Genomic DNA, 57,671 nt, shown 5'->3' on the forward strand with positions numbered 1-57,671 from the left:
TGATTATCATTATGGGCGTTTTAGGTGGTATTCTTCCTTCCGCAAATGATATCTTTGCAGGTGAAAAAGAACGAAAGACGATGGAAGCTTTATTGATGTCTCCTGTCAAAAGAACTCAATTATTGGTTGGGAAATGGCTGACTATCTCTACATTTGGTATAGTAAGCGGTCTTTTGTCCACGTTTGCATTTGTTCTGTCTGTACGTTATTTAACAACCTCATTAAATGATGCACTGCAACTCAACGGTCATTTTACAACATTTATTTTCTCATTTTTAGTCAGCCTTACCCTATTAGCACTTCTAGGAGCTATGGTATTATGCATCCTTAGCCTTTTAGCAAGTTCTGTTAAAGAAGCACAAAGCTATACATCACAAATAGTGATGGTAGCGATGCTTCCATACCTTTTAATGATGGGGAAATCCGTACACGAGCTGCAGTCAAGCGTCTTTCTAATTCCTATTTATAACGTATTTGCACTTATGAAACAGCTTCTCTATGGTGTCTATGACATGCAGAGTCTTACATATACAATAGGAAGCTTGTCGGTTTGTACGGTTGTTCTTTTTGCGATTGGTTATACGATGTTTACCAAAAGCCGCTGGGTGCTTGGTAAAGGGTAAAAGTAAGAAGCTGGGACAAAAGTATTTTAGTTGAAGGAAGATCCGAACGATGAATCGTTCGGATTTTTTCATTGTGATGGTGAGCGTAGGTTTCATGTATGTAGTTGCTTCTAACTGTTGATTGGAGGGCAAGGCGAAGACTCCTGCGGGAAAAGCGGGATAGATGAGACCCCGCAGGAGCGTAAGCCACGAGGAGGCTCATCGGCCGCCCGCGGAAAGCGAAGTCTTGCACGGAAATCAACAGCGGTGTAGGTGTAATAAGTGATCCATACTAGATCATTTATCCAATTTGTTCGTCTTTAGATTGGAGTGATTTATTTATGTCTCAATCTCTTTTTGTAGGAAAATAGAATGTAAAAGAGAATGTAGAAAGAAAGGAGAGTGAGACAGCTGCAGCCTATTATAGTAGAAGAAATTCCTCATTCTATAAAAAAATATGTGAAGAAAATCGAAAAAGTCACGTTTCCAAAGCAGGGATGTACGGCGGATGTTGGTATCCTTCATACCTCTAAAGGGAGATATGTTTTAAAGCGAGCAAAAGGGGAAAAGTACAAAAAATGGTTATATAAGTAATATTATGTATTGAAAAATATACAAGCAAGAGGTGCTTATTCACGGAGACTACACGATTGATAATGTACTTGTACACGACGGTCAAATAACAGCTGCTATTGACTGGAGCGGAGGAACTTGCGGAGACGCTCATTATGATATGCCGCTTGCTGTTCGCTTTGAAGACGGAACCTTTACAGGTAAAGAGCGCGCGGCTTTTTTTAAAGGATATGACAAGCAGATTTCACAGGGCGAATTTTGTTATTTTGCAGAAGGTTTGTACGAGTTTTTTTAAGGAATAATGACATCATTTTCTTCATTTGTTGAACGTCCACTTTCTTTGACGAATTCATACTAGTTTTGTCACGTATGAAGGGATTTAAAGATTTCTCTCGAAATGGCTAGTAAATGAAAAAAATGGAGGGATGGAACATGACGATGAAAACGGTAGATGTGGCAAAGTCGCTGGGAATACATCCAAGTACGGTATTAAAATGGGTTAAAATGGCGGATATCGAGCTAGAGAGAAATGAATCGGGACACTGTGAGTTTACAGAAGAAAATGTTGAGGCACTTAAGAACTTTCAACAAAACCGCAATCGTCAAGCCATCGTCAAAGTGGTAGAAAAGGTAGTAGAAAAAGAAGAAGTTATCTTATCTGATGAACGCGCGCAAGACATGCAAAAGCAGCTTGATCAGCTTTTTTTGAGACTTATTGAAAATGAAAAGCGTACAGAAGAAAAAGCGGGAGAAGTAGTGACGTTTCAAATTTTAGAGCATCGTTCAGAAATTGATAGATTAAATAAGGTTATTACGAAATTAGAAAATCGAGTAGTTGAAATTGAAAGTCAGTTAAAAAGTGAAGATAGCTTAAAAGCCAAAAAGCCTGTTCCAAGATGGAGAAGCTTTTTAACCGGTATTTTTAGCTACTAGCAGCGATTTACCATAATGGTAAATCGCTTTTTTTATGGAATTTTATGAAAAATACATCAATTTGTACAGATTTGTGGAAAAAAATCTCAATAATAGTTGACGAAACGCTTAGTAATTTGATAAAACTAATTAAGTTAAGAAAGTGAAATACTTTCGTAAATACATATTCGTTATCATGTGATAGCGTTAAGGAGAGTGACAAGTGAAAAAAAGAGAAGAGCTCGTTCAAGAAATGGAAACGCTGTTTCGCTTTGTGTTCAGACAGCTTCGCCAAGAAATTAATGAAGTATACAATTCAGAGCTATCAACAAATGAATTTATGGTGCTTCGTATGCTGGTTGATTCCGGCAGGCAGCGATCAACTGATTTATCAAAGTATCTTCAAGTGTCAGCAAGCCACATTACGGCAGTAACCGACTTGCTGTTGTCAAAAGGCTACATTGCACGGAAACGGTCTGAAAACGATCGGCGTATTATTGATATTGAACTGACAAAGGAAGGACAAGATATTTTTAATACAATTCAAGAAAAAAAACGAGCGTATTTTCTTGAGCGTTTTGAGCACTTTACAGATAAAGAAATTGAAACGGTGAATAAACTTTTCCACAAAATTAAAGGTGATCAAAAATAAAGCGCTTTAAATGCGGACAAATAATCAGTGAACACGGGCTTTCACTGATTATTTTTTTGTCTTAAAACGCAAAGAGTATAAAAGGCAAGTTAGTTGGTGAGAACATAAAATCAGCGTATAATAATAGAAAGAACACATGAAGGAGGTCATCTTTTTGACAGAACAATATGAAGTAGCAACTTTTGCCGGCGGCTGTTTTTGGTGTATGGTGAAGCCATTTGATGAACAGCCAGGCATTATAAAAGTTGTATCTGGCTATACAGGCGGTCACAAAGAGAACCCGACGTATAAAGAAGTATGCTCAGAAACAACGGGCCACTATGAATCGGTCCAAATTACATTTGATCCAGAAGTTTTTCCATATGAAAAGCTTTTAGAACTATACTGGCCTCAAATTGATCCAACGGATGCAGGTGGACAATTTGCCGATCGAGGCGATTCATATCGAACCGCTATCTTTTATCACAATGAACATCAAAAGAAACTAGCTGAAGAATCCAAACAACAATTAGAAGCAAGCGGTCGTTTTTCTGAGCCAATTGCTACACAAATTCTACCGGCAAAACCGTTTTATGAAGCGGAAGAATACCATCAAGGTTACTATAAGAAAAATAAATTCCGCTATGCCATGTATCGACGCGGGTCTGGACGTGATCGTTTTATTAAAGAAAACTGGAAAGACTTTGGACGCGACGAACAGCTGAAAACGACATTGACGCCTATTCAATATGAAGTCACTCAAAATGACGCAACGGAACCTCCGTTTCGTAATGAATTTTGGGATCATACAGAAGATGGGATTTATGTAGATATTGTATCAGGAGAGCCATTGTTTAGTTCAACTGATAAATATGATGCCGGATGCGGATGGCCATCTTTCACAAAAGCGATTAATAAAGATGAAGTAAAAGAAAATATGGACGTTAGTCATAATATGGTTCGTACAGAAGTACGAAGCAAAACGGCTAACTCTCATTTAGGTCATTTATTTGATGATGGTCCGCAAGATGCAGGTGGCTTGCGTTACTGTATCAACTCAGCAGCTCTTCGCTTTGTTCCGAAGGAAGATTTAGAAAAAGAAGGATACGGGGAATACGCTGTTTTATTTAATAAATAAGATAGTATGAAAAAAAGAAGAGCGTGATTCAACTTAAAGTTGGCTCACGCTCTTCTTTTTGTGTTTTCTTTTTTTTTATTTTTGATCGAATTAGACTATAGAGAAAAAGGAAAGGAATGTAGCCATAAATAAAGTAAAAGCCGGTCATGGATAAACGTGTATTAAGCTGATCGATGGTTTCTCTATCATCAAAGAAAATAGAAAAACCAAGAAGGGCAATAAGAACTAATATGAGAAAAATCGTAGGTGGCTTATTAAATGTTTTACTAAATCCACGAATTGTACACCATACGCTGACAGCAATAGTAGGAAGAACAACTAAAAGCCACAGAGCAATTAAAATATATTCAAAACGCTGTAAAAATGGAATTTCAATAATTTTGGCCATTGTTAAAGTTGGCCATATGGTATGAGCTAACTGTCCTTGACTAAAGTAAGCAAATGACACTAATGCTGTGCACAAATATAAAAAAGTGCTGAACAAAACGCCAAGTTGCCCCCACTTCTGACTAGTAGCGCCATTTTTTATAAAAGGATAGAAAAAAAGCACGGATTCAAATCCTAAATTATCAAAGGTCATCATCTTAGTTGAAATTAAAAATTCCCATATTGTGTGATCAAACAAAGGAAATAAATTATTAATGTGTCCATATTTTAATGGATAAATCAATGCAAATACGAGAGGTAAGGGAAGCATAACCCCAAAAAAAGCAATTCCAGTGATCACACGAAACCCACCAGAAACTGTATAGTAAATAATGGGCAAGTAAACAAGTGATACAATCCATGTTTCCAGCTGTGGAAACATCCAGATTTGTAAAATCTCTACGTACGTTCGGTAAATTGTTAAGGCAAAGATAAAATAATAAGCCGATGCCGCAAGAGTTAAAGTTCCTCCAAGGTATTTCCCGAAATATAACCGGTGAATATCAATAATATCGCTGTTTTCGCGGGTTAAGATATTAAAAATCATCGCTAATAAAACACAGACGCTGATCGCAGCAAGGATGATAGATATCCACGCTTCATATCCGGCACCTTTAATAACATAACGTTGAAATCCTAGTATTCCAACGCCAATCTGAGTAGAGTGAACTAAGAAAAAAAGAAAAGAAGGGGAAACTTGATTTTCTTCTTTAATTGTATTGTGCATCTTTTCTTCCTCCTAGTTGCTAATCCCGGTTTGAATAAGATGAACGCGAGCTTTTACCTCAATATTCAAATCCGGATATTGCGCTTTGAATTTTTCACTGTTAAACCCACGTGTTTTACTTCGAACATAATCTGTAAAACAAATGGGGTCGATTTTATGCTGCTGAAGTTTCTTAATAAATGCATCCCCATCTTTTTCAAGGTCTTTTTGAAGCTTTTTTTCAACCATTTTAATACGAGCCGGGTCTGTTAAGTCCACCCATCCAGGAAACTCTTTTACAAGGCCATCGATAGTTAAGTGTGCAATAATACTTGGATGTTGATGATTTCCTTTAATTTCATACTTTGTTTTGGTGCGCAAGTTTTGCAGCACGATTTCGCCTTCACGGTCACTCTCTTTAATTTTTACCGAGTAGCGGCCGTGCTTTGTTCCGCTTGTTAGCAGCTTAAATAAAAATGTTTCTTTCATTCCGACGGTTGTAACGACTTTTTGTTCTTTAAACAGTGCCAGGCCCTTTAATTTAATGGCATCTTTTTCTTGCGTTAAAACAGGAAGATACGGGTCGCGGTCGTCACTAAAAAAACTGAATAAAAAAATTTGTAAATTGGTGTTAGGCAAATTTTCTGTTCGGATATTTTGTTCAATCAAATTAGAAATAAACTGATAGTCTTTAATTTTCTTTTTTGTAACAGAGCTCAATAATTCATGTGCGTTGCCATCTACAATGCTTAATTTAATATTACGTCCAAGATCTGGATTTCTAGCAATTGTATTTACTAATTCATCCACTCCATGTGTTGCAAATTCTTTTCCCATGACGATGCTCCTTAGCTGCCCAAAAGCGACTGGAAGAGATGATTTATTGTTTAAACGAAGTGGAATATCAAATGATGAATTAGCAGTAGCCGCAATAATACTTGGTTCTTCCGTTGGTCCGTATTTATAGATAGGGTATAAAATGGTTCCTCTGACTTTATTGCTTTGAGGAATATAATCATATCCTATGGAGTTGACTACTTGAATTTCGTCAATTGTTTCACGATCTGCACAGCTCGTTAAGAAAGTAAGGCAAGTGCATAAAATAAGTATTCTCTTCATGACGTTTCCCCGCTTTACTCATTATCTAAATTACTTTTTCTTTTAGCCTTATTCGCTTTATTTGGGTTATAGCGAAAGCGCTCTAAAGGACGCAAGTAGCTTGGACGCTTTGCCGTATGACTATAAGGCAATCGCAGAAAGGTATCCCTATACTCTGTTGGGCGAAATGGAAAAAGCGGAACAAGATAAGGCATACCCAAAGATTTTAAGCGAAGCAAATGAACCAGCAAGAAACAAAAGCCAAACGTGATGCCGACTAAACCAAACGCAGTGGCAAACAAAATAAACGGAAAACGTAATAACCGGATGGTGTTAGACATTTTAAAAATAGGCGTTGTAAAAGAAGCCAAAGCTGTCAGTGAAACAATAATAAGCAAAATATTGCTCGTTAATGCAGCTTCTACTGTTGCTTGCCCAATAACAATCCCACCTACGATTCCTAGCGTTTGACCTACTTTTGTTGGAAGTCTGGCTCCGGCTTCTCGAAGCAGTTCAATGGTGACTTCTAAAAAAAGTACTTCAATAACAGGTGGAAAAGGAACGTTGGTCCTTGAAAAGATAATAGGCCCAAGCAGATCTTTTGGAAGCATCTCATAATGATAAGTAACAATGGCCACATAAAGAGGCGTAGCAAAAATAGAGAAAAAGACGCCCAAAATACGAATAACTCGGAAAAATGAACCTAAAACCCACGGTAAATAGTAGTCTTCAGGTGAAATAAAGAAGTCAAGCAACGTTGACGGTCCCGTAACTGCGTAAGGGGAACCGCTCGAAAAGAAGGCAGCTTGCCCGTTTAACAGACTAAACAGAACTCGATCAATGCGTTCTGTTGTTAAAAAGAGCGGAAACGCCGTAGAAGAATTATCGGAAATTAATTGATCAAGCATTGTACTATCAAAAATGACGTCGAAATCTATATCTTCAAGGCGCTGGGTCATGGTGTCTACGTGCTGAGGGTTCGTTACGCCTTCTAAGTAAACAAGCACGACGCGTGTTTTCGATTTATTTCCTACGGTGAGTTCTTTAAAAATAAGGTTTTCGGAAATGACCGTTTTTCTCATTAAATAGAGATTGACATCTAAATCCTCCACAAAACCAATTTTAGGACCGACGACGCTGAACTCATTTTCCGTTTCATTTTCTTTCCGAAACCCTGTATCAAAGCTTTGAACTTTAATAAGAGCTACTAGCTTGTCGTCTTTATGTAATTGAAACATCACATAGCCGCGCAGCATCTTTTCTAAAATTTCTTTTGTATCTTTTGTAACTGAAATATCTTCAATCGGCAGAACATTTTCGACTTCATGTACACTGCTTAATGTGAAGTCTAGTTTTTGAAAAGGTTCAAGTATTTTATCTTCAACACTTTGCATGTTTACGAGCTGCTTAAAATAAGTAATGATGTATTTTCGATGCTGCGAGCCAATGGCTAATGTTGTAAAGTCACTCGATTTTTTAAATTGTTTAATCAGTTCATCCAATGATTTTTTGGGCTGATCGTCTGCATTTTTTCTTTTAAATAAACGTTTAAACATAACCGTGCCCCTCGCTTGACTTTCTATTACTGGTAGTTTGTTCATGTACTTCCTTTTTATTCGACTATTTTTTCTTAAGAAGAAAGGGAGAATATAAAGACAAACTTTACACTCTTTTACAATAGATAAACAGTGAATTTACGTTTAAATGATAACTTTAGAAAGGTCAAAGACAATCACATAAAGGAGCGGGTACATTTATATGAGAAAAAAATTAGCAGGTATTACACTGGCAGGAGCGGTAGCATTGGCTTCGTTTGGTTTAGGGAATTCACTTATTCAAACCGAAGCAAAAGTGGAGCATAAACCAGCTAAGAAGCCCAAAAATGTCATCATGATGGTAATGGACGGGACGAGCTCAAATGCTACTACACTTGCAAGATGGTACAAGGGTCAACCGTTACATATGGATCAGCTGATGGCAGGAGGAGTACGTGCGTATTCGGCAGAATCTGCTATTACAGATTCCGCTCCGGCAGCTACTGCTTTAGCAACAGGAAATAAATCAAATTCAGGTTATGTAGGTGTGCTGCCTTCGGTAGTGAATACACCTGGGGTTAAATCAGTAGAAAAAGAGGATCAATTTCGTCCGGTAGCAAACGTTCTAGAAGGAGCAAAGCTTTCAGGGCGCGCGACAGGAATTGTGGCTACTTCTGAAATCCAGCACGCTACACCAGCTGGTTTTTCAGCTCACAACTATAACCGTGATGATTTTCAAACGCTAGCCGAGCAGCAAGTGTATCAAAATATTGATGTAGTACTTGGAGGAGGTAAGCAATCTCTTCTTCCAGGAAAAGAAGAAAAAAGCCGGAAAGACGCTGAAAACTTAGTTAACGTATTGAACAAAAGAGGATATGACTTTGTAGAAAATAAAAAGGAATTAGAGCAGTCACGCTCTAAAAAAATCTGGGGGAGCTTCGCCGATCGAGACTTAGCGTATGATATGGACCGACCACAGACAAAAGCAGAACAGCCAAAGTTATCTCAAATGACAAATAAAGCAATAACAACACTATCCAAAGATAAAGACGGTTTTTTCTTATTTGTTGAAGGAAGCAAAACGGATTGGGCAGCTCATGCGAATGATCCAGTAGGAATGATTAGCGATGTATTAGCGTTTGATGAAGCAGTGGGCAAAGCAGTAGAGTTCGCTAAAAAAGATGGAAATACGATGGTTATTGCGATTGCCGATCACGGAAACAGCGGTCTTTCAATCGGTAATGCAAATACAACAAAAGGATACGATACCACACCTGTTTCTGCTTATATAGATCCATTAAAAAAAGCAAAAATGACATTAGAAGGTGCTACGTCTAAATTAAAAGAAGATTTATCAAATAAAGAAGAAGTAGCTGCTTTGTACGGTTTATCAAATCTAACTTCAGAGGAAAAAGCGCAGCTGACTAAAGCAAAGGATAAAAAAGAAATCAGTGCTACATTATCGAAGTTATTAGCCAGCCGAGCAAACCTTGGATTCACAACGGGCGGTCATACGGGTGAGGATGTATTTTTATATTCATACGGCGTAAATCGACCAACGGGGCACTTTGATAATACGGACATTGCCAAACATATGGCTAAGTCAATGAACATTAACTTAAACGAATTAACAAACGAGTTATTTATTGAAGCAAATAAAGCTTTTAAAGGCTCAAATGTAGGGGTTGACTTAAAAGACAAAAACAACCCTGTGCTGGTGGTTACAAATAATAAGCGAACGGTACGTTTCCCAGTAAATAAAAATATTGCTATTGTAAATGGAAAAGAAATTCAAATGGAGAGCGTGGTGGTACAGGATAAAAAGAATCGCTTCTTCGTACCGAAACAAGCACAGCAAATTGTGAAAAATGAAAAGTAAGAAATTAATGCAAAACAGGCCGGATTATAACTTTAGGCCTGTTTTTTTACAAATAATAGATGATTAATTAGGTGTATGTAGCCTTTATAGAGGAATGAATTGATTTATTTTACAAATAAATAGCTTTGAACACTTAAAGGAATGGAAAGTCTTCACGTTTAACTATATGTGATTTATACTATGAAATGGTATAATAATCATAGTTTTAAAAGGAACTAGTTCGGAATACATATGTAAGTTCATAACGTTGTATGCTAGAATTTTTATAATAAAATGAATAAAAAATACATAAATTCTTTTGGATGAAATCAAAAATTCATGGTTATTAAGGATAATATGTAATTAATTACCTTGAATAAAAAGTAAAAAAATTAATAAAAGTATGGGAGAAAGAACGTAGAACATGTTTTAATAGTAAGAGAAGACAAAATGATTGAAAAGAGCGTGTCGCCTTTATCGAAAATGACGAATAAAGATTTTGGCATGCTGATTTACAGATTATAAAAAGGGTATTAAATCATTGTTAGGAAAATAAATGATAATAGATAAACGGTTTTTATTTCTTCTTCTAGAAAACCTACAACTATTGCAATATTCCCCATGAACAATCGTTATCCGTTCCATTAACGATTAGCGTCCGTGTAGATCATTCATCTCAACATAAAAACACTATAACTATGTGTAGACATGCATAAAACAGAATGGGCAATAGTTCGTACTATACTTTAACATTGTATCCTAGGGGGAGTCAGGATGAACAAAATTAACTTAATTATTGCCGATGATAACGAAGATTCGGTTGAAATTTTAGATTATTTTATAGAACAGCTTCCGGAATTTGAAGTTATTAGCATCTGCAAAGACGGAGAGCAGCTTGTACAAGAAGTGATGGCTAAGAGTCCAGACCTTTTGCTTGTAGATATTAATATGCCTACGATCAACGGTGTAGATGCAATAAAGAAGTGTCTGCGCATTAAGCCGAATTTAAAGTTCATTTTTATCACCGGTTATGATGAATTTGCTGTGAAGGCATTTGAGTTGTCAGCACTGGATTACATTGTAAAACCGATTGAAAAAACAAGGCTTTATATGGCGTTAGAGCGGGCAAAAAACTCCATTGGAATTGATAAAAATCAGTCAAAAAAGCCAAGTGATCAATTGAAGAGACTGCCTGTAAAATTTAATGGATCTACTTATTACATTCCAATTGATCAAATTATTTTTATCGAAAAATCCGGAAAAAAATGCTTAATCTATACTCAATCACGTGTCTATGAGACGTATGAAAATATTAGTGATATCTATATGTATTTGAATCCTTCGGTATTTAGTCAAACACATCGGTCTTATATCGTAAATTTACAGAAAGTTTCGCACATCACACCAAAAAACGAAACATATCTTGTTTATTTCTTAGAAATTGATGAATATGCTCATATTTCAAAATTAAAAATCCAAGACGTTCAAAAACAGCTGCATCAGTTAATGACGAATTAAGAGATGCTGCTGCTTCTAAAATAGTCATGTTGATGGAAGGACGAAGCTTATGTAAGTTTCGTCTATTTTATGTGTCTGCTTTGGGAATAAATGATATTAATATAGTTCTTATGAAGAGAGTTAGATAGAAGAAGTAACGTTGAATTGAAAGGAAAGAAAATGATTTCAATTACTGGTCACTATAATGAATTTACCGTATTTCTTGCTGTCATTGTAGGGATTCTTGCCTCTTATACAGCACTTGATATTATGAGCAAAATGATGAAAAAACAGCGGAACAATTATTTGTGGCTTACACTGTCAGCGGCTTCAATGGGGATTGGAGTGGGGGCGATGCATTATATTGCTATGCTTGCTTATTATGTTCCTGTGAGCTTTCATTTTGATGTTGTACTTTCTGTCCTTGCTTTAATAATAGCGATTAGCGGATCACTAGGTGCGTTTTGGACATTCTGGAAATGGCGCACGTCGGTATGGTCAGGGCTTATTTTGGGAAGCAGTATTCTGGGTACACATTATATGGCAATGGCAGCAATCGAAACAGAAGCGCATATTCACTATGCATTGCTATCTGTTTTGCTTTCAATCATCGTTGCCCTCTTCGTTGCATTTTATGCTATGCATTTGTTTTTTCGATCGAAAAGCGTGAAAGCTAATCCGTTTCTTAAACTTGTTAGCTCTATTTTGCTAGGTATTGGCATTTCAGTTATGCATTTCATCAGTATGTATGGAATGAAACTGCATATTGAACACTCAGTTGTCAGAAAATGGGGCCAGTGGCTGCCGTATCAAGCTCCTTTTTCCAATATTATTGCAAGTGTCACCATTACGCTACTCATTGTCTTCCTACTCGTTGCTGCTTTTAAGCGCCAGGAAGAAGTGAGGGACAGTCAATTAAAAGAAGAGTATTATCAATCTCTTTTTAACTACAATCCTAACATTGTGTGTGCGGTTGATTTGTACGGCAATATTCAAACGATTAATCCAAAAGGAACAGAACTCACAGGATATACGTTGAATCAAATGGAAAAGATTCCATTTCCTTATATGTTCAGAGAAGCTGACAGGGCCGAAGAATATATGTGGAAATCCCTGAGCGGAGATTCTGTTTATTATGAGGCAACGCTAATTCGTAAAGATAATCAGCCTGTATACGTTGAAGTAACGCAAATGCCCATTATTGTTCATGATCAAATTAAAGGCAGTTACGTCATCGCCAAAGATGTGACAGATCGAAAAATGGCTCAACAGCAGCTTATGGATTTACAAAAAGATTTAAAACGTACGCTTTCACAGCAAGATGGCGCTATTTTTAAATTTGTGAAAAGTAGTAACGGATATATTCATACGATGTGTGAAGGTACCTTGATTAGTCAAATGGGATATGAGGAAATGGACGTGGTCGGCAAAACACTTGATGAATTTTTACCTGAATCCCACGCAAAAGAAAATAAGAGGTACTATGATAAAGCATGGGCGGGAGAGAAAGTGTCGTATGAAGTACTTTTGAACGATTTTGCTTACTATACGAAGTTAACACCTCATATTTACAAAGGAGAAGTAAAAGAAGTCATTGGTTCTATAGTAGATATTACAGATCTTCACGAAGCACGAGAAAAACTGGCTAAAAGTGAAAGCATGTATCGCTCCGTTCTTTCTACGATGTCAGAAGGTGTTGTGTTTCATGATCTTGAAGGAAACTTAATTGCTGCTAATGCGTACGCTGCTAAAATCTTACAAGTGCCCTATGATGAGATGTTATTAGTTAATCCCTTTGGTTTAGACTGGGAAATTATTCATCCTGACGGTACACCTTTTGCACTGGAAGACATTCCATCTGTCCGATGTCTTCATGCAAAAGAGCCTGTACGAAATACAGTCATGGGCATTTATTTAAATGAGAAAAAGTTGACTTGGCTTTCGGTGAATGCTGAACCTCTTCAAGAAAGCAAATATTATAAAGGCGTAGTTGTCACATTTTATGATATTACAAAACAGCAGGAACAAGAACAAGATTTGCTTCATTCCAATCAGCAAATGATTATAGCAAAAGAAGAAGCCGAAAAGGCAAATCAAGCCAAGTCTGAATTTTTATCAAAAGTAAGCCATGAACTTCGTACGCCTTTAAACAGTATTTTAGGTTATGCACAGATATTGGAAGAGCAAGGGGAAAAAGATTTAACAGAAAAACAATTGAATCGTATACGAAAAATTTTAAAAGCAGGTAATCATCTTCTTTATTTGATAAATGAAACGCTTGATTTATCGAAAATTGAATCAGGTCACTTGGCGATTAATCTTGAACCGGTGTCGGTAAAAGAGGCGATTGAAGACGCACTTAAAATTATGAAACCATTAGCAAAAGATAAGCATAGTATATTTTATACACGCTTTCACGCATCACAGGAAGTCTTTGTTGAAGTAGATGAACTTCGGTTTCAGCAGATCTTATTAAATCTGCTTACCAATGCCATTAAATATTCGCCTGCTTACCGCGATATAACTATCTATACCGACATCAATCAACATCACGTAACCATATTGATTGAAGATAGGGGCTTTGGAATTCCAGCTTCAGAATTAAATCGGATTTTTGAACCTTTCTACCGTGTAAATAGACTAGAAAAAGAGGGAACAGGGATTGGGTTGGCGCTTGTAAAGCAGCTTGTTGTATTAATGAATGGAACGTGCGGAGTGCGAAGTGAAGAAGGAAAAGGCAGTACATTTTGGGTTCGTTTTCCCTTGGTGCATTCACCTGTTCCTGAACGCTTACCAAATGAAGGGGAAGCCGAGTCATTTTTAGGTTTTTCCATGCCGATCTCCATTGTATATATTGAGGATAACGATACAAATATTGAGCTTATGCAATCGATTCTTTCTCCATACAAGAAGGTTAAGCTCTTAGTTGCCAAGACAGGAGAAAACGGCATCCAGCTGATCAGGTCCATTTCACCGGATATGATCTTAATTGATATTGATTTACCTGATATGAATGGTTTTGAGGTATGCAAACAGCTTCAGCTGGAAAAAGAGTTGAAGCATATTCCACGCATCGCCCTGAGTGCAAGCGCGATGCAAAGCGATATTGATCAAGCTTTTTTAGTCGGCTTTAGTGAATACGTAACAAAGCCTATTCATATTTCAACGTTTTTGAATGTATTAAAACGCTTAACAAAAGCTTAACAAAAGTTTAGAAGGCATTTAATTGACTTATTAGTCGACCTTTTGTAAAATAAAAACAACTTAATACATTTACTTCTTACGGAGTAAAGGGGAGTAGCGTCAGGGAAACCTGAAACAAAGTCGTCATTACATGGAATATTCCATCGGCTTTGTTGGCATAATGATTATGCTTAGCAAGACCTTTGCCATATTTGGCAAAGGTCTTTTTGTGTTTTATTCCGGTAATGAGGATAAATAAACTTATACAAAGAAACGAGAGGGGATTTTTATGGATGCATCGCTTTTGTTAGAGTATGGATGGGTATTGCTAGTGCTGGTTGCATTAGAAGGGATTTTGGCGGCGGATAATGCTCTTGTGATGGCCATTATGGTCAAACATTTACCGGAAGAAAAACGCAAGAAGGCATTATTTTACGGATTAGCCGGTGCCTTTATTTTTAGATTTGGTTCATTGTTCTTAATTTCATTTTTAGTAGACGTATGGCAGCTTCAAGCCATAGGAGCCATTTACTTATTGTTCATTTCCATTAATCATATCGTGAAGCGATATGTGAAAAAAGACGATCGCGAAAAAGTGAAAGAAGCAGATAAGAAAAAGGGCTCAAGTTTCTGGATGACGGTTTTAAAAGTAGAAATAGCGGACATTGCTTTTGCCGTTGATTCAATTTTGGCCGCTGTGGCTCTTGCTGTTACATTGCCAACAACAAATCTTCCTCAAATTGGCGGACTCGATGGCGGACAATTCTTGGTGATCTTTGCCGGAGGAATTATAGGATTAATTATTATGCGTTTTGCTGCAACTTGGTTCGTCAAGCTATTAAATACGCGCCCAGGCCTAGAAACGGCTGCTTTTGCTATCGTAGGCTGGGTAGGGGTTAAGTTAGCGGTCTACACCCTTGCTCATCCAGAGTTAGGTATTATTAATGAACACTTCCCTGAATCAAAAGTGTGGAAAATTACGTTTTGGATTGTGTTACTTGCCATAGCAGCTTCAGGCTGGTTTCTATCTAAAAATAAAGAACAAACTGATCTTGAAGGATCAGAGAAAGAAAAAGAATCGTTAAAAAAAATTGAAAATCAATAATACAAAAAAACGCGCCTTCAATGCGAACTGAAAGCGCGTTTTTTATATTAAGACAAAATACCTAGTTTAGATCGTTTAGAGAAAGGGTAAAAGAACTAACTGCTGTTTAATTACTGTATATCCGAATGTTTTGCTTTTTCGTTCATATTCTGTAGAGAACAGAAAGTAGCGGTGAGTAATTCAGTTCAATGAAGTTTATTTCAGTTCATAAACATATATTTCAAATGTATGTTAATTGGTAAAAATGAGCTATTATGGGTTATAATAAAGGGAAATTAAAAGGAGCAGAACGCTTCTCAACCCTGCTCGTCATCAAAAGAATAAATATTAACATGGTATAAAGCAACTGAGTATAGTAAAAGAGGTGAAGCCAATGCTCACAAAAGTTCAAATGCCTCCATCGCTTGAGACGCTTGTACTGACGATTCAGCAAGGGGATAAACAATTACATAATGAAATGATTCAACAATATAAACCGTTTATTGCTAAAGTTGTTTCGGCTGTATGTAAACGTTATATAAGTGAAGCTGACGATGAATTTAGCATTGGTCTGATTGCGTTTAATGAAGCTATTGAAAATTACACAATCCAAAAAGGACGATCCCTTCTTGCATTTGCGGAACTTATTATCAAAAGAAGAGTAATCGACTATATTCGAAAAGAAAAGCGAAATCAAACGCTGCTCTATAACCGAATTGAAAATGAAGGTTTTATTCAAGGTAAGGTAGAAAGGGATATATCGCTCTCTAACTATAAAAGGCAAAGTGAAACTTCACATATTCAAGAGGAAATGACTTATTTTTGTCAGACGCTAAAATTGTTTAAATTAACTCTTGAAGACATTATTAACACGTCTCCTAAACATAAAGATGCAAGGGGAAATGCAGTGGAAGTTGCATCTTTTATCGTCAATGAAAAAGAATTAAAAGATAAGCTGTTTTTAAAGCGGCAGCTTCCTATTCGCTTGATTGAAAAACATGTCAAAGTAAGCCGAAAAACAATTGAAAGAAACCGTAAATACATCATCGCGATGGTTATTATATTAGCGGGGGATTACGTGTATTTAAAAGACTATATTATGTAAGAAAAAAGGCACACGCAGGTGCCTTTTTTTAGCCATGTTATGAAATTGTGTTTTATTTTTGTGTGCTGCCGCTTAAGTGAGCTTGAGCTTGTTGCACTAAGCGTTTTGTGATTTCTCCGCCTACTGAACCGTTGCTGCGTGCAGCAGTGTCAGAACCTAGAGTTACCCCAAATTCTTGAGCGATTTCATATTTATATTGATCTAAAAATTGTTCTACTCCTGGTGTTAATAGTTTATTTGTTCTAGCCATGATTAGTCATCTCCTTTTTTAGTTGTACAGCAGTTCACTGCTGTACCTGTATTATTTGTTGTTTACCATTTTGCATACTGGTAATGGTTTGCAAGAAAGTATAAAAAAGCCCAGCTTTCAAAGAAGCTGGGCTTTTTTATATATTATTTTACAACTGCATATTGCTCAAGAGACTGAGCAAATGACTTTTGAAGAGATTTCACTTGTTCTACGTATGCATCAGATACGTGTTGGAATTCTTGACGCGTTTTCTTTTGCTCTTCTACTAATTGTGTTACTACTTGATGATATTGTTCTTGAGCTTGCTTTACTAGAGAGTAGCTTGATTTGCTTTGGTTAAGAGAAAGCTCTTGTAATTTGTTTAATGCTTCATGCGTGCGGTTTGTCCATTCTTCATAAGAATCGGCAACAGCGTTACCAGCTGTTTTGCGTAAGTTTTCAACTGTTTTTTGTTGAAGATCTTCTAATTCAGCTTTCCATTGTTTGTCTGTTGCTTGAAGTTGTTCAACTGCTTTTGTTACAAATTCTTGCTGTTGCTCAAGTGCTTTTAACGTCCATTGCTCAATTTGTTTGTTTCCGTCTGCAATGTTTTGTAACCCCTTTGTCCATTGTTCCCACATTGCATCAATTACTGTATCATACTTTACTGTTGACATAATCAAATTCCTCCTTGAATAATTTGGTCTGGCGAACAGTTATCGTAATGAACAAAACGTTAAAGAAGAAATTCGTAGTTGTGTAATAGACCTAACATTCCGCGCTCGCTGATTGACCGTGAAATTTAACATTATATTAGGAAACGCAGATGTACTGCGTGAATCCCTTTAATCGTTTTCTTCCTCTTTTGATTCTTTTGACTTTTTAGAAGAAGAAGAGCTAAAAGGGAACAACATGTCGGTATACATGTGAAAAAATGAATCTAACATGTTTTGATACTGTTCAAGTGAATTAGCCCACATGCTTAAATATTGTTCACCGGCATCTGTTAATGAATAAATCCGGCGTGCAGGTCCTTCAGCTGATGTATCCCATTGCGATGTAATCAAGTTGTCTTTTTCAAGCTGTCTCAGTGTGCGGTAGACATTTCCTTGATCAACTGATGTGAATCCAAAGCTCATTAGTTGCTGAATGAGCTTGTAACCATGTAGATTCCACCCTCTTAAACTTAAAAGAAGAAAAGGAACCATCAAGTTTTTTGGTGCACCGCTAATCGATTTTTCTAAGTTGTTTGAATTAGAGGTGTTATCTTTTTCACTTGATCCCAAGGTAATCACCCCTTCGAAAAAAGAGAATTTATTTTCTATATGTGTAATTTACACCTAGATGAAAAAATTGTCAACACTTTAAAACATGTCTTTCAAATACAGGAAAAAAGAACGATTTTTTAGATTTCGACAAAAAGCGTCAAAAAAATTCAAAAATAAACAAAGATTTAGAATTGTTTATTTTGGAAAACGAATTTATAATAGTACATGTAGGTAATTTTTATAACATTTATAATTTGTTGGTAAGTGAATTGTGAAAAGATTTACATTATCCAATAAATAAACGCAAAATTGGTTGCGTTTACTTAGAGCTTCTAATATGTCGCTTGTCACATTAAGTGTCCATATTGAAAGCCATCACTTTTAACGTACACAAGAAAGGAGATGGAGTTTTGGAACAGCAAAAAGTATTTGATCCGTTTCAAGCATGGAAAGACGTATATGACAAAACCGAATCTTACTGGGGTAAAGTTATTGGGGACAATATGAATCGTGAAGAATTTTCCCAGCTCATGGGAAATGTGCTAAATATGAACCTTCAATATCAACAAGCAGTAAATGAAGTAACGGGGCGCTATCTGCACCAAGTAAATGTACCAACAAAAGAAGATGTAGCAAACGTTGCGTCATTAGTCATCAATGTGGAAGAAAAAGTAGAATTGTTAGAAGAGCAATTTGATGACCGCTTTGATGAATTAGAAGCAAAGCAAGAAAATGCATCTGTTTTGAAAAAAGAAGTAACTAAGCTGAAATCTGATGTCAAATCGTTAGACAAAAAACTCGACAAAGTTTTGTCTCTTCTTGAAGGGCAACAAAAAACACAAGACGAGTTAAAAGACACTATTCAAAAGCAAATTAAAACTCAAGGTGAGCAGCTTCAAGCTCAGCTATTAGAAAAACAAGAGAAATTAGCAAAAGAAAATGCAGCTGAAAAGCCAAAGGCAGAAGCGCAAACTGGAGCAAAATCATCAAATGCTCAAAAAACAGAGCAGCCGGCTCGCAAGTAAGGTATAGGGGATTTTATAACAACATTAACTGCTGTATTTACAGTAAAAATCATCGCTGAAGAAGCAAGGGGGAAATTTTTCATGACAACATTACAAGGTAAAGTAGCAATCGTAACAGGCGGATCTAAAGGTATCGGGGCAGCAATTACACGTGAGCTTGCTTCTAATGGAGTAAAAGTAGCAGTAAACTATAACAGCAGTAAGGAATCTGCAGAAGCAATCGTAAAAGAAATTAAAGACAACGGCGGAGAAGCTATTGCGGTTCAAGCTGACGTGTCTTATGTAGATCAAGCAAAACACCTAATCGAAGAAACAAAAGCTGCGTTTGGTCAATTAGACATTCTAGTAAACAATGCTGGAATTACACGCGACCGTTCATTCAAGAAGTTAGGTGAAGAAGATTGGAAAAAAGTAATTGATGTAAACTTACATAGCGTATACAACACAACATCAGCTGCGCTAACGCATCTTTTAGAATCTGAAGGTGGTCGTGTTATCAATATTTCATCAATTATTGGTCAGGCGGGCGGATTTGGTCAAACAAACTACTCAGCTGCTAAAGCAGGTATGCTAGGATTCACAAAATCATTAGCTCTTGAACTAGCTAAGACAGGCGTAACGGTTAATGCAATTTGCCCAGGATTTATTGAAACGGAAATGGTGATGGCAATTCCTGAAGATGTTCGTGCAAAAATTGTTGCGAAAATTCCAACTCGTCGCTTAGGCCACGCTGAAGAAATTGCACGTGGAGTTGTTTACTTAGCAAAAGACGGCGCGTACATTACGGGACAACAGTTAAACATTAACGGCGGCTTATACATGTAATAGATGCTGGCCCTGACTTTTGTCGGGGCTGTGCTTGTTAACTAACTACTAATGGAATGAAAGGGTGTGTATATTCGTGGCAATTCCTTACGTGCAAGAGTGGGAAAAATTAATCAAATCAATGCCAAGTGAATATAAAAGTTCTGCAAGACGTTTTAAGCGTGCATATGAAATTATGACAACAGAAGCGGATCCGGAAGTTGGATTAACACCAAAAGAGGTTATTTGGAAAAAGAATAAAGCGAAATTATATCGCTATACGCCAGTAAAAGATAACCTGCATAAAACACCAATCTTACTCGTATATGCACTGATCAATAAACCGTATATTTTAGATTTAACACCTGGAAACAGCCTTGTTGAATACTTATTAAACCGCGGTTTTGATGTGTATTTGCTTGACTGGGGAACTCCTGGGCTTGAAGATAGCAATATGAAGCTAGATGATTATATTGTGGATTATATTCCAAAAGCGGCAAAAAAGGTGCTACGCACTTCTAAATCTCCTGATTTGTCTGTTCTTGGTTACTGCATGGGCGGAACCATGACATCTATTTTTGCTGCATTAAATGAAGACTTGCCGATTAAAAACTTAATTTTTATGACAAGTCCATTTGATTTTTCGGATACAGGTTTATACGGAGCATTTCTAGACGATCGCTACTTTAATTTAGATAAAGCAGTAGATACATTCGGAAACATCCCTCCAGAGATGATTGACTTTGGAAACAAGATGTTAAAGCCAATCACGAATTTTTACGGTCCGTATGTAACGTTGGTGGACCGTTCGGAAAATCAGCGTTTTGTTGAAAGCTGGAAGCTAATGCAAAAGTGGGTTGCTGACGGAATCCCATTTGCTGGTGAAGCTTATCGTCAGTGGATTCGTGACTTCTATCAACAAAACAAATTAATCAATGGTGAACTTGAAGTTCGCGGACGCAAAGTAGATTTAAAAAATATTAAAGCTAATATTTTAAACATTGCTGCTAGCCGTGATCATATTGCGATGCCGCATCAAGTGGCAGCTTTAATGGACGCTGTTTCAAGTGAAGATAAAGAGTATAAATTGTTGCAAACAGGTCACGTATCTGTTGTATTTGGTCCAAAAGCAGTGAAGGAAACATATCCTTCAATCGGCGATTGGCTAGAAAAACGTTCTAAATAAAATAAAGACTTCTTCTCTTATTGAGGAGAAGTCTTTTTGTGTAAACAGGCAATATTGAGTGAGGGTTCTTTATGCGGGCTGCTGGGATTTATGATATCTAATGACAAGTGAGGTGACTTCTTTTATACTAGTGTAGTCACCTTCTTGAACATGGGATTTTTTACATGGATATTGCTATCCGTGTAACAATGAGTATGCTTTGGGAAGAAAGAAGAAAACTATTAGTATTATAACGAAAAAGGAATGTCAGATTATGCCGCAACCATGGAAACGACGAGTAAGGCAGATGTCTTCAGCTCAAATTATTGTTACATTTTACATAGTGGCTGTTACGCTTGGATTTCTATTACTTAGTATTCCAGAAGCTTTAAAGCCGGGAGTGAAGTTAGCATTTATTGATCGCTTATTTATTGCCGTTAGTGCGGTAAGTGTAACAGGGCTGACACCTGTCTCTACTCCGGATACATTTAGTACGACGGGATATTTTTTGCTCGCTTTTATCTTTCAAATCGGTGGTATTGGTGTGATGACACTCAGTACATTCATTTGGATGATTTTGGGTAAAAAAATCGGTTTAAAGGAACGTCAGCTCATTATGACAGACCATAACCAATCCCGTTTATCAGGATTAGTTGACTTGATGAGAAATATTTTATTTATTATTTTTGCCATTGAACTAGTTGGTGCCATTATTTTAGGATTACATTTTCTCCGTTATTATTCGAGCTGGACAGATGCGTTTCTGCATGGTTTTTTTGCTTCTGTCAGCGCTACAACAAACGCTGGCTTCGATATTACAGGATCTTCATTTATCCCGTATGCCCATGATTATTTTGTACAAGTGGTAACCGTTATTTTAATTACGCTTGGAGCGATTGGATTCCCTGTATTAATTGAAATTAAGCACTATTTTTTAACATTTAAAGATAAGCGTAAATTTCAATTTTCGCTATTTACGAAACTAACGACAATTATGTTTTTTCTGTTGTTAGCAGGGGGAACACTCTTGATTCTTGTGCTGGAGCATTCAGGATTTTTAGCAGATAAGTCTTGGCATGAATCGTTCTTTTATGCGTTTTTCCAATCCGCTGCCACAAGGAGCGGAGGAGTGGCGACCATGAATATTAATGAGTTTTCACTTCCTACGTTAATTATGATGAGCGCGATGATGTTTATCGGTGCTTCACCGAGCTCAGTAGGGGGAGGAATTCGTACGACGACGTTTGCATTAAATATTCTTTTCCTGTTTTATTACGTAAGAGGAAATAAGACGATTAAAATCTTTCGCCGCGAAATTCATGAAGATGACATTATTAAATCAGTAGCTGTATCGATGTTAGCTGTAATCATTTGCTCGATTTCTCTTCTTATTTTAAGTATTACAGAACATTTTTCTCTCATTGAGCTTATTTTTGAAGTGTGTTCAGCTTTTGGGACAACAGGTTTATCAATGGGAATTACAGGAGGGCTTTCTGATATCGGTAAATGCGTTATTATGATTTTAATGTTCATTGGCCGAATTGGCATGTTTTCATTTATCTTAATGCTTCGCCGTCCAACATCTGGACCCGATTATCACTATCCGAAAGAACGTATTATTATTGGGTAAAAGACTTCCTTCAAGGGAGTCTTTTTTTTACAGCTTTTTCTGCTTATATTGCTTCTCAGAAGGCGCATTCTAAGAAAAGGAAGTTCAATGAGCTTCCAAGCATAGGAGGGATACATGATGGCAAAGCGTAAAGTAGGGTATAAATCAGCACTGACTAACAATAACACACCAAAAGAGAGCCTTTCGGATGCAGAATTTGCTGCTGAATATGCTGGCGGTGAGGAGCCGGCTAAAGGCGCGAATCGCAATTCTAAAAAAGGGAAGCAAGGTAAGTAACGATGAGCAAACATAAACAACAAAATAAGCACATCGCAAGCACCGAAGCAAAACAAAAACAGTTATTGCAAGAAGAGTTCGGAGCGGAAATGGGCGATCCGAACGCAGCTAAAATATATGAATCCCTAGGAAAGACAAAGTCTGATAAAGAGCATAACAAGAAAAAAGAATGTTAAAGAAAAAAACCTCGGATATCCGAGGTTTTAGCTTACAACTGGAAGGCCAAATGCTTCTACAGGTGCTGAATAAAGCTTTGTATTATTTGCTTTTTGATCATAATAAGCAAGGAGAACAGATGGTTTTTCATTCATTTGTCCCGTTTGTTTATAATACATATAATCAAATGGAAGAATCTCTAAAACAGTGTGCTTGTATAATTCTTTTTCAGCAAGCTGTTCAGCTTCAAAAGCCTGTCCCATAATAGAAGGATTAGCAAGCATTTGCTGATAGTAGTGAGAGCGGACTTGTTTTTCTACTTTATCGTCCCACCAAGGTTTACGAGGCTTATGCTTTTGGTTTTGTAAATAATCAATTTTCATAAACCCTTCAATCATTTCTTCATTTGAAAAACTCTCTGTTTGAATATACTGTTTAAGGCGTCTGAATAAATCTTCAAGCTGGTGACCGATTCGAACCCAGCCCATTTCATCCCAATACGTTCCAAAGTTTTGGAAGAAATCAAAAGGTGTATCATAGCAGTGCTCTACTAAAAACTCTATTGTTTCATCCATTCGATGGTCATTCCAAAACTTTTCTAAAATATCTTCTACATGTTTGATACGTACGACATCTGAAAATGGCAAGACGTTATTGCTTAAAATTTCATAAGGCGACTGATCCATGTATTGATAATTATAGTGAGGCGCACTTAAGCGTAAGCCGGTGCCGCGAAGCATTTTTAAAAAACCTAACTGAAGCTCTTCAGGGCGAAGTGCAAATACATCATTAAACGTATTTTTAAATGAGTTATAATCTTCGTCTGGCAGTCCCGCGATTAAATCTAAATGCTGGTCGATCTTTCCGCCTTCTTTTACCATTGTTACGGTACGCGTTAACTTTTTAAAGTTTTGCTTGCGTTTGACTAGTTCGTTGACGGCATCATTTGTGGACTGAACGCCAATTTCAAAGCGGAATAACCCTTTTGGTGCATTATCATTTAAGAACTGAATGACTTCTGGACGCATAATATCGGCAGTAATTTCAAATTGAAATACGGTACCTTCACGATGTTCATCAATTAAAAATTGGAACATTTCCATGGCGTAGCTGCGGCTGATGTTGAACGTGCGGTCTACGAACTTAATTGTGCGCGCTCCGTTATCCATCAAATAGCGAATATCTTCTTTTACTTTTTCTCGGTCGAAATAACGAACGCCTACTTCAATAGAAGAGAGACAGAACTGACAGCTAAACGGACAGCCGCGGCTTGTTTCAATATACACAACGCGTTTTGAAAGTTCTTGGCGGTCTTCTTCAAAACGGAAAGGGGAAGGCATTTCGCGCAGATCAATTTTATTGCGCTGTGGATTAACAACTGGTTTTCCTTCCTTTCGGAAAGCCACGCCGCTTACGTTTTCAAACTGACGCGCTCCGTGAAGTTCGTCTAACAGCTGCTTGAATGTTTCTTCTCCTTCACCAATAGCGATAAAGTCAGCTTCAGGAATACGCTCTAGCCAGTGAGTCACATCATAGGTTACTTCTGGTCCACCGAATATAATGATGAGCTCGGGATTGATCTTTTTCAGCATTTGTGCGACTTTAATCGTTTCTTCAATATTCCAAATGTAACAGCTGAAACCAATAATATCTGGGTTGCGTTTATATAAATCCGTGACAATGTTCATAGCAGGATCTTTAATCGTATATTCGGCCATATCTACTTTATAGTCAGGCTCGGCATAGGCTTTTAAACATCGAAGGGCTAAAGAAGTATGAATATACTTCGCATTCAATGTACTGACAACAATGTTCATGCAAAAAGCTCCTTTTAACTCGTAATATGAAATCAATTTACTATTTTAGCACATTTGAGAAATAAAGTATAAATACCTTTGCACTTTTGTTGTGGAGGGGAAAAGATTTCGGTAAAATGTAACAGAAACGTAAAAGAAGAAAAAGTCTCGGTTAATGTGAACCTTGGTGAACGAAAAAAATGAGGTGGAAAACGTGGAATATAAGCGAATTAAGCCAAAAAAAATATACGAAGAAGTAGCCGAAACGCTTCTTGAGAATATAAAAGAAGGCAGCTTGAAACCTGGAGACCGTTTGGATTCAGTGCAGCAGCTAGCGGAAAACTTTCAGGTAGGACGCTCAGCTATTCGTGAAGCTCTTAGTGCTTTGCGGGCGATGGGGCTGCTGGAGATGAAGCAAGGAGAAGGAACGTTTGTACGCGAATTTGACTCAGATATGCTGTCTTTGCCTGTAACTAGCGCTGTATTAATGAATAAAAACGATATTGAACATTTGCTTGAAGTGAGAAAAGTATTAGAAATTGGAGCTGTTCGAGCGGCAGCTCAAAAGAGAACAGATACGGACCTCGAACAGCTGTCTAATAGTCTGGAACAAATGAAAGGAGCGTTTGGCAATGAAGAACTGGGAGAGAAAGCAGATTTTGCTTTTCATTTAGCCATTGCCAAAGCCTCGCAAAACCCTCTTTTGGTGAAGCTTATGAATAACGTATCAGAAATGATGATTGAAACGATGAAAGAGACAAGACGCATCTGGCTTTACGCAGAAGAGAAAACGGCTGAACGGATTTATAAAGAGCATCAGCAAATTTATGAGGCTATTCTCTCTCAGCATGCAGAAGACGCTCAGCGTTTTATGATGAGTCATCTTGACAATGTTGAACATGTACTAATGAAATACATACCGGAAGAAAAATAACGCCATTTCAGGTAGAAAAGTGCGCATTAAATAACAGAAAAACTAAAATTCAAGCACCTTCCGATAATTTATGCTTGCTCTATTGTGAAAAGATTTACATAATAGAAACTAGGATTGTCAAATGGAGGGTTACAAAGTATGAAAAAGCAATATAGAGATGATAGTTTAGCTTTGCATACAGATTTATACGAACTGAATATGGCGCATACGTATTTTAAAGACCACATTCATAAACGTCGTTCTGTATTTGAAGCTTACTTTCGTCGGATGCCGTTTGAAAGCGGTTATGCGGTGTTTGCCGGGCTAGAAAGAGTAATTGATTTTATTGCTAATTTTAGGTTTAGCGAAACGGATTTAGATTATTTATATGAAGAATTGCATTATGAAGCAGAGTTTATCGACTATTTAAAACAAGTTCGATTTAGCGGTAATATTCGTTCGGTCGTAGAAGGCGAAATGATTTTTGCTAATGAACCAATGCTGCAAATTGACGCTCCTTTAGCAGAAGCGCAGCTTATTGAAACGCCGCTTTTAAATATTTTAAATTTCCATCCGCTGATTGCGACAAAAGCATCGCGTATTCGCTTAGCGGCGGGAGAAGATAATTTATATGAGCATACGGGTACGAATCAGCTTATGGAATTTGGTTCAAGAAGAGCACATGAGCTAGATGCCGCTTTTTACGGGGCAAGGGCTGCTTATATTGGAGGCTTTGACGCAACCAGTAATGTAAGAGCGGGAAAAGTATTTGGAATCCCCGTGTCCGGCACTCACGCTCACGCCCTTGTTCAAGTCTATCGTGACGAGTATAGTGCGTTTAAAAAGTATGCGGAATCGCACCGTAACTGTATCTTTTTAGTAGATACATATAATACATTAAAATCAGGTATTCCAAATGCTATTAAAGTAGCAAAAGAAATGGGAGATCGCATTAATTTTATCGGTATTCGGTTAGATAGCGGAAGACTTCCATATCTTTCTCAAGAGGCAAGAAAAATGCTTGATGAAGCTGGCTATCATGATGTGAAAATTTTTGCTTCGAATGATCTCGATGAGTACAGCATTCTAGATTTGAAAGCGCAAGGTGCCAAAATTGATGGATGGGGAGTTGGAACAAAACTCATGACATCTTTTGATCAGCCTGCGCTAGGAGCTGTGTACAAGCTGGTTTCCATTGAAAATGATTATGGAAACATGGTGGATACAATTAAGCTGTCAGAAAATCCAGAGAAAATTTCAACTCCTGGTCTAAAAGAGGTATACCGAATTGTAAATCAAGTGAATCACAAATGGGAAGGCGATTATATTACGATGCAAGACGAAGTGCCGAATGAAGAGCAGCACTTAAAAATGTTTCATCCTATTCACACGCACGTCAGCAAGTTTGTCACGAACTTTAACGCACGTAAAATTCACCAGCCAATCTTTACACAGGGAAAGCTTGTGTACGAACAGCCTACAATTGAAGAAATGAGAGCCTACTGCTTACAAAATTTAAAGCATCTATGGGATGACTACAAGGTCATTACAAAATCGAACGAAGATGTATTTCGTCCTACAGAGTATCCAGTAGACTTGAGTACAAACTGCTGGGATAACAAAATGCAAAATATCGAAGAGACTAGAAGCAAGTTACTATCTGATACAGTGCTTGTGTAGATTCCATCAGCTAGTAATGAGAGGAGAGTTTTTTATGAAAGAGCTACAAAAGCAAATTATTGAAGAAATGAACGTGCAAAAAGAAATTAATCCTGTAGAAGAAATTCGCCGCAGCGTTGATTTTCTGAAATCCTACATGAACAAATATCCTTTTTTACGTTCGTTTGTACTAGGGATTTCCGGCGGTCAAGATTCTACTTTAACTGGAAAGTTGGCACAACTAGCGGTTAATGAGTTAAATGAAGAAGCCGGAGAAGATCGCTATCAGTTTATTGCTGTTCGTCTTCCATACGGTGTGCAAGCAGATGAAGCAGACTGTCAAGATGCACTTGCTTTTATTCAACCAACAAAATCTATTTCTATTAACGTAAAACCAGCAGTAGATGCCATGCTTTCTGCTGTTGAAGAAGCGGCAGGCGATAAAGTATCCGACTTCAACAAAGGAAACGTAAAAGCACGTGAACGAATGATTGCGCAATATACGGTAGCGGGCATGTACAGTGGAGTAGTACTCGGAACGGATCACTCTGCTGAAGCTGTTACAGGATTTTATACAAAATTCGGTGACGGAGGAGCTGACTTAGTACCTATCTTCCGTCTGAACAAGCGACAAGGAAAACAAATGCTAAAAGAATTAGGCTGTCCAGAGCATCTATATATGAAAAAACCAACGGCTGATTTGGAAGAAGATCGTCCACAGCTTCCGGATGAAGAAGCGCTTGGCGTAACGTATGAGCAAATCGACGATTATTTAGAAGGCAAAGATGTAGGTGAACATGCAAGTAACGTAATTGAAGGTCACTTCTTAAAAACGCAGCATAAACGCCAATTGCCAATCACAGTATTTGATGATTTTTGGAAATAAATAATAAAGAAGCGATGGGTATTCCTCGCTTCTTTATTATTTTGTGGAAAAAAATATAAAATAAAGAAATGTATTTTTGAAAAACTAGTGAAATTAGAAAAACATAGGAGTATAATAGCATTAAGTCATCTGATGACCTGTTAACTGTAAGAAGTAAAATGATCAGCTTGGAGGGAGCAAATGATGAAAGTATCTTTATTTGCGACATGTTTGATTGATATGTTTCAAACAAATGTAGGAAAAGCTACGGTAGAATTGTTAGAACGATTAGGATGCGAAGTGGATTTTCCAAAGAGTCAAGTATGCTGCGGGCAGCCTGCGTATAACAGCGGTTATGTAAAAGAATCAAAAGAAGCGATGAAAAACATGATAAAAGCGTTTGAAAATGCAGAGTACGTTGTATCTCCGTCTGGCTCGTGTGTGACAATGTTCAAAGAGTATCCCCATCTTTTTAAAGGTGATGCTGCATGGTATGAGCCTGCCGTGAAGCTTGCTAATAAAACGTATGAGCTAACGGATTTTATTGTAAACGTTTTAAAAGTTGAAGATGTAGGAGCCAGTTTAAATGGTAAAGCTACTTATCATTCTTCTTGTCATATGACGCGTTTGCTAAACGTAAAAAAAGAACCTTTTACACTATTAAACAATGTAAAGGGTCTTGAAATGGAGAACCTTGAAAACAGTCATAACTGCTGCGGATTTGGCGGGACGTTTTCGGTTAAGATGGGGCAAATCTCTGAACAAATGGTAGATGAAAAAGTAGGCTGTATAGCTAAGACAAACGCAGAGTACTTAATTGGAGCTGACTGCGGCTGTCTTATGAATATTGGAGGAAGAATTGAACGAAAAGGACAGCCTGTAAAAGTTATGCATATCGCTGAAGTGTTAAATAGCAGAATGTAAAGAAAGGAGAATACCGAATGTCTATGAAAATAGGAAACGATCAGTTTAAAAAACGCGTGGATGATGGAGTCAATAATGCGTTTATGCGCTTTGCGGTTTCAGGGGCTCAAGAGCGCTTAAGAAGCCGTAGATTAGATGCGGCAGAAGAGTTAGGAAACTGGGAAGAATGGAGAGCTCTTGGCGAAGAAATCCGTCAGCATACGCTTGAAAATTTAGATTACTATTTAGAGCAGCTCACTGATAATGTAGCTAAACGCGGAGGCCACGTTTTTTTCGCTCAAACATCTGAAGAAGCGAATGAGTACATAAAAAATGTAGCGAGGCAAAAACAAGCAAAGAAAGTGGTTAAATCCAAGTCAATGGTTACAGAAGAAATTCATATGAACGCTGCTTTAGAAGAATTAGGCTGTGAAGTCATTGAAACGGATTTAGGAGAATATATTCTGCAAGTAGATGATCACGATCCGCCTTCTCATATCGTAGCACCTGCACTTCATAAAAATAAAGAACAAATTAGAGATGTATTTCAGGAAAAGCTTTCTTATAAAAAAACAGAAAAACCTGAAGAACTAGCACTTCATGCTCGGGAAATGCTGCGAAAAGAATTTTTATCAGCAGATATTGGCATCACAGGATGTAATTTTGCTATTGCAGAATCTGGATCTATTTCACTTGTGACCAATGAAGGAAATGCAAGGCTAACGACAGCCCTTCCTAAAACGCAAATTACGGTTATGGGAATGGAAAGAATTGTGCCAACATTTGAAGAGTTTGAAGTGTTGGTAAGCCTATTAACTAGAAGTGCAGTAGGTCAGCGGCTTACAAGTTACGTAACGGCACTTACAGGACCTAGACTTCCAGGAGAAGTGGATGGACCGGAAGAGTTTCACCTAGTGATTGTGGATAACGGACGATCTGCTATTTTAGGCACTGAGTTTCAATCTGTTTTACAGTGTATTCGCTGTGCGGCATGTGTGAATGTATGTCCTGTATATCGCCATATCGGAGGGCATTCCTATGGATCTATTTATTCAGGTCCAATCGGGGCTGTATTATCTCCTTTGCTTGGAGGCTATGAAGATTACAAAGAGCTTCCATATGCCTCAACGTTATGCGCAGCCTGTACAGATGCCTGTCCAGTCAAAATTCCGCTGCATGAGCTATTACACAAGCACCGTCAGCGAATTGTCGAAAAAGAAGGAAAAGCACCTATTTCAGAAAAGCTGGCGATGAAAGCATTTGGCTTGGGAGCAGCTTCTTCTTCACTATATACAGTGGGTGCTAAAGTAGCACCGGCAGCTCTTACTCCTTTTATGTCAGGAAGCAGTATTTCCAAAGGGCCTGGTCCATTAAAAGCGTGGACAGAAAGCAGAGAGTTTCCAGCGCCTACAAAAGAGCGCTTGCGAGATTGGTTTGATAAAAGGAGTGATGATAATGAACGGAAGCATTCAAAATAGAGACAGTTTTTTAGATAATATTGCTGCTAATCTTAAGCGAAGCAGGCGAACAAGCGGCGTAGTAAAGCCCGAATGGAAGCATGCTCCTCAACATGAGGTCTACCGCAATTATTCGTCGGATCAATTAAAGAAAGAGCTTGAAAGCCACTGCGAACGTATTCATACTCGCTATGTAGAAACCTCATCACAACACTTACCAGCTGCGCTTGAGGAAGCCGTAGCGAACTATGGAAATGGTCTTGTCTGCACGTGGAATGATCCTAGGTTCTCCGAATATGGATTGAATCCGCTGATGGAGAAATGGGAAACAAACTGTAACCTTCACGTATGGAATTCAGTAAAAGGCGATGAGAATATTAAACTAGCTGAACAAGCAAACGTCGGCATCACATTCAGTGATTTGACGCTAGCGGAATCTGGAACAGTTGTTTTGTTTAGCAGTGCTGCAAAAGGACGAGCGGTAAGTTTGCTGCCCGCCACTTATATTGCAATCATACCTCAAAGCTCAATTGTCCCTCGCATGACACAAGCCGCTGAAATTATCCATGAAAAAGTAGAGCGAGGAGAAACGATTGCTTCTTGCATTAACTTTATTACGGGACCGAGCAATTCAGCTGATATTGAAATGAATTTAGTAGTTGGTGTGCATGGACCTATTCAAGCCACTTATATTGTAGTGAATGATCGATAAACACTTCACAGCTGTGAAGTGTTTTTTTATTCATGATTTCTTTCTAGATAGCGGGAGAATACGAAGAAATGTCGTATTTTGAATAAACGTGACTAATTTTAAAAAGGTAAAAAGCAAATCTTGTAGAATACTAAGTCTATAGATAAAAGGTGGGGAAATGGGAAGTGCAAAAGAAAGGAGCAATGAGCATGTCACCACACAGAGAATTAACATCTGAAGCTGAGCAAAAGCAGCGAGGTGAATTACAGCAGCTACGAGCTATTTTTAATGACGTATTAGATGCCATTGTCGTATTTGATGAGTATTTTCAAGTTATAAATGCGAATGAATCAGCCTGCAGGCTGTTTGAAAAAACAAAGGATGAGCTATTAACGTATCAAATGAAAGATTTTCTTATGTATTTTCCGTATGACATGATTGAAGCGTATTATCCAGCACTTTTAGAAGAAAGCTATTTCAAATATGAAGGCGCGATGACGCTTCGAAGCGGCATGATGAAACATGTTGAATTTACTTCACACAAACATAGTCACATGTCGGGTATTACTGTGTGTACATTTCGAGATATTACGCAGCACAAGATGATGGAAAATGAACGGTTTATTAGTCATCATATGTTTATGGATGTATTTAATGAAGCGGTAGACGGAATTGTCATTTTTGATCGAACTGGTCAGCTTATCGACGCGAACCCTTCATTTTGCGAACGGTTAAATTATACAAGAGCACAGCTTCTAACCAAAACATTAGAAGAGCTTGTAGAACCTACTTATCATTATAAGGTGAAAAAACTATGGAGAACTCTGCATCAAGAAGGCAAGACAAGCGGAGAGCTACCGATCAGGCTCGAAAATGGAGACGTCACTTTTTTTGAATTTACCACAACGGCTAATATATACAGTCAATACTATATGTCCATTATGAGAGACGTGACGGAAAAACGGCTGATGGAGCAGCAGCTGTTGAGAAGCGAAAAAAACTTCAGGGCTATTTTTGAAAATGCCATTGAAGCGATTTTGATTTGGAGAGACGATGGTAAAATCTTGAACGCTAATCTCGCTTCTTCGCGTACATTCGAGCTGCCGTTAAACAAATTGATTGGAAGCAATTTGTATACGTTTATCGATACCAAAAGTTTTAGTGCGTTAAAGGTGCTCCAAACGTTTCAAACAAAAGGAGAAATTCGCAATCAGCTTCCTTTTTACATGCCAAATGGAGAAATCAAACAGTTGGAATTCACAGGGAAAAAAGGCATTATAGAAGGAGACCATTTAACCATTTTTCGAAACATCAGTGAACGTACAAAAATCGAACAGGAGCTTCGGAATAACGAAGAGAAATTCAGACAGATTTTTAATGGTTCGATCGATGGGCTAGTTTTATGGGACGGCAAGCGAAATATTATTGATGTGAATTCTTCTCTTTGTGATATTCTAGAACTCAGCAAAGAGGAGATTTGTGCGCACTCCATGGAAGATTTTATTTCTTCAGCGAATTTAGACGCGGTTATTGAGCATAAAGAAACGATTGAGCAAAAAGGAGAAGCTGAAGGAGAGATTACGTACGTTACGGGGAATGAAAAAGTTAAAAACATCGAATTCTCTACGAAAAAAGATATCTTGCCAGGTCTATATATGACGCTTTTAAGAGACGTAACGGAACGAAATCAAATGCAGGAGCAGATTCGGAAATCGGATACGCTTCAAGTAGTCGGACAGCTAGCAGCTGGGATTGCGCATGAAATCCGCAACCCGATGACCGCTTTAAAAGGGTTTGTTCAGCTGTTAGAAAGTAGCATTCAAGAAGATCACTCTCTTTATTTTGATATTATTAAGTCCGAATTAAAAAGAATTGAAACCATTATTACAGAGTTTCTAGTACTCGCTAAGCCACAGGCCGTAAAGTTTGAAAAGAAAAATCTAGATGCGGTTGTTAAAGAAACGATTGATTTATTAAATGCTCAAGCGCTTTTAGAAAATATTCAGTTTGAACTAAGTGTGTCTCCTCAGCTGCCAATGGTGTACTGCGAGCCAAATCAAATTAAGCAAGTATTAATAAATGTAATTAAAAATGCAATTGAAGTCACGTCAAACGGGGGAAGAATTTTTATTGAAGTCTACTCCACAGAGCCGGGTTACGTAACGGTCTCCGTTCGAGATCAAGGAGATGGAATGCCCGAGGAGCGCATCAAGCGCTTAGGAGAACCATTTTATACAACAAAAGAAAAAGGAACGGGACTCGGTTTGATGGTGTCATATAAAATTATCGAAGAACATAAAGGGCGAATTGAAGTGGAAAGCAAAATAGGAGAAGGAACAGCTTTTCATGTTATTCTTCCAGCCTAAATAGAAAGGATAAGCAAGTATGTACTATGGAGAAATGAACTTATTTTCTGATTTAAAAATTTATATTGTAGCCTCGGAAAAAGGGGTTCAACATATTTTATTTGCCAGCGATGATCATAATGAGCAGCTTAAAGAACTTGTCCATGATGAGAATTATCACCATGTGAAAGAAGCGAAGCGACAGCTGCAGGATTATGCTGAAGGGCGCACGCTAACATTTGATTTGCCTTTGGATATAAAAGGGACAGACTTTCAAAAAGAAGTGTGGTTAACGCTTAAACATATACCTTATGGACAAACGTGGTCTTATAGTGATGTAGCGGAGTCTGTTAATCGCTCTAAAGCCGTAAGGGCTGTGGGACAAGCGAATCGTCGAAATCCATTGCCTATTATTTTGCCTTGTCACCGTGTGATTGGTAAAAATGGAGCTTTAACAGGTTATGCAGGTTCACAAACTCATATAAAAGAGAAACTATTAATGCTTGAAAGAAATGTAGCAAAAGGCGCTCTATAGTTAAAATAACTATTCACCGTCTAATTTCCAGCCTTCTCCTTGTACAAAAACGCCGTCAATTTGCTGAGGAGAAGGGAGGGAATTTATTTCTTCATCTTTGGACAAATCGAATAACTGATATTGCAGTTTTCGATTCAGCGCTTTGTTTTTATCCGTTTTTTGCTCTGAACTCATATTTACTCTCCCCCTTATTCAAAAGAAATCCTCTATAATATATGTAGAAAAAGAAGAGAGTACTGTTACAATTGTGTTACAAATGCAGCCGGAAACCAATGCTCAACAAAAAAAGCCGCTACTAGGCGGCTTTTTTGTTATTGAGCAGATTGCAGCAAAACTTTTTGAATTGATTCAGAAGACGGGGAATGGATAATTCCATGCTCTGTAATAATGGCTGTAATCAGTTCGCTTGGCGTCACATCAAAAGCTGGATTGTACACAGAGATTCCGTCTGGAGCAATTTGCGTATCTCCAATGTGCGTTACTTCTTTAGGCGAACGTTCTTCAATAGGGATGCTGCTTCCGTTTTGAATAGATAAATCAAATGTAGACTGCGGCGCTGCTACGTAAAATGGAATACCGAATGCTTTCGCTAAAAGAGCAAGTCCGTACGTTCCAATTTTGTTAGCCGTATCGCCATTCGCTGCAATGCGGTCAGCTCCTACAATAATCCCATTAATCCCTTTTGTTTTAATTGTATGAGCGGCCATATTATCCGTAATCAGCGTAACGTCCACTCCCGACTGCTGAAGTTCCCATGCTGTTAAACGAGAACCTTGAAGAACAGGTCTTGTTTCACAGGCGAATACTTCAAGTGGAATATCGCGCTGCTTAGACAAGTGAAAAGGTGCTAATGCTGTTCCATAATAAGCTGTAGCAATTGAACCAGCATTACATATTGTCATGATTTTATCTTTCTTTTTAAATAAAGAAAGAGCATGATCTCCAATTCGGTAGCACGTTTCTTCATCTTCTACTTGAATTTGAATGGCTTCATGAACAACTTTTGTTTTAGCTTCATTAACGGACGAAGCGGATTCAGCGCTTTTCGCTACGCGTTCTAGTGCCCAAAATAAATTGACGGCAGTAGGGCGTGAACTGGCTAAATACTGTTGATCACGAGCTAGCTTTTTGTTAAATTCATTGACTGAATCTGTGTCATAGCTAAGCGCAGAAAGAGCGAGACCAAAAGCCGCCGTAATGCCAATTGCAGGGGCTCCGCGTACTTTCAAGGTAGTGATAGCATCCCATACGTCTTTAATGGTTTGCAGCTTAATATACTCGACTTTGCCAGGCAGCTGCTGCTGATCTAATAAAGTAATATATGATTCATTCCATTCCACTGAGCGCGGAAGTGATAGTGTATTTGTCATGCTGATACCGATCCTTTCATTGTGTACATTATTCGTTATCGAAGTAAATTTTCAAATTCATTTGGTGAAACGTCTTGTTGGTGCAAAAGCAAATAGCGTCCAATTTTTAACGCAGTACGTTTAGCGTTAACTTTTCTTTCCTCTGAAGAAATTCCATCTAAGTCCGCCACGTGAGCTAAGCCAATCGTACGTCGAATGAGTTCACATCCTGCATATCCAACAGCATCTTGCCACGTTTGCATTAAAATTTCATGTAATAAGCGCTCATCTTTAGCGAAAGGTTCAGTGTTTTCAGAATGCCAAAGCACAGTAAAGGTATCTTTGTATACGTTCCATGTGTTAGTAATGTGTGCAAATAACGGTTCGCGATTTGTTTCTCGAGAAAGAGCATTTAAAAATAAATTCGCAACAAATTGCCCTAAATCGAATCCAAACGGACCATAAAAAGCAAACTCTGGATCAATCACTTTCGTTTCTTGACTGCTAGCAAAGATGCTGCCTGTATGTAAATCACCGTGGATTAGCGTTTGTGCATTTGTTAAAAATTTATATTTTAATTTTGCTGCTTGTAACTTTACATCTTCATCATTCCACAATTCTTCTACATCAGGACGCAGCGCTTTTTCAAATTCATTTGTATCGATATCAAAAAAAGGATCTGTAAAAACTAAATCTTCCGTAATATTGCATAAGTCCGGGTTGCTGTACTTGACAACTTCTTCTTTTTTATCCTGAGGCTTTAAGGAAAAATCAGACGTTTTGAACGCAATATGTCCTAGAAAAGAACCGATATGCTGTGAGAGCAGAGGATAACTTTCACCTTGAATAAGCCCGGCGCGAGAAATCGTTAAATGAGATAGGTCTTCCATGACCGTAACAGCAAGCGTTTCATCGTGGTAATAAACAGCTGGTACAAGTTCTGGCGTAAATGCACCGAATTGCTTGAGCGCATTGCTTTCAATTGTGGCACGGTTTAAGGATAGAGGCCAGCTTTCGCCTACAACTTTTGCATAGGGAAGTGCTTGTTTGACGATAATGGATTTATTCGTTTGATCATTTATGATGTGAAAGACGAGATTTAAGTTGCCGTCACCGATTTCACGGGCAGTTAGTGCTTCTGTGGCATCAAAAAGACCTAGCTTTTTCACAAGTTTGATTGCTGAAATTTCTGTTAAAGGCTGATACTTCTCTGTTTTTGTCGTTGACATCGGAATCCCCCCATAGTTTATTAAACTGATTTGTTTACTAAGTTAATAGGTTTAAGAATATATGGAGGCTTTTATAATTTTAGAAAATATAAAAGCCTCTTTCGTTGGAAAGAGGCTTGATTGTATTGTTCAAACCTCTTATCTGCCAGAAAGAATTACTTTCTGTTGGAATTAGCACCGTGCCTTTGTAAAACATGTTTTACGGGTGTGATCCACCTTATGATGGAATGACGGTCGGTTGCTGGGCTTCACAGGGCCAAATCCCTCAGCCAACTCTTGATAAGAGTACGATTACTTATTTAATTTTGATTTGTTTGAATATTTTATGATATCTGGTGAAAATCGTATCATGCAAAAAAACGGCTGTCAATACATAATTAATAAAATTCTGTGCGGCGATCTGTAAAGACAGGAATTTGTTTGCGAATTTCTTTTACAAGTTCCAGGTTGACCTCAGCACTTAAAAGCTCTTCGCTATCGCCAGCTTCAGCGATTATTTCTCCCCACGGATCGATAACTAAAGAATGGCCGGCAAATATATTATTAGGGTCTTGGCCTACACGATTACACGCGATTACATAGCATTGATTTTCGATTGCACGGCTAATGAGCAGCGCTTTCCAGTGGGCAAGCCTTGGAGCCGGCCACTGAGCGACAACAAATAAGACTTCTGCTCCGCTGCTAGTATGAACCCGAATCCATTCTGGAAAACGAATATCGTAACAAATAACTCCTGCGCACAAAGACTGTTCAAGTGTAAAAAGATTTTTTGCTGTTCCTGCTTCTAGATAGAGGTGCTCATCCATTAATTTAAATAAGTGCAGTTTACTGTATTGTGATACTTCACGACCTTTTCGGTCAAAAATATACATCGTATTCGTGACGCCTTGTTCTGTTTTTTTCGCGATCGAACCTGCAACAATGTTTACTTCGTTCGTTTTAGCAAACTGAGAGATTAATTGCTTGGCTTGCTGTCCTTCATCATCTGCAATTTCGTCTAGCCGCGTCAAGTCATAAGCTGTATCCCATAGCTCAGGAAGTACAAGGATGTCAGGGTTTTCTTTCAGGGCTTCTGTCATTTTTTGTTCGATATATTTTCGGTTTTTAGTTGGGTTTCCAAATGCAATATCAAGCTGCAAACACGTAATTTTTACACTCACTTTATCATCCATCCTTTTTGTAGTAGTTGAAAAAAATGACTTTACAAGTTGAGTATTACAATATATTATTTGTGACTAGAATTTCAAGAATTTTTTGAGAAGGTGTGCGATGATGAAACAATTTGAGCAATCGGAACTATTAAAAAGTTTACCAAAACAATTTTTTGCATCACTTGTAGGCAAGGTAGGAAAAGTAATGGCCCAGGGGCACGATGTTATTAACTTAGGGCAGGGCAACCCTGATCAGCCTACTCCTTCACATATTGTAGAAACACTTCAAAATGCAAGTGCTAATCCTATGCATCATAAATATTCTCCATTTCGCGGACACCATTTTTTAAAAGAGGCCGTTGCGACTTTTTATAAGCGAGAATACGGGGTTGATGTGGATCCTGAAAAAGAAGTAGCTATTTTGTTTGGCGGGAAAGCTGGACTTGTTGAAATTCCACAGTGCTTATTAAACCCTGGAGATACGGTGCTGGTCCCCGATCCGGGATATCCTGATTACTGGTCTGGAGTAGAGCTTGCAAAAGCCAACATGGAAGTGATGCCGCTCACGGCTGAAAATCATTTTCTACCGGTATACGAGGAGATAAGTGAAAGTGCTAAAGAACAGGCAAAGCTCATGTTTTTAAACTATCCGAATAATCCTACTGGTGCAGTGGCAACGGCAGAATTTTTTGAAGACACCGTGGCGTTTGCTGCCGAGCACGATATTTGTGTGGTACACGACTTTGCCTACGGAGCAATTGGATTTGATGGTAAAAAGCCAATCAGCTTTTTACAGACTCCTGGTGCAAAAGAGACGGGAATTGAAATTTATACTCTTTCTAAAACGTATAACATGGCGGGATGGCGAGTTGGATTTGCTGTAGGAAATGAAAGTGTAGTAGAAGCTATTAATCTTCTTCAAGATCATATGTATGTCAGTCTCTTTGGGGCGGTTCAAGAGGCAGCCGCCGCAGCTCTGTTGGAATCTCAACAATGCGTGAACGATTTAGTTAAGCGCTATGAATCTAGACGCAATATTTTTATCCAAGGGCTTCGAGAAATTGGTTGGGATGTTACATCTCCAGCGGGCTCCTTTTTTGCATGGCTAAAAGTTCCTGGAGGATATACTTCTGAACAGTTTTCAGATTTACTTCTTGAAAAAGCTCACGTTGTAGTGGCGCCTGGAGTAGGCTTTGGAACATATGGTGAAGGCTATGTGCGCGTAGGACTGCTGACGGATGAAGAGCGCATGAGAGAAGCTGTATCTCGAATAAAAAAATTAAATTTATTTTAAAAACGCATTGACAATCCTTTTTGAGTTGGCTTAATATGTAAGAAGTTAACGAGATTAATAACCGATAAATCCTAGCGGTATTTTTATTTAGTATATAATCTACAAATTCAATTTAAATAAATAGCAACTTTCTTATTAAGAGTAGGTGGAGGGACTAGCCCGATGAAGCCCGGCAACCGACTTAACGCATGTTAAGCACGGTGCTAATTCTTGCAGCAACAGCTGAGAGATAAGAAGAGCAACGAAAACCTCTTCTTAATCACAGAAGAGGTTTTTTTTATTAACGATATTAAACAGCAAGGGAGTTTTTAGCATAATGAGCGAAATCGTTGCAAGCTACTTACTACATGATAATAAAGGGAATTTTCATAAAAAAGCGGAAGGAATCGCCTTAGGACTAACCGTCGGTTCATGGACAGATCTGCCGCTTTTAGATCAACAGCAGCTTCAAAAACATAAAGGGCGCGTCGCGTCAGTAACTGAGCTTCAAGATTGCGAGCGTGTAAACGGATATTTAGGTGGAGAAATTAAGCAGGCTATTGTCAAAATTGCTTATCCAACTGCCAACTTTTCAAGAGATTTACCGGCTATTTTAGTTACGGTTTTCGGAAAACTATCACTTGATGGAAAAGTGAAATTATTAGACTTGGATTTCCCTGCCGAATTATTAGCTGAATTCCCAGGACCGCGCTTTGGAATAGAAGGTATACGAGAGAAACTAGGCGTTTATGACCGTCCGCTTGTGATGAGTATTTTTAAAGGCGTGATTGGAAGAGACATGACGTACTTAACAACTCAGCTGCGTGAGCAAGCGCTTGGTGGAGTGGATTTGGTTAAAGACGACGAGATTTTGTTTGATAGTGAACGAACACCTTTTGAAGCACGCGTCACAGAAGGGAAAAAAGTACTGAATGAGGTATACGAAAAAACCGGACACCGCACGCTGTATGCTGTTAATTTAACGGGACGAACGTTTGAATTAAAAGAAAAAGCGAGAAAAGCAGCTGAACTAGGAGCCGATGCTCTTTTATTCAACGTATTTGCTTACGGGTTAGATGTACTGCAGGCACTTCGAGAAGATGATGAAATTAACTTGCCGATTATGGCTCACCCAGCTGTTAGCGGAGCGCTTACGCCATCAGAGTTTTACGGTTTTTCAAATTCATTATTGCTTGGAAAACTATTGCGTTTAGCCGGAGCAGATTTTTCACTGTTTCCATCACCATATGGAAGCGTAGCTCTTTCTCTTGAAGATACGACTGGCATTGCCTACGAATTAACGCGTCCTGTGTACAAATACAAGCAGTCTTTCCCCGTTCCTTCAGCAGGAATTCATCCTGGAATGGTACCGCAGCTTATGAAAGACTTTGGCATCGACAGCATTATCAATGCAGGAGGCGGAGTTCACGGCCACCCAGACGGAGCAATTGGAGGAGGAAAAGCATTTCGAGCGGCGATAGATGCAGTACTCTCTGATCAAACATTAGCTGAAAAAGCGGAGGAATCAAAAGAATTGCAAAAAGCTTTGCAACTATGGGGAACAGTAGAGGTGAAAGCATGACATCGTTAAAAATCTTTTGTGACTTTGATGGGACGATCACAAATAGTGATAACATTATTGCCATCATGAAACAATTTGCTCCTCCGGAGTGGGAGAGTATTAAAGACGACGTGTTGGCACAGCGCGTCTCCATTCAAGAAGGAGTAGGGCAGATGTTTGCCTTGCTCCCCGTGGAATTAAAAGAAGATATTATTTCTTATATTTTAGAGACGTCTGCTATTCGAGATGGATTTGATGACTTTATTGCGTATACAAAAGAGCATCATATTCCGCTTTATATTGTAAGCGGAGGAATTGACTTTTTTGTAAAACCGCTTTTAGGAAATCGAGTTGCAGAGGAAATGCTTTACTGTAACGGATCTGATTTTTCTGGTGAGTATATTTCCATTACGTGGCCTCATACATGTGATAAACAGTGTACAAATGACTGCGGCTGCTGTAAGCCAACTATTATTCGCCATCTTGCAGATGAAAGAGATCATACGGTTGTCATTGGCGATTCGATTACGGATTTGCAGGCTGCCAAATTAGCTGATACGGTCATTGCACGTGACTTTTTAATTGAAAAGTGTGAAGAGCTATCTCTACCGTATCGCCCTTTTTCTACTTTTTATGATGTGATTCATCATTTACAAGAATTAACAGAAGAGGTGAAAGCATGAGTATCATGGCTCAGCAAAGATTGCATGAGCTTGCAGATATAAAAGATGAGTTAGCAGAGCGCGATTGGTTCTTCGGTACAAGTGGAAACTTAGCGATTAAAGTGGACCAAAATCCGACAACTTTCTTTGTATCAGCAAGTGGAAAAGACAAAAGAAAACGTACAAATGAAGATTTTTTATTAGTTGATCAATACGGAAAGCCTGCAGAAGAAACGCATTTAAAGCCTTCTGCTGAAACGCTTTTACACGTTAAGATTTACGAGTTAACGAGCGCTGGGTGCAGTCTTCATGTACATACAATCGACAACAACGTAATCTCTGAATTGTACGGAGATGAAGGGGTTATTTCGTTCAAAGATCAAGAAATTATTAAGGCGCTAGGTATTTGGGAAGAAGATGCGGAAATTACTGTTCCGATTATTCCGAATTACGCAGATATTCCGACACTAGCAGAAGAGTTTTCTCACCATATAAAAGGCGATCAAGGCGCGATTTTGATTCGTAACCATGGAATTACGGTATGGGGGAAAAATGCATTTGAAACAAAAAAAGCGCTAGAAGCCTATGAATTTCTATTTAGCTATCATGTCAAATTACTGTCACTTAAAGGCATTAAGCCAAAATTGCATTTATAAAAGGAGGAAACAACAATGGCGCAAATTCGCTTACATGTAAACAATAAAAGAATTGAAACTCAAGAGGAAGTATCAGCTTTTCTAGCAAACAATGAAGTTATTTATGAAAACTGGGATATTACAAAACTTCCAGAAAATCTTCGTGAAAAATATGATTTAACTGATGAAGAAAAAACAGAAATTTTAAACGCTTTTGGTGAGGATATTAAAGATATTTCTGAACGCCGCGGTTATAAAGCTCAAGATGTTATCTCATTATCGGAATCTACACCAAATATTGATGAATTGTTAAAAAACTTTCAGCGCAAGCATATTCATACAGATGACGAAGTTCGCTTTATTGTAAGCGGTCATGGAATCTTTGTTATTCAAGGAAAAGACGGCGAATTTTTTGATGTTGAATTAGAGCCGGGTGATTTAATTTCAGTACCAGAAAACATTCTTCATTACTTTACACTAATGGAAGATCGTAAAGTAGTCGCTGTCCGAATTTTCGTGACAACTGAAGGATGGGTACCTATTTACGCATAAGGATTACTTGTAAAGCATAGGTCATCATCACCCCCGCTTTTACATCTAAAAGCGGGGTATTCTTTGGATTATTATAAAACTAACTATTTTTATGTGAATAATAAGTTTAATAGGAGGAACACCATGAAAAAGGGTAAAAAAATGCTATGGCCACTTACTTTGCTCGTGCTTCTAGTCTTTGCGCTGGCTGCTTGCACGAAAGAACAGCCAAGTCTAAACGAGAAAGCACAGGCAGCTCCAGCGCAACAAGCAGCTTCTACTAAGCCTGTACAGCAAGAAGGAAAAAAGATTACGAAAGATACAAAAATTGCTCTTATTTCTGAATTTACTTCAGGCACTCACGCTGCTCAGTACATAACAGGTGTGACAAAAGCGGCTAAAAAAGCAGGAATACAGCTATCCGTTTCTGATTCAAACAATGATCAATCTAAAATGGCTGCTTATTTAGACACGGCTATTAACCAAAATGTTGACGGTATTATGATTGACCACGGCCGGGCTGAAACCCTTGAACCTGGCGTGAAGCGCGCGATTGCAAAAGGAATTCCAGTTATTGCAACAGACGTAGAATTAAAAGTAGACGGTGTTACAACCATCGATCAAGACGATTATATGCTTGCGCTGCAGGGTCTGAAACAAATGATGCAGGACATCAATGGAAAAGGAAACATTGTATATGCGTTTGTTGGAGGCTTTGCACCGATGGAAAAGCGCGATAGCATTTATAAAATTATGATGAATCGCTATCCAGATGTAAAACAAATTGCTACGTTTGGAAGTGCAACGGACAACACCTCACTGGACACACAAAATAAAATGGCTGCTGTGTTGAAGCAGTATCCGAATAAAGGAGACATTGCGGCCGTTTGGGCACCTTGGGACGAATTTGCAAAAGGAGTAACAAGAGCGATTAAAGAAGCAGGACGAGATGAGATTAAAGTATACGGAGTAGACTTATCTGATGAAGATCTGCAAATGATGCAGGCAAAAAACAGCCCGTGGAAAGCGTCAGCTGCTGTAAATCCAGCTTCAGTAGGAGAAAAGCAAGTTGACCTGCTTCTTAAAAAGATTTCAGGTCAAGAGATCCCTCGTTATTATTCATTTGATCCGGTTTTAGTAAAACAAACAGATTTGCCTAATCAAACGATTAATATGGATCAGCTTAGTCAGTACGTAGAAGAATGGGGTAAAAAAGAATAGAAGTGGAGGGACAGATATGACGAACGAGCTTTCAATGAAGAACATTACAAAAAACTTTGGTTCTTTTCAAGCGCTGAACAAAGTTGATTTTACTGTTCAAAAAGGGGAAATCCATGCTTTATTGGGAGCCAATGGTGCCGGTAAAAGTACATTGATGAAAATATTGTGCGGAGCTTACGACGAATACGAAGGAAAGATCTACAAAAACGGAGGGGGAATCTCCATTTCTTCTCCTAAAGAAGCTAAGAGCCACGGCATCGTCATTGTACACCAAGAAGTCGATGTAGCGCTGATTCCTTCGCTATCAGTAGCTGAAAACATTGTGTTAGACGTGCAGGCTTCTAAGAAAAGTAAGACATTTGTAAACTGGAAATCTATTTATAAAAAAGCGGAAGAAGCTCTTTCTTTACTTGGTTCTTCTCTATCCGTTAGAAAAAATGTCGTTGATCTAACTCTATCAGAAAAACAGCAGGTGCTTATTGCACGTGCAATTGTACAGAATGTTGACTATTTAATTTTGGATGAACCAACCGCACCTCTTAGTGTGGAAGAGACGAAACAATTGTTTTCTGTGATGAGAGAGCTGAAGAAAAGTGGAGTAGGCATTATTTATATTTCACATCGTCTTCAAGAAGTGGTTGATATTTGCGATCGCTTAACGGTTTTAAAAGACGGACGCTATGTAGCTACAAAAGAAACTTCACATACATCGATTGAAGATGTGATTACGCTCATGTTAGGAACGTCTTCTGTAAAAAAGTGGTTCAAAAAATCAGTAGGAATTGGAAACGAACTTTTACATGTGGAAGCATTATCTCTTCCAGGGCGCCTTTCTAATATCTCTTTTCATGTAAAAGAAGGAGAAGTAGTAGGTATTGCTGGGCTTGTGGGAGCAGGGAAAACCGAGCTGTGCCGAAGTCTATTTGGGTTAGAGCAATATGTGAGCGGAAGTGTTCGGTTAAAAGGCAAGAAACTAAAGTTGAATAAGCAGCCGTATTATTATATTGCACAAGGTCTTTCTCTTGTTCCTGAAGAACGAAGAAAAGAAGGAATTTTTGTCCATGAATCGATTGCAGATAACTTAGTTTTGCCAAGTCTGTCCCGCTTTACAAATTATTCGTTTCTAAAGCGAGGAAAGATCAAAGAAAAAGCGCAGAAAACTACTGGGCAAGTTGGCGTAAAGGCTCATTCTATGGCGCAGTCAGTTGGAACGTTAAGCGGTGGAAATCAGCAGAAAGTAGCAATCGGAAAATGGCTTGTTACGGACTCTAGCGTGCTGTTATTCGATGAACCAACTAAAGGGGTTGATGTCGGCTCCAAGCGAGAGATATTCGACTTAATTACAAATCTTGTGTCACAGCAAAAAGGAGTTGTTTATGCAACCTGTGAATTCGAGGAGCTGCTAGGGATAGCGGATCGAATTTATGTCATGTACAACGGAAAAATCGTGAAAGAATTATCCAAAGAAGAAGCAACTAGTGAAAAATTATTTTATTATACAGCAGGAGGAGTAAAAGGATGAGTGCGGAGTATGTAACAGAACCTGTAGCGAAACCAAAGAGAAAAATAAGCGTTTTCGACTTTTTTTATAAATATGGGACAGTCTTAATGATTTTTGTCATTATGTTCATTTTTTCCATTGCCACACCTAACTTTTTGACAGGCGAAAATATTAGTGATATTCTGCGCTCTATTTCCATTGTCACCCTAATAGCGCTTGGTGTAACCATATCGTTAACTGTCAACGGACTTGATTTATCTGTAGGGTCTACGGCTGGTTTAGCCACTATTTTATCAGCTTCCATGCTTGTTTTACACAGACAAGAAATTGCAGTCGCTATCATTGTTCCGATTATTGCATCGCTTCTCATCGGGTTAGTGAATGCTTTTTTAGTAGTGAAAGTAAAGATTCCTGATATTTTAGCCACTCTTTCTATGATGTTCATCGTACAGGGGATTTTATTAACGTATACAAAAGGCTCAGCTATTTATACCAATATGCCTTTATCAAGCGGAGAAAGAGCTCCGGGAATTTTTATTCCTTCTTTCCTTGCACTGGGGCAAGGTCACCTTCTAGGTATTCCTGTCCCTGTTATCATTATGCTGCTGGCTGTGCTGCTTGTTCATATCGTTTTTTCCTATACAAAGTTTGGGCGTTTTTTCTACGTAACAGGAGGTAACATAGAAGCTGCAAGACTTTCGGGTGTACCGGTTAATCGTTACCGTATGTATGCCTATATGTTTTCAGGTTTGCTTGCTGGAATTGGAGGAGTCGTTCTGGCTGCCCGTATTGGAGTAGGAGAAGTGAACGCCGGCTCACCATTTTTAATGGATGCCGTAGCTGCTACATACATTGGTTTTTCAGTATTTGGAGCAGGGAAACCGAATGTATTCGGGACGTTGATTGGCTCTATTTTAATTGGTGTACTATTAAACGGATTAACGATGCTAAATGTCCCGTACTATATGCAAGATATTATTAAGGGAGCTGTATTAGCAGGAGCCTTGGCTTTAACGTATTACCGCTCGAAACAAACATCTACGGCTGTGTAAACAGCCGTTTTTTTCGTTTGAAATCGGGAAGAATAAGGAAAAACAATAGTATAGTCCATTATTTATGTAGAAAGAGGGAGTATAGATGAAACGTGTTGTCATCATAGGAGGAGTAGCCGCCGGAATGAGCGCAGCTTCACAGCTTCGCCGGATGAAAGAAAAAGAAGAAGTGGAAATCCTTGTGTTTGAAAAAGGTGGAGATATCTCTTACAGCGCATGTGGCATGCCTTACTATCTGTCAGGTGTTGTAAAAGAAAAGGACGATTTGATTGCTCGTACGAAACAAGAATTTGAAGAGCGAAATATCTCCGTCCATCTTTTTCACGAAGTAAAAGAAGTAAATCATACAAAAAAATACATAGTAGCGCAAGATGTAAAGACACACACTGAAAAAGAGATAACATATGATGAACTCATCATTGCAACTGGAACATCGGGCGTTAAACCCAATTTTATGACAGATAACATGCCAAATGTATTCACATTAAAATCATTAGAAGACAGCGGAAGAATTTATACATATCTACAGGCTCACTCCGTAGAGAAAGTCACCATTATCGGCGGAGGGTACGTCGGAATGGAAGTAGCTGAGGCAATGAAGGCTTTGGGAAAAGAAGTACGGGTCATCGAGCAGGGAAAGCAGATTCTGTCTATTTTAGATCAAGAAATGGCAGAGCATTTACAAAAGCAGCTAGATGACGATATCTTATTTCATTTCGAAGAAGAAGTGGAAGCATTGCTGAATTCAGATGGTTTCGTTACTCAGGTTCAAACAAACCGTCAAACGTATCAAACAGATTTAGTTATTGTAAATGTAGGAGTTCGTCCGAATACGCAATTCTTAGAGAGAAACGGACTAAGAATGATTGAAAATGGAGCAATTTTAGTAAACCAAAGATTAGAAACCAACGTGCCTCATATCTATGCAGCAGGGGATTGTGCAACGAGTTATCACCGCGTATTAAAAAAAGATGTTCATATTGCTCTTGGAACCATTGCCAATAAGCAAGGAAGGGTTCTTGGTTACCGATTAGGGGGAGAAAATAGAGAATTTCCGGGTGTTGTAGGTACAAGTATTGTCAAAGTGATGGACTATGAAATTGGAAAAACCGGCATTTCAGAAAGAGAAGCAAGAGAAAATTCTCTTTTATACAAAGCCATTACAGCAGAGGCTCCGAGTCATGCTTCTTACTATCCAGGAGCTGAAAAGATCGTCACAAAACTCGTTTACCATCCTGAAACAAAAGAGATTCTGGGGGTTCAAATGATTGGTAAAGAAGGAGTGGCAAAACGAATCGATGTATTTGCGACAGCTATTACTTGTCACCTCACAACAGATGAAGTAACAATGTTAGATCTTTCGTATGCCCCTCCTTTTGCTACAGTATGGGATGCTGTACAAATCGCTGCTCAAAAAGCCGAATAAAAAAGTCACCGTCTTTTAAAAGACGGTGACTTTTTTATTCGACAAGCAGCATCTTTTGTCGAAAAACAAGTTGTTAAAAAAAGATAAATAGTATTCCTATAGTAATGTAAGCGCTTTTAAATTCCGACAAAATAATTTTTTTGCAAAAAAAATGTCTATTATTGCGACTCTATTTACATATTTAGTAGAATTTGTAATAATGCGTTATAAGCTAATTTCTTTGTCATAGGAGAGGATTTTGTGTTTGGAGTGAGAAATAGAACGAAATCAGAAAGATTATTAGTGGAAATCGTCCAAAAAAGACAAAAGATGGTGCAGCTCGGAGAAGAAAAAGGTTTGACTAATGAAGAAACCGTTACCTGTAGTCAAGAGCTTGATCAGCTCTTACTCGTTTATCAAAAGCAGCGTTTAAAAGAAGAGGAAGATAAGACATCGTTTGCAACACTGATTAGCCGCTTTTTATCTTTTTCAAAGCTCTAATGTAGGACAAGCATTCGGGATCGGGCAGTAAAACAATTACGCTGCCCGCGGCCTCTCTTCAGCTTTAAAAAATGTTAATTAAAAAAATCATAAACAGAATACCAAAAATAAACGAATAAGTAGCAAATTTTTCGTTTCCATCGCCGTGACTTTCCGGAATCAATTCTTTATAAATAATAAAAAGCATGGCTCCAGCAGCAAAAGCTAATCCATATGAAACGAGAGAATCAACAAAATTAGTTAAATAAAACCCGAGTAAAGACGTTACAATTTCAACGGATCCTGTAAGGGTAGCAATTAAAAATGCTTTTATTTTACTAATATTTTGCTGAGCTAAAAATAGCGCAACCAACAGTCCTTCAGGTGCATTTTGAAGACCGATTGCAAGGGCGATCAAGTTCCCTGTATTTTCAACATTTGAAGCGTAGCTAACACCAACAGACAGGCCTTCAGGAAGGTTGTGCAAAGTAATAGCGGAAACAATTAAAAGTGCTTTTTCATCAAATTGAATGCCGGTTTTAGAATGCTCAAGATCAATGTGAGGAATATTCTGCTCCAAAAGTGTTAATGTTACAACTCCAAGCAGTAAGCCAATTGCTAAGGAAAAAAAACCGCCGCTTTGAAGAGATTCTGGAATCAAGCTCATAGTAGAAGCAGCTGTCATAATACCTGCAGTGAGCGCAAGAAGCACATCTTTCCAGCGATGAGTTAGTTCTTGATTCAAAAACAGAATAGGCAAAGCACCTACTCCAGTCGATAACGCAGAAAGAATGCTTCCAATTAGTACTTCAGTCATAAACCGTCTCCTTTTACGTATTCTTCTTTTCATCCTCAATTTACGTCGTTCTTTTAGTGTATGTCTTTTTGTTTTCTATGAGCATGACTATTTTAAAAATGAACAGCTTTATGAAAAGACCTTACAAAAAAGTTGAACCAACGAAGGTTCAACTTTTTAGGTAAAGTACAGCTCCTGAACTTGATTAGCAATTTGCTCAAGCTTATTGGAAACTTGAGGAATGCCATATCCTACATACAAAGGAGATGTGGCAAAGCGAGGAATAATTTTCGCCGCAATTTTGCCGTTTTTGAGATTATAAAAAAATAAGTTGTAGCTCGTGCAGCTACGATGAAAATGGTTTAATAAATAGTGAGCAGCCGTTTGAAGATAATCTGCAAACGCATGCAGCTCTTTGTCAAGCTGATCCGTTATCACGTTAAATTCAAAAAAGCCCATTCTAGGTTTTACAGATAAATTAAATGTGACGTGTTCATTTTGGGCAATTGTAACTCCTTCAAACTGCTCTCGATTGACGTTTTCATTTACATCCATCTCATTTAAACCAATAATTTGCATATGAGGATGCCGTAACGATCCTCCAGACATGGGGCCATGGTTTTTAAAGAAAAGAACAGAAGCATATTCACCGCTGTTCATCATAGATATCCATCGTTCAGTAGCAAAGCTCAGCAAGGTGTACAGATGTTCCTTTGGATAAATAGATAGTTCTGAAGAACACTCATCGGTCTCAATAATAACCGTTTGATAAGCATCTTGCAGAACCGGAAATTTATTTTTTAGCCAAATGATAGGTCCTTGTTTTTCAATGATACCTGTGAGAGATTCAACGTCACAAAATGGACAGGGGTTTTGCCGGTTAACGATTGTTTCAGGCTTTTGTGAACCAATCGCGGAATTAAATAATAAATGGGTTGGTTTCATAATCATTCACCTTTTTATGTAATGGTCATATGTTTATTGTATTAAAAGCATATGTATAAATCCACTTATATACATTTTTTATCAAAAAAATTGTACAAGCGGAGAGAATAACCGACGAAATAAGCCTGCTTTGATTGACTTTGAAGGGAAATTTTAGTATTATCTTGATATCAAGATAATACTAAAGGAACTGATTAAAATGACGAATGATGTAACTAGAGAAGAGTTAGACCAATCTCTTAAATTATTTATTGTACTATCTCGTGCCAATCGTTCAATTAATGATCATGTGCATAAATTTATTCAACAGCATGGAATGAATCCAACCGAATTTGCTGTCCTAGAGTTATTGTACCACAAAGGTCAGCAGCCTCTTCAGCAAATTGGCGGAAAAATTCTATTGGCAAGCGGCAGTATTACGTATGTAGTAGACAAGCTTGAGAAAAAAGGTTTCTTAGAGCGCGTTGCTTGTCCGAACGATCGCCGTGTAACCTATGCAGCTATCACCAAGCAAGGCAAGGAAATGATTGAAAGCATGTTTCCGAGTCATGAAAAAAGAATTCATGATATTTTATCCGTTCTCTCTAGTGAAGAAAAGGAAGTTGCTATTTCGATGCTTAAGAAATTAGGGCATTATGCAGATGAATTTTTACCGGAATCGACTAATTAATTAAGGAAAAGCTCGTTTGTTTCTGTTGAACAAACGAGTTTTTTCTATGACTTTGTTAATGATAAATCGACATAAAAAATAAAAAGTGACAAAAAATTGAAATTAACAGGAATACAGCTAGATAAAAACGAATTAGGTTAAATATAGACCATAGAGGAAGGGGAACGAATGGTGAAATTTGAAAATTATACATATACACGACCTGATATGAATGAAATTGAAAAGCAATTTGAAAAGGCGATAAAACATTTTACTGAAGCAACGTCAGTCAGTCAGCAAAACGAGGCAATTCGTCTAGCAAATGATGCGTATTCCCAGTACAGTACAATGGGGAACATCTGCTATATTCGTCATTCTATAGACACAGCGAATGAATTTTATAAAGAAGAACAAGACTATTTTGATGAAACACAGCCGCTTTTAGAAGGATATGTAGAGAAATTTTACAAAGCGTTAATCTCTTCGCCTTTTAAACAGGAACTAGAAGAAAAATGGGGCAAGCAGCTGTTCTCTCTTGCTGAAATGCAGTTAAAAACGTTCACGCCGGAAATAGTAAAAGAGCTGCAGGAAGAAAATAAGCTATCGTCTCAATATACGAAACTAGTGGCGTCAGCTAAAATTGTATTTGAAGGAGAAGAAAGAACGTTAGCTCAGCTCGATCCGTTTATGGAGTCGCCTGATCGAGAAATGAGAAAAAAAGCAGCAGAAGCGAAGTTTCAATTTTTCACCGATCATGAAGAGGAATTTGATCATATTTACGACAAACTTGTAAAAGTACGGACCGAGCTTGCCAAAAAATTAGGCTATAAAAATTTCGTGGAAGTGGGATATGCTCGTATGTCTAGAATAGGCTATGATGCTGAAATGGTTGCCGCTTTTCGCAAACAAGTGGAAGAGTATATTGTTCCCCTTACTGAAAAATTAAAAAAGCGTCAGCAGGAAAGAATTCAAGTAGAGAGCTTAACTTATTATGATGAACCGTTTCAGTTTGAAACAGGAAATGCAGTACCAAAAGGTGATGAAAAGTGGATTATTAAAAATGGACGGGTTATGTATAAGGAGCTTTCCAAAGAGACGGACGAATTTTTTTCATTTATGCTTGAAAATAATTTGATGGATTTAGTAGCTAAAAAGGGAAAAGCAGGCGGAGGCTACTGTACGTTTATTGAAGAATACAAAGCGCCGTTTATCTTTTCAAATTTTAATGGGACATCAGGCGATATTGATGTGTTAACGCATGAAGCAGGGCATGCTTTTCAAGTGTATTCCAGCCGAGATATGGAAACCAATGAGTATCACTGGCCGACGCATGAAGGAGCTGAAATTCATTCGATGAGCATGGAATATTTTACATGGCCATGGATGGAGTTGTTCTTTAAAGAAGACAAAGATAAATACCAGTTTTCTCATTTAAGCTCAGGCTTAACTTTCTTGCCTTATGGTGTAGCAGTAGATGAATTTCAACATGCTGTATATGAACGCCCTGAGATGACGCCTTCGGAACGAAAAAAAACGTGGCGAGAAATCGAAAAGAAATATATGCCTTCTAAAAATTATGATGGTCATCATTATCTAGAAAGCGGGGGCTTCTGGCAGCGTCAGCTTCATATTTACACGTCTCCATTTTATTATATTGATTATACGCTCGCTCAAATTTGTGCATTTCAATTTTGGAAAAAAGATCGAGAAAATCATGAACAAGCATGGCAAGATTATGTTCATTTGTGTAAGCTTGGCGGAAGTAAGCCGTTTTTAGAATTAGTAGAGGAAGCGAATCTGATCTCTCCATTCGAAGAGGGCTGCGTGCAGTCTGTAGTAGATGAAATTGAAAACTATTTAAATAGTATTGATGATAAAAAGCTATAAAAAAAGCCGCAAACGCGGCTTTTTTTATTGACATGTTCCTTCTTTCCATAGAGGAATCGTAAGGGTAATACTGGTTCCTTCGCCAACAGTGCTTTTAATCTCAAATGTTCCTTTATGCTGATACAGAATGTTTTTAATCACAACAAGTCCAAGACCAGTGCCTGAGGGCTTCGTGGTAAAAAAGGGCTTTTGAATGTGCGTAAGCAAATTTGAGGGAATGCCGACTCCTGTATCTTTAATGAAAATAGTAAGATCTTTAGTATGCTGAGTAACGTTTAAATGAATTTCCCCTCCGCTAGGCATAGCTTCAAGTGCATTTTTTAATAAATTAATGAGTACTTGCTTAATTTGATTTGCATCACAGCAGATGTATGTATGCGGGGCTTCCACCTGCGTTTTAACTACGACATTTTTTAATACACATTCTGATTCATACAGAAGAATAACGTCATTTAAAATAATAGAGAGTGCATGCTTTTTCATGACCGTATCATGAGGTTTAGCGAGCAATAAGAATTCTCCAACGATTGAGTTAATGCGATTCAGTTCACTCAGCATGATGGTTGTATAAGAATGATAGGGGCTGCTGTCTTCATGAATAAGCTGAATAAATCCATTCAGAGAAGTAAGTGGATTTCGAATTTCATGAGCGATGCCCGCTGCCATTTCACCGGCTAAAGATAACTTATCGGTTTGGCGAAGAAATTTTGCAGTTTCCTTCTCTTCGGTAAGGTCACGTGAAATACCAAAAAGCGCAACGACCTGTTGATCACGATTAAAAACAGGTGAAATAGTAATCTCTACATCAATTATTTTTCCATCTTTTCGCTTGTCTTGAGTTTCAAAGGCAACTAGCTTTTCTCCTTTTTTAGCTCTTTCTAATCGGCTTTCAGCGCCGCCTTTTAAGTCAGTTGGGATAAAAGGAATGATTTTTCCAACAATTTCTTCAGCTTTCCATCCGTAAATTTGTTCAAAAGCATCGTTCACTTTAATCACTTTACCGTCTAGGCTGAACACGGCAATGGCGTCGCGATTGTATGTAAAAAAAGATTGTAAATACTCTTGAGCTGAGTACAGTTCATCTTCGGTTTTGTTCATTTTGACCGTGGTAATAGCAATCAGCTTTTTAGAGAAATGAGCACAGTACAACAAAATAATCATTGTGATCAGCGTAAACAAAATGAAATAAACGATATCTAATTTCACGAAGGTCACAGATGTAAAAAGAGTGTTGCTTACATAGAAGTACAAAACAATCATAATAGACATTAATGTAGAAATTACAATAGCGATATAGCTATAATAAATAAAGCTAACGATAATTCCAAGAAACAAAAATAAATAATTAATAACAGCAGGTTCAATAGATGTTATGTACGCAATATAGGCATAATAGCATATGAAAAAAGAATACATAATGATGGCAGGATGAAAACGAAAGTAATACATAGCCGTCACTAACAGCAATAAAACCCCTCCGCTTATAAAAACAATTATATGAGGAGAAGCTGCAATAAAGTGGTATAAAACAATGTGAACAAAATATAACAGCCAAAAAATAAGTAAAAGAACAAAATTCCGTTTTTTTATGAGATTGTGTGATTCCATAAAAAATCCCTTTCTTAAGTAGTGAATAATTTTATAGGAGAATAACTTTATAGTCATCTAGTCGCACGATATAGTAATATATCACTCATATTAGCATAGTTACAACTGTGTGAATAGATGAATTGAGTACTTAGACCAAGGAAGATAGATCTAGAATGTAGCGGGTTATAAAATATTAAGGAAATATGAGCGGAATATGAAGGAAATGAAAGGGATGTAAAGCTTTTGTGATAACCTTGTAAAAGTGAACTTTTTTCTAATTGGATAGGCTATACTGCCAGTAGAGCCATATGAATGGTGACTACATAGAGGCTCAGATGATTCGAAAGGAGACGGTAAAATGAACAAAAGTTTATTAGTCAAGTTATTTGGATCACTTCTAGCAATTATGTTAATCACAGCATGCAACTCACAAACAGATGAAAAAGATGCAACAGAACAGCAAACAGACCAGTCGGATGATACTCAAGCGGAGGATACAACTACAGATGATTCCCAGGAAACAATGAACCAAGATGAAGCAGCTGATTCATCTGAGGATGAAGCAACTGATGATCAAGAAGAATCAACAGATAGTACTGACGAAAAAACAGACGAAAAAACAGATGAAAGTAAATAAACGTAAGTATTTCTATAAAAAAAAGCGACTCAAGTAGAGTCGCTTTTTCTATTAGTTTTGTACTGTGATTTCGCTTGCTTCATTTAACGTTACGTTCACTGTAGATACATCGGCGTCATCTAACAGTAAATCTGTAATTCGATCTTCAAGCTGTTCTTGAATTGCTCGGCGGAGTGGTCTAGCACCAAATGCAGGGTGATAGCCAAGTTCAGCCAGTTTTTCTTTTACTTCAGCTGCTACGTGCAGCGTGATGTTTTGTTCTTGTAATGTTTCTTTCAATTCAGCAAGCATAAGGTCAACGATTTTAATCAAGTTATCTTTTTCAAGGTGATTAAATTCAATGATTGTATCAAATCGATTTAAAAACTCTGGTTTGAAATAAGATGAAAGTGAATCTAAAACGGATGCCTGCTTAAGTGCGTCATTTTCTGCATCAAACCCAACCGTAATTTTCTTTTCACCTACACCAGCGTTACTTGTCATAATGATAACCGTATCTTTGAAGCTTACTGTGCGACCTTGACTATCTGTTAGACGTCCGTCTTCTAAAATCTGCAAAAACATATGCTGAACGTCTGGATGAGCTTTTTCAATTTCATCTAGTAAGATGATAGAATAAGGATTACGGCGTACTTTCTCTGTTAATTGCCCTGCCTCTTCGTGACCTACGTAGCCAGGAGGTGAGCCGATTAATTTAGAAACCGCGTGTTTTTCCATGTATTCACTCATATCTAGACGAACCATTGCATCTTTTGAGCCGAATAGTTCTTCAGCTAATGTTTTGGTTAATTCTGTTTTACCGACACCTGTTGGGCCGACAAATAAGAATGAACCAATTGGGCGATGCTTCGCTTTTAATCCAGCGCGAGAACGTCGAATTGCTTTTGCTACTTTTTCTACAGCTTCCTGCTGTCCGATTACTTTTTGAGCTAAGTGCTCCGCTAAATGCTTCATTTTTGCTGATTCATTTTCTTGAAGTTTACCAACAGGGATACCCGTTTTCTTTTCAATAATTGCTTGAATGTCAGCAATATCCACATTCATTTTTTGCTGTGCTTCGTTCAATTGTTTTTCAAGAGCAGCTTCTTCATCGCGCAGTTTTGCCGCTACTTCATATTTTTCATTCTTTAACGCCTGCTCTTTTTCTTTTGTAATTTCTTTTAAGCGAGCGGCAGCGTCGTCTTTATTTGTAATGCCTGCCTGTAAATTCATTTTTGAGCCTGCTTCATCTAGCAAGTCAATTGCTTTATCAGGCAAGAAGCGATCTTGAATGTAGCGGTGTGATAAATTTACACAAGCGCGAATCGCTTCATCTGTATAGCTAACACCGTGATAATCTTCATATTTACTTTGAATTCCTTTTAGAATTTCAACGGCTTCTTCTACAGACGGTTCGTGAACCATAACCGGCTGGAAGCGTCGTTCAAGAGCCGCATCTTTTTCAATCGAACGGTACTCTTTTAAGGTTGTAGCTCCGACTACTTGAAGTTCACCTCGTGCAAGAGCAGGTTTTAAAATATTGCTTGCGTCCATTGAACCTTCCGCTGAACCAGCTCCTACAAGAAGGTGGATTTCATCGATAAATAAAATCACGTTTTTTCGCTGTTGAAGCTCAGAAATTAACTGTTTCATGCGCTCTTCAAATTGACCTCGCACGCCCGTATTAGCTACAAGAGATGCTACATCTAACAGATATACATCTTTATTTAACAGCTTGGCAGGAACTTTTCCTTCCGCGATTTTTAAAGCTAAACCTTCAACTACAGCTGTTTTACCAACACCAGGTTCTCCAATTAGCACCGGGTTGTTTTTGTTTCTTCTATTTAAAATTTCAATTACACGCTCTACTTCTTCTTCGCGACCAATAACAGGGTCAATTAATCCCGTTTTCGCAATTTGAGTTAAGTTTCGACCGAATTGATCTAAAAAGCCGCTGCCGCCATTTCCTTGCTGTGGCTGTTCCGGTGCAGCTTGTTCTTGTGAAAATTGCTTGAATAAATCATCGATATTCATAAAGCCGCCACCTCCAAAACCTGATGGGATTTTATGTTCTTTCATTAATGCTTGATAACATGTATGACATAAACGATATTGAGATTTTTGGTTGTTTGTTTGTACATTTAATTGAATAGATGCTTCACGTTTATTACAGTTTTGACAAATCATTTAATTAGCCTCCCTAAATGATTTTAATCGAAGATCAACAGGCGTTTGACCTTTCTTGACCTTTCGTAATTTCATTATACTTTGACCTTTTTTGACTTTCAAGTCTTTTGCTTAAAAAATTTTTGAGGGAAGTTCCTCGCTTATGTACAAAAGGTAGTACATTAAAATAAGATGTGTTTTATATGTACCCGTTCGATACATGTAAAAACATGAGAGGCATTTTGTACAATGATTTGCTTGGAGAGGGAACTAATATTAATAAGAAGAAAAGTGGAAAAATGAGTGCAGAGCTTACCGTGGGATAAAATAAATTATTGACAGCAAGAAGGATAAAAATTATACTCAAGAAGGTTTGCACTTAACTGCGTAAAAGCATAAAAGCGTTTAAGTGAAAAAGAAAGATAGAAAGGGAATACCTCATGAAAAAAGGAATTTCATTTATACAATCAATAGCGGTGGTTTTGGTGCTATTAGCTATTATTTTTGTTTCATTATTTACGTTAAAGCTGCCTCCTCATATTCCGCTGATATTTGGGGTAGCATTTATTAGTGTGATTGGCTTTTTGTTGAAATATAAGTGGACAGAAATGGAGAAGGGGATTTTAGACGGTGTTAGACTTGGCATTAAGCCTATCCTTATTTTAATGCTGATCGGGATGCTCATTGCTATTTGGATGGTAGGAGGGACGATACCGACGATTTTGTCCTACGGCTTCCACTGGATTTCACCGCAGTATTTTTTAATTAGTGCTTTGGTTATTACCGTATTAGTTTCAACATTCACGGGAAGTTCATTAACAACCGTCAGTACGGTAGGAGTCGCTTTATTTGGCGTGGGAACCGCTATTGGTGTACATCCAGGGCTAGCAGCAGGGATGATTGTTTC

55 protein-coding genes and 3 riboswitches (2 of these 58 cut by a window edge) are annotated in these 57,671 nt (G+C 38.0%); of the genes, 40 read left to right on the plus strand and 15 right to left on the minus strand.

Annotation, left to right across the window (positions count from 1 at the left end; translation table 11 throughout):
* The 7 genes from M3225_RS15445 to msrA all read left to right on the plus strand — a co-directional run.
* Positions 1-623: the 3' portion of an ABC transporter permease gene (locus M3225_RS15445; RefSeq protein ID WP_251395144.1), read on the plus strand. It extends 544 nt beyond the left edge of the window; only the last 623 of its 1,167 coding nucleotides appear in the window; its start codon lies off the left edge, out of view; it ends in the stop codon at positions 621-623.
* 117 nt (positions 624-740) lie between these two features.
* Complete coding sequence (locus M3225_RS29615; protein ID WP_285885648.1) at positions 741-875, plus strand: hypothetical protein; 135 nt, start codon at positions 741-743, stop codon at positions 873-875.
* Positions 876-1,004: 129 nt separating this feature from the next.
* A complete protein-coding gene (locus tag M3225_RS15450; protein WP_251395146.1) occupies positions 1,005-1,196 on the plus strand; it encodes a hypothetical protein in 192 nt (63 codons plus the stop codon).
* Positions 1,197-1,227: 31 nt separating this feature from the next.
* Positions 1,228-1,470 carry a phosphotransferase family protein gene (locus M3225_RS15455; RefSeq protein ID WP_251395148.1) on the plus strand — a complete coding sequence of 81 codons (243 nt, stop codon included), beginning with the start codon at positions 1,228-1,230 and terminating at the stop codon, positions 1,468-1,470.
* Positions 1,471-1,607: 137 nt separating this feature from the next.
* Positions 1,608-2,108: a MerR family transcriptional regulator gene (locus tag M3225_RS15460; protein ID WP_251395150.1), complete on the plus strand. Its 501-nt coding sequence runs from the start codon at positions 1,608-1,610 to the stop codon at positions 2,106-2,108.
* Positions 2,109-2,310: 202 nt separating this feature from the next.
* Positions 2,311-2,739, plus strand: coding sequence for a MarR family winged helix-turn-helix transcriptional regulator (locus M3225_RS15465; RefSeq protein WP_025749471.1), 429 nt, complete (start codon positions 2,311-2,313; stop codon positions 2,737-2,739).
* A 154-nt stretch (positions 2,740-2,893) separates the two neighbouring features.
* Positions 2,894-3,856, plus strand: a complete 963-nt coding sequence (msrA, locus tag M3225_RS15470; protein ID WP_251395152.1) for a peptide-methionine (S)-S-oxide reductase MsrA — start codon at positions 2,894-2,896, stop codon at positions 3,854-3,856.
* A 28-nt stretch (positions 3,857-3,884) separates the two neighbouring features.
* On the opposite strand, the gene M3225_RS15475 is transcribed toward msrA, so the two are convergent.
* Genes M3225_RS15475 through M3225_RS15485 form a run of 3 tightly spaced genes read right to left on the minus strand, consistent with a single transcriptional unit; the run spans position 3,885 to position 7,642 of the window.
* Complete coding sequence (locus M3225_RS15475) at positions 3,885-5,009, minus strand: GerAB/ArcD/ProY family transporter (RefSeq protein WP_251395154.1); 1,125 nt, start codon at positions 5,007-5,009, stop codon at positions 3,885-3,887.
* 12 nt (positions 5,010-5,021) lie between these two features.
* Positions 5,022-6,107: a Ger(x)C family spore germination protein gene (locus M3225_RS15480; RefSeq protein WP_251395156.1), complete on the minus strand. Its 1,086-nt coding sequence runs from the start codon at positions 6,105-6,107 to the stop codon at positions 5,022-5,024.
* A 14-nt stretch (positions 6,108-6,121) separates the two neighbouring features.
* Positions 6,122-7,642 (minus strand): spore germination protein, encoded by a 1,521-nt coding sequence (locus tag M3225_RS15485; RefSeq protein ID WP_251395158.1) that lies wholly within the window; start codon positions 7,640-7,642, stop codon positions 6,122-6,124.
* Between the two features lie 202 nt (positions 7,643-7,844).
* Here M3225_RS15485 and M3225_RS15490 point away from each other — a divergent pair, with 202 nt between their 5' ends.
* From M3225_RS15490 to sigI, 5 genes are all read left to right on the plus strand, one after another.
* Positions 7,845-9,500 (plus strand): alkaline phosphatase, encoded by a 1,656-nt coding sequence (locus tag M3225_RS15490; protein WP_251395160.1) that lies wholly within the window; start codon positions 7,845-7,847, stop codon positions 9,498-9,500.
* Between the two features lie 753 nt (positions 9,501-10,253).
* Positions 10,254-10,997: a LytR/AlgR family response regulator transcription factor gene (locus tag M3225_RS15495; protein ID WP_251395162.1), complete on the plus strand. Its 744-nt coding sequence runs from the start codon at positions 10,254-10,256 to the stop codon at positions 10,995-10,997.
* 159 nt (positions 10,998-11,156) lie between these two features.
* On the plus strand, positions 11,157-14,180 hold the full coding sequence (locus tag M3225_RS15500) for a PAS domain S-box protein (RefSeq protein ID WP_251395164.1): 3,024 nt from the start codon (positions 11,157-11,159) through the stop codon (positions 14,178-14,180).
* 76 nt (positions 14,181-14,256) lie between these two features.
* Positions 14,257-14,352: riboswitch (yybP-ykoY riboswitch) on the plus strand.
* Between the two features lie 96 nt (positions 14,353-14,448).
* Positions 14,449-15,264 (plus strand): TerC family protein, encoded by an 816-nt coding sequence (locus M3225_RS15505; protein WP_251395166.1) that lies wholly within the window; start codon positions 14,449-14,451, stop codon positions 15,262-15,264.
* 373 nt (positions 15,265-15,637) lie between these two features.
* Complete coding sequence (sigI, locus tag M3225_RS15510; protein ID WP_251395168.1) at positions 15,638-16,348, plus strand: RNA polymerase sigma factor SigI; 711 nt, start codon at positions 15,638-15,640, stop codon at positions 16,346-16,348.
* Positions 16,349-16,400: 52 nt separating this feature from the next.
* Here sigI and M3225_RS15515 read toward each other — a convergent pair whose 3' ends face one another.
* From M3225_RS15515 to phaQ, 3 genes are all read right to left on the minus strand, one after another.
* Positions 16,401-16,598, minus strand: coding sequence for an alpha/beta-type small acid-soluble spore protein (locus tag M3225_RS15515; RefSeq protein ID WP_013055933.1), 198 nt, complete (start codon positions 16,596-16,598; stop codon positions 16,401-16,403).
* 143 nt (positions 16,599-16,741) lie between these two features.
* Positions 16,742-17,254, minus strand: a complete 513-nt coding sequence (gene phaP / locus M3225_RS15520) for a polyhydroxyalkanoic acid inclusion protein PhaP (RefSeq protein ID WP_014461097.1) — start codon at positions 17,252-17,254, stop codon at positions 16,742-16,744.
* A gap of 168 nt (positions 17,255-17,422) precedes the next feature.
* Positions 17,423-17,863, minus strand: coding sequence for a poly-beta-hydroxybutyrate-responsive repressor (phaQ, locus tag M3225_RS15525; protein ID WP_013055935.1), 441 nt, complete (start codon positions 17,861-17,863; stop codon positions 17,423-17,425).
* Positions 17,864-18,255: 392 nt separating this feature from the next.
* On the opposite strand from phaQ, the gene phaR reads away from it, so the two are divergent.
* From phaR to M3225_RS15555, 6 genes are all read left to right on the plus strand, one after another.
* Positions 18,256-18,870, plus strand: coding sequence for a polyhydroxyalkanoic acid synthase subunit PhaR (phaR, locus tag M3225_RS15530; protein WP_251395170.1), 615 nt, complete (start codon positions 18,256-18,258; stop codon positions 18,868-18,870).
* 81 nt (positions 18,871-18,951) lie between these two features.
* Positions 18,952-19,695, plus strand: a complete 744-nt coding sequence (locus tag M3225_RS15535; RefSeq protein WP_013055938.1) for an acetoacetyl-CoA reductase — start codon at positions 18,952-18,954, stop codon at positions 19,693-19,695.
* 76 nt (positions 19,696-19,771) lie between these two features.
* Positions 19,772-20,860, plus strand: a complete 1,089-nt coding sequence (locus M3225_RS15540) for a class III poly(R)-hydroxyalkanoic acid synthase subunit PhaC (RefSeq protein WP_308215744.1) — start codon at positions 19,772-19,774, stop codon at positions 20,858-20,860.
* Between the two features lie 229 nt (positions 20,861-21,089).
* Positions 21,090-22,469 (plus strand): TrkH family potassium uptake protein, encoded by a 1,380-nt coding sequence (locus M3225_RS15545; RefSeq protein ID WP_308215755.1) that lies wholly within the window; start codon positions 21,090-21,092, stop codon positions 22,467-22,469.
* Between the two features lie 117 nt (positions 22,470-22,586).
* Positions 22,587-22,745, plus strand: a complete 159-nt coding sequence (locus tag M3225_RS15550) for a hypothetical protein (RefSeq protein ID WP_025749458.1) — start codon at positions 22,587-22,589, stop codon at positions 22,743-22,745.
* Between the two features lie 2 nt (positions 22,746-22,747).
* A complete protein-coding gene (locus M3225_RS15555; protein ID WP_251395174.1) occupies positions 22,748-22,921 on the plus strand; it encodes a hypothetical protein in 174 nt (57 codons plus the stop codon).
* A 27-nt stretch (positions 22,922-22,948) separates the two neighbouring features.
* Here the strand turns inward: M3225_RS15555 and M3225_RS15560 are convergent, their stop codons facing one another.
* Complete coding sequence (locus M3225_RS15560) at positions 22,949-24,718, minus strand: B12-binding domain-containing radical SAM protein (RefSeq protein ID WP_251395176.1); 1,770 nt, start codon at positions 24,716-24,718, stop codon at positions 22,949-22,951.
* A 193-nt stretch (positions 24,719-24,911) separates the two neighbouring features.
* On the opposite strand from M3225_RS15560, the gene M3225_RS15565 reads away from it, so the two are divergent.
* The 8 genes from M3225_RS15565 (at position 24,912) to M3225_RS15600 (ending at position 34,065) form a co-directional block, all read left to right on the plus strand.
* Entirely contained in the window at positions 24,912-25,631 is a 720-nt protein-coding gene (locus M3225_RS15565; protein ID WP_308215745.1) for a FadR/GntR family transcriptional regulator, read from the plus strand.
* A gap of 138 nt (positions 25,632-25,769) precedes the next feature.
* Positions 25,770-27,290, plus strand: a complete 1,521-nt coding sequence (locus M3225_RS15570) for a nicotinate phosphoribosyltransferase (protein WP_251395178.1) — start codon at positions 25,770-25,772, stop codon at positions 27,288-27,290.
* 34 nt (positions 27,291-27,324) lie between these two features.
* Complete coding sequence (gene nadE / locus M3225_RS15575; protein ID WP_251395180.1) at positions 27,325-28,155, plus strand: ammonia-dependent NAD(+) synthetase; 831 nt, start codon at positions 27,325-27,327, stop codon at positions 28,153-28,155.
* A gap of 183 nt (positions 28,156-28,338) precedes the next feature.
* The gene (locus M3225_RS15580; RefSeq protein WP_251396101.1) at positions 28,339-29,058 is read left to right on the plus strand and encodes a (Fe-S)-binding protein; all 720 of its coding nucleotides are present in this window, start codon (positions 28,339-28,341) and stop codon (positions 29,056-29,058) included.
* Between the two features lie 17 nt (positions 29,059-29,075).
* On the plus strand, positions 29,076-30,515 hold the full coding sequence (locus M3225_RS15585; RefSeq protein WP_251395183.1) for a LutB/LldF family L-lactate oxidation iron-sulfur protein: 1,440 nt from the start codon (positions 29,076-29,078) through the stop codon (positions 30,513-30,515).
* Positions 30,493-31,206, plus strand: a complete 714-nt coding sequence (locus M3225_RS15590; protein ID WP_285885658.1) for a LutC/YkgG family protein — start codon at positions 30,493-30,495, stop codon at positions 31,204-31,206. The genes M3225_RS15585 and M3225_RS15590 overlap by 23 nt, the downstream gene beginning before the upstream one ends.
* Before the next feature lie 188 nt (positions 31,207-31,394).
* On the plus strand, positions 31,395-33,551 hold the full coding sequence (locus tag M3225_RS15595) for a PAS domain S-box protein (protein WP_251395185.1): 2,157 nt from the start codon (positions 31,395-31,397) through the stop codon (positions 33,549-33,551).
* A 19-nt stretch (positions 33,552-33,570) separates the two neighbouring features.
* Positions 33,571-34,065 (plus strand): methylated-DNA--[protein]-cysteine S-methyltransferase, encoded by a 495-nt coding sequence (locus M3225_RS15600; protein WP_251395187.1) that lies wholly within the window; start codon positions 33,571-33,573, stop codon positions 34,063-34,065.
* A gap of 9 nt (positions 34,066-34,074) precedes the next feature.
* Here the strand turns inward: M3225_RS15600 and M3225_RS15605 are convergent, their stop codons facing one another.
* From M3225_RS15605 to M3225_RS15620, 4 genes are all read right to left on the minus strand, one after another.
* Positions 34,075-34,239 (minus strand): hypothetical protein, encoded by a 165-nt coding sequence (locus M3225_RS15605; protein WP_251395189.1) that lies wholly within the window; start codon positions 34,237-34,239, stop codon positions 34,075-34,077.
* Between the two features lie 137 nt (positions 34,240-34,376).
* Entirely contained in the window at positions 34,377-35,435 is a 1,059-nt protein-coding gene (gene mtnA, locus M3225_RS15610; protein ID WP_251395191.1) for an S-methyl-5-thioribose-1-phosphate isomerase, read from the minus strand.
* Between the two features lie 35 nt (positions 35,436-35,470).
* Entirely contained in the window at positions 35,471-36,643 is a 1,173-nt protein-coding gene (mtnK, locus tag M3225_RS15615; protein WP_251395193.1) for an S-methyl-5-thioribose kinase, read from the minus strand.
* Positions 36,644-36,778: 135 nt separating this feature from the next.
* A riboswitch (SAM riboswitch) is annotated at positions 36,779-36,929 on the minus strand.
* A 91-nt stretch (positions 36,930-37,020) separates the two neighbouring features.
* Positions 37,021-37,803, minus strand: a complete 783-nt coding sequence (locus M3225_RS15620) for a carbon-nitrogen family hydrolase (protein ID WP_251395195.1) — start codon at positions 37,801-37,803, stop codon at positions 37,021-37,023.
* Between the two features lie 112 nt (positions 37,804-37,915).
* Between M3225_RS15620 and M3225_RS15625 the strand changes: the two genes are divergently transcribed.
* The 10 genes from M3225_RS15625 (at position 37,916) to M3225_RS15670 (ending at position 48,136) form a co-directional block, all read left to right on the plus strand.
* Positions 37,916-39,088, plus strand: a complete 1,173-nt coding sequence (locus tag M3225_RS15625) for a pyridoxal phosphate-dependent aminotransferase (RefSeq protein ID WP_251396105.1) — start codon at positions 37,916-37,918, stop codon at positions 39,086-39,088.
* A 129-nt stretch (positions 39,089-39,217) separates the two neighbouring features.
* A riboswitch (SAM riboswitch) is annotated at positions 39,218-39,324 on the plus strand.
* Positions 39,325-39,404: 80 nt separating this feature from the next.
* The gene (gene mtnW / locus M3225_RS15630; protein WP_251395197.1) at positions 39,405-40,649 is read left to right on the plus strand and encodes a 2,3-diketo-5-methylthiopentyl-1-phosphate enolase; all 1,245 of its coding nucleotides are present in this window, start codon (positions 39,405-39,407) and stop codon (positions 40,647-40,649) included.
* Positions 40,646-41,311, plus strand: coding sequence for a 2-hydroxy-3-keto-5-methylthiopentenyl-1-phosphate phosphatase (locus tag M3225_RS15635; RefSeq protein WP_251395199.1), 666 nt, complete (start codon positions 40,646-40,648; stop codon positions 41,309-41,311). Before mtnW ends, M3225_RS15635 begins: the two co-directional genes overlap by 4 nt.
* A complete protein-coding gene (locus M3225_RS15640) occupies positions 41,308-41,946 on the plus strand; it encodes a methylthioribulose 1-phosphate dehydratase (RefSeq protein WP_251395201.1) in 639 nt (212 codons plus the stop codon). The genes M3225_RS15635 and M3225_RS15640 overlap by 4 nt, the downstream gene beginning before the upstream one ends.
* Before the next feature lie 15 nt (positions 41,947-41,961).
* A complete protein-coding gene (locus M3225_RS15645; RefSeq protein ID WP_013055961.1) occupies positions 41,962-42,477 on the plus strand; it encodes a 1,2-dihydroxy-3-keto-5-methylthiopentene dioxygenase in 516 nt (171 codons plus the stop codon).
* A 123-nt stretch (positions 42,478-42,600) separates the two neighbouring features.
* Positions 42,601-43,677 carry a sugar ABC transporter substrate-binding protein gene (locus M3225_RS15650; protein WP_251395203.1) on the plus strand — a complete coding sequence of 359 codons (1,077 nt, stop codon included), beginning with the start codon at positions 42,601-42,603 and terminating at the stop codon, positions 43,675-43,677.
* A 16-nt stretch (positions 43,678-43,693) separates the two neighbouring features.
* Positions 43,694-45,199, plus strand: a complete 1,506-nt coding sequence (locus tag M3225_RS15655) for a sugar ABC transporter ATP-binding protein (RefSeq protein ID WP_251395205.1) — start codon at positions 43,694-43,696, stop codon at positions 45,197-45,199.
* Positions 45,196-46,230: an ABC transporter permease gene (locus tag M3225_RS15660; RefSeq protein ID WP_251395207.1), complete on the plus strand. Its 1,035-nt coding sequence runs from the start codon at positions 45,196-45,198 to the stop codon at positions 46,228-46,230. The genes M3225_RS15655 and M3225_RS15660 overlap by 4 nt, the downstream gene beginning before the upstream one ends.
* 85 nt (positions 46,231-46,315) lie before the next feature.
* Complete coding sequence (locus M3225_RS15665; protein ID WP_251395209.1) at positions 46,316-47,656, plus strand: CoA-disulfide reductase; 1,341 nt, start codon at positions 46,316-46,318, stop codon at positions 47,654-47,656.
* A 240-nt stretch (positions 47,657-47,896) separates the two neighbouring features.
* Complete coding sequence (locus M3225_RS15670) at positions 47,897-48,136, plus strand: Spo0E family sporulation regulatory protein-aspartic acid phosphatase (RefSeq protein ID WP_251395211.1); 240 nt, start codon at positions 47,897-47,899, stop codon at positions 48,134-48,136.
* 64 nt (positions 48,137-48,200) lie between these two features.
* Here M3225_RS15670 and M3225_RS15675 read toward each other — a convergent pair whose 3' ends face one another.
* Positions 48,201-48,932 carry a ZIP family metal transporter gene (locus M3225_RS15675; RefSeq protein ID WP_251395213.1) on the minus strand — a complete coding sequence of 244 codons (732 nt, stop codon included), beginning with the start codon at positions 48,930-48,932 and terminating at the stop codon, positions 48,201-48,203.
* A 156-nt stretch (positions 48,933-49,088) separates the two neighbouring features.
* Positions 49,089-49,856 (minus strand): DUF4931 domain-containing protein, encoded by a 768-nt coding sequence (locus M3225_RS15680; protein ID WP_251395215.1) that lies wholly within the window; start codon positions 49,854-49,856, stop codon positions 49,089-49,091.
* A gap of 199 nt (positions 49,857-50,055) precedes the next feature.
* On the opposite strand from M3225_RS15680, the gene M3225_RS15685 reads away from it, so the two are divergent.
* Together M3225_RS15685 and M3225_RS15690 are read left to right on the plus strand one after the other, a co-directional pair.
* Entirely contained in the window at positions 50,056-50,526 is a 471-nt protein-coding gene (locus M3225_RS15685; RefSeq protein ID WP_013082231.1) for a MarR family winged helix-turn-helix transcriptional regulator, read from the plus strand.
* Between the two features lie 171 nt (positions 50,527-50,697).
* Positions 50,698-52,392: a M3 family oligoendopeptidase gene (locus tag M3225_RS15690; RefSeq protein ID WP_251396107.1), complete on the plus strand. Its 1,695-nt coding sequence runs from the start codon at positions 50,698-50,700 to the stop codon at positions 52,390-52,392.
* A gap of 24 nt (positions 52,393-52,416) precedes the next feature.
* On the opposite strand, the gene M3225_RS15695 is transcribed toward M3225_RS15690, so the two are convergent.
* A complete protein-coding gene (locus M3225_RS15695) occupies positions 52,417-54,000 on the minus strand; it encodes a PAS domain S-box protein (protein ID WP_251395217.1) in 1,584 nt (527 codons plus the stop codon).
* 340 nt (positions 54,001-54,340) lie between these two features.
* On the opposite strand from M3225_RS15695, the gene M3225_RS15700 reads away from it, so the two are divergent.
* A complete protein-coding gene (locus M3225_RS15700; RefSeq protein WP_251395219.1) occupies positions 54,341-54,619 on the plus strand; it encodes a hypothetical protein in 279 nt (92 codons plus the stop codon).
* A 51-nt stretch (positions 54,620-54,670) separates the two neighbouring features.
* Here the strand turns inward: M3225_RS15700 and M3225_RS15705 are convergent, their stop codons facing one another.
* On the minus strand, positions 54,671-56,785 hold the full coding sequence (locus tag M3225_RS15705) for an ATP-dependent Clp protease ATP-binding subunit (RefSeq protein WP_251395221.1): 2,115 nt from the start codon (positions 56,783-56,785) through the stop codon (positions 54,671-54,673).
* A gap of 419 nt (positions 56,786-57,204) precedes the next feature.
* Between M3225_RS15705 and nhaC the strand changes: the two genes are divergently transcribed.
* Positions 57,205-57,671, plus strand: partial view of a Na+/H+ antiporter NhaC gene (nhaC, locus tag M3225_RS15710; RefSeq protein WP_251395223.1) — the beginning only. The gene runs 916 nt beyond the window's last position; the window shows 467 of its 1,383 coding nt (coding positions 1-467); its start codon is at positions 57,205-57,207; its stop codon lies off the right edge, out of view.

It is taken from the genome of Priestia aryabhattai (genome assembly GCF_023715685.1).
GTDB lineage: Bacteria > Bacillota > Bacilli > Bacillales > Bacillaceae_H > Priestia > Priestia aryabhattai_B.

What these genes read in the sequence shown, in the direction of transcription:
- mtnW (WP_251395197.1), top strand. Translation starts at nt 39,405, where the DNA reads ATGAGCGAAATCGTTGCAAGCTACTTACTACATGATAATAAAGGGAAT.
- M3225_RS15535 (WP_013055938.1), top strand. Translation starts at nt 18,952, where the DNA reads ATGACAACATTACAAGGTAAAGTAGCAATCGTAACAGGCGGATCTAAA.
- M3225_RS15705 (WP_251395221.1), bottom strand. Translation starts at nt 56,785, where the DNA reads ATGATTTGTCAAAACTGTAATAAACGTGAAGCATCTATTCAATTAAAT.
- nadE (WP_251395180.1), top strand. Translation starts at nt 27,325, where the DNA reads ATGAAAGAGCTACAAAAGCAAATTATTGAAGAAATGAACGTGCAAAAA.
- M3225_RS15655 (WP_251395205.1), top strand. Translation starts at nt 43,694, where the DNA reads ATGACGAACGAGCTTTCAATGAAGAACATTACAAAAAACTTTGGTTCT.
- mtnA (WP_251395191.1), bottom strand. Translation starts at nt 35,435, where the DNA reads ATGACAAATACACTATCACTTCCGCGCTCAGTGGAATGGAATGAATCA.
- M3225_RS15490 (WP_251395160.1), top strand. Translation starts at nt 7,845, where the DNA reads ATGAGAAAAAAATTAGCAGGTATTACACTGGCAGGAGCGGTAGCATTG.
- M3225_RS15680 (WP_251395215.1), bottom strand. Translation starts at nt 49,856, where the DNA reads ATGAAACCAACCCATTTATTATTTAATTCCGCGATTGGTTCACAAAAG.
- M3225_RS15515 (WP_013055933.1), bottom strand. Translation starts at nt 16,598, where the DNA reads ATGGCTAGAACAAATAAACTATTAACACCAGGAGTAGAACAATTTTTA.
- M3225_RS15695 (WP_251395217.1), bottom strand. Translation starts at nt 54,000, where the DNA reads ATGGAATCACACAATCTCATAAAAAAACGGAATTTTGTTCTTTTACTT.
- M3225_RS15685 (WP_013082231.1), top strand. Translation starts at nt 50,056, where the DNA reads ATGACGAATGATGTAACTAGAGAAGAGTTAGACCAATCTCTTAAATTA.
- M3225_RS15560 (WP_251395176.1), bottom strand. Translation starts at nt 24,718, where the DNA reads ATGAACATTGTTGTCAGTACATTGAATGCGAAGTATATTCATACTTCT.
- M3225_RS15600 (WP_251395187.1), top strand. Translation starts at nt 33,571, where the DNA reads ATGTACTATGGAGAAATGAACTTATTTTCTGATTTAAAAATTTATATT.
- M3225_RS15645 (WP_013055961.1), top strand. Translation starts at nt 41,962, where the DNA reads ATGGCGCAAATTCGCTTACATGTAAACAATAAAAGAATTGAAACTCAA.
- M3225_RS15495 (WP_251395162.1), top strand. Translation starts at nt 10,254, where the DNA reads ATGAACAAAATTAACTTAATTATTGCCGATGATAACGAAGATTCGGTT.
- M3225_RS15475 (WP_251395154.1), bottom strand. Translation starts at nt 5,009, where the DNA reads ATGCACAATACAATTAAAGAAGAAAATCAAGTTTCCCCTTCTTTTCTT.
- M3225_RS15635 (WP_251395199.1), top strand. Translation starts at nt 40,646, where the DNA reads ATGACATCGTTAAAAATCTTTTGTGACTTTGATGGGACGATCACAAAT.
- M3225_RS15700 (WP_251395219.1), top strand. Translation starts at nt 54,341, where the DNA reads ATGAACAAAAGTTTATTAGTCAAGTTATTTGGATCACTTCTAGCAATT.
- M3225_RS15595 (WP_251395185.1), top strand. Translation starts at nt 31,395, where the DNA reads ATGTCACCACACAGAGAATTAACATCTGAAGCTGAGCAAAAGCAGCGA.
- M3225_RS15580 (WP_251396101.1), top strand. Translation starts at nt 28,339, where the DNA reads ATGAAAGTATCTTTATTTGCGACATGTTTGATTGATATGTTTCAAACA.
- M3225_RS15480 (WP_251395156.1), bottom strand. Translation starts at nt 6,107, where the DNA reads ATGAAGAGAATACTTATTTTATGCACTTGCCTTACTTTCTTAACGAGC.
- M3225_RS15585 (WP_251395183.1), top strand. Translation starts at nt 29,076, where the DNA reads ATGTCTATGAAAATAGGAAACGATCAGTTTAAAAAACGCGTGGATGAT.
- M3225_RS15500 (WP_251395164.1), top strand. Translation starts at nt 11,157, where the DNA reads ATGATTTCAATTACTGGTCACTATAATGAATTTACCGTATTTCTTGCT.
- M3225_RS15555 (WP_251395174.1), top strand. Translation starts at nt 22,748, where the DNA reads ATGAGCAAACATAAACAACAAAATAAGCACATCGCAAGCACCGAAGCA.
- M3225_RS15660 (WP_251395207.1), top strand. Translation starts at nt 45,196, where the DNA reads ATGAGTGCGGAGTATGTAACAGAACCTGTAGCGAAACCAAAGAGAAAA.
- M3225_RS15590 (WP_285885658.1), top strand. Translation starts at nt 30,493, where the DNA reads ATGAACGGAAGCATTCAAAATAGAGACAGTTTTTTAGATAATATTGCT.
- M3225_RS15650 (WP_251395203.1), top strand. Translation starts at nt 42,601, where the DNA reads ATGAAAAAGGGTAAAAAAATGCTATGGCCACTTACTTTGCTCGTGCTT.
- phaP (WP_014461097.1), bottom strand. Translation starts at nt 17,254, where the DNA reads ATGTCAACAGTAAAGTATGATACAGTAATTGATGCAATGTGGGAACAA.
- M3225_RS15505 (WP_251395166.1), top strand. Translation starts at nt 14,449, where the DNA reads ATGGATGCATCGCTTTTGTTAGAGTATGGATGGGTATTGCTAGTGCTG.
- M3225_RS15570 (WP_251395178.1), top strand. Translation starts at nt 25,770, where the DNA reads ATGAAAAAGCAATATAGAGATGATAGTTTAGCTTTGCATACAGATTTA.
- mtnK (WP_251395193.1), bottom strand. Translation starts at nt 36,643, where the DNA reads ATGTCAACGACAAAAACAGAGAAGTATCAGCCTTTAACAGAAATTTCA.
- M3225_RS15675 (WP_251395213.1), bottom strand. Translation starts at nt 48,932, where the DNA reads ATGACTGAAGTACTAATTGGAAGCATTCTTTCTGCGTTATCGACTGGA.
- M3225_RS15640 (WP_251395201.1), top strand. Translation starts at nt 41,308, where the DNA reads ATGAGTATCATGGCTCAGCAAAGATTGCATGAGCTTGCAGATATAAAA.
- M3225_RS15625 (WP_251396105.1), top strand. Translation starts at nt 37,916, where the DNA reads ATGAAACAATTTGAGCAATCGGAACTATTAAAAAGTTTACCAAAACAA.
- M3225_RS15665 (WP_251395209.1), top strand. Translation starts at nt 46,316, where the DNA reads ATGAAACGTGTTGTCATCATAGGAGGAGTAGCCGCCGGAATGAGCGCA.
- M3225_RS15605 (WP_251395189.1), bottom strand. Translation starts at nt 34,239, where the DNA reads ATGAGTTCAGAGCAAAAAACGGATAAAAACAAAGCGCTGAATCGAAAA.
- M3225_RS15550 (WP_025749458.1), top strand. Translation starts at nt 22,587, where the DNA reads ATGGCAAAGCGTAAAGTAGGGTATAAATCAGCACTGACTAACAATAAC.
- M3225_RS15460 (WP_251395150.1), top strand. Translation starts at nt 1,608, where the DNA reads ATGACGATGAAAACGGTAGATGTGGCAAAGTCGCTGGGAATACATCCA.
- sigI (WP_251395168.1), top strand. Translation starts at nt 15,638, where the DNA reads ATGCTCACAAAAGTTCAAATGCCTCCATCGCTTGAGACGCTTGTACTG.
- M3225_RS15485 (WP_251395158.1), bottom strand. Translation starts at nt 7,642, where the DNA reads ATGTTTAAACGTTTATTTAAAAGAAAAAATGCAGACGATCAGCCCAAA.